Genomic DNA, 57,671 nt, shown 5'->3' with positions numbered 1-57,671 from the left:
TGGGGATGGCTATAAACAGGTTGCCAGCGCCGGGATTAACACGGCTGCCGAAACATGGAATTTAGCGTGTAGCGGGAAATTGGCAGCCATGAAGCCGGTGCGGGAGTTTCTTCTTAGCCATGTCATCAAGTCTTTCTGGTGGGTGAATCCATGGGGGGAGAAAAAACTTTACCGCGTCAAAGCTGATTCTGTCAGTCCCACATTCCCGAATGGTGGTTTTGTTGAAATATCGTTTGTATTTGAGCAGGCCTTCGCGCCGTAAATTCCCCGATTCATTCGATAACAGGCCGCTTATGCGGCCTTTTTTATGGGTCTTATATGAGTTTTTCAGGTGACATCCAGCAACTGGAGCCGGGCCAGCTTATCCGGCTAATTGAAATTGACGGTACAGCTTTCGGCATAGATACCGTGCTGCGCTTTCACGCGCACAACATTGATCCGGCAGGCTGGGCTGCATTCGCCGCTGATAATCTTCCCGCCATCATCTGGCAGGGCCAGCAGTACGATCCGTACCCGTACGAGCTAAAGGGCATGGAGTTGTCCAGCACCGGTGCACAGCCGACGCCCACGCTATCCGTGTCGAATATCGGCAACTACGTCACCGCGCTGTGTCTGGAATACGACGACATGGTCAAAGCAAAGGTGAAAATACACACCACCCTGGCGAAATACCTCGATGCTGCAAACTGGGTAGCGGGCAACTTGAACGCCAGCCCGGCAGATGAGCGGGTGCAGCTGTTTTACGTCAACGCCAAGACCGCTGAAACACGGATGCAGGTAGATTTCGAGCTGTGTTCACCCTTCGATGTTCAGAACCTGCAACTACCCACCCGGCAAATTACGCCTGTCTGCACCTGGTGCATGCGGGGCTGGTACCGAACCGGCAACGGCTGCGATTACGCCGGAAACCGGTATTTTCTGAAAGACGGCACACCAACGAACAATCCGGCGCTGGACGTCTGCGGTGGTCGGCTGCCTGACTGTGAAGCCAGGTTCGGGGAAGGTAATCCGTTATCGTTCGGCGGATTCCCGGCGGCAAACCTTCAGGGGAAATAAGCATGCGCAAAAAGTTAATGAAAGCCATTGCTGATCATGTAGCAGCGGAATATCCGAATGAAGCGTGTGGCGTCGTGGTGCAGTCCGGACGGGCGCAGAACTACATTCCGTGTCGCAACATTGCAAAAAACCCGGCGGAGGCCTTCACGCTGGCGCCGGAAGACAGGCTTGCGGCAGAGGAGCAGGGTGAAATCATCATGATCGTTCATTCTCACCCGGACGTAGTGCAACTGGTGCCGTCCGAGCACGATCGTATCCAGTGCGACTGGTCCGGCGTGGAGTGGGGGATCATGTCCTGGCCTGACGGGGATTTCTGCACGCTCTCGCCAAGAGAAGACCGGGATTATACCGGGCGGCGCTGGGTGCTCGGCTTTGCAGACTGCTGGTCGCTTATCCGTGAGTGGTACCAGCGTGAGCACGGCGTTGCCCTGGGCAATTACTCGGTGCCGTATGAATGGTGGGAACAGGGCGAAAACCGCTACGACGATAACTGGCAGGCTGAGGGTTTTTTCGAAGTTGACCCGACGGATATTCGCCCCGGCGACATGATCATGATGCGCGTACAGGCGCAGGTGACCAATCATGCCGCGGTATACCTCGGCGACAATCTCATCCTGCATCATATCACCGGGCAACTTTCGGCCCGGGTGCCATACGGAAAATATTACCGCGACCGCACCGTTCGGGTGGTGCGTCATAAGGAGCTGATAAATGCTGAAAATGCTCATTCTTGACGGGCGCATGGCGAAGAAATTCGGGCGCGTACACAAATTTGACGTGGCGGATCTGCCAGAAATGCTGCGCGCGATGTGCAGCCAGGTGCGGGGATTTAAGCGCTACCTGTCAGAGGGGCATATGCATGGAATTCGCTTCGCCTTCTTCAACGGTAAGCACAATATCGGCCTTGATGAATTCGATATGACTAATGGATCGGAGGTGTACCGGATTACGTCCATCACCGAAGGTTCAAAGCGCGGTGGCGTATTGCAGATTGTCATCGGTGCGGTTGCGCTGGTGGCAGCCTTCTTTACCGCAGGCGGCAGTCTTGTCGCACTTGGCATGAGCGCAGCCGCTGCCGCAGCGACCACGACAGCGTTAACCGGCCTTGGTCTGAGCATGATGCTTGGAGGCGTGGTTCAGCTGCTCACCCCGCAACCAAAATACAATGTCGGCGCATCTTCCAGCACGGACAATAAACCCAACTATGCATTCGGCGCGCCGGTGAACACCGTGGCAATGGGCTACCCGGTCCCGGTGCTTTTCGGTGAGCGTGAGATTGGCGGGGCCATTATCAGTGCGGGGATTTTCTCCAGCGATCAGCAATAACAACAGGTGAGATATGCGTTTACTGGAAAACGAAACCATTCAGGGCAGGAAGGGCGGCGGGGGCGGTAAACAGCATACGCCAGTTGAGCAGCCGGATGATCTGCTGTCGGATGCGAAACTCAAAATGCTGGTCGTGCTGTCTGAAGGTGAAATTCAGGGCGACCTGACCGCGCAGAAGATTTACCTGAACGATACGGCGCTGGCGAACGACGACGGCAGCTATAACTTCACCGGCGTTAAATGGGAGTACCGTAAGGGTACACAGGACCAGCCTTATATCCAGGGATTGCCGGAAGTGGATAACGAGCTGTCAGCTAACGTGGCGGTGACCACCACCGTCCCATGGACCCGCCAGTTCAGCAATCTTACCCTTGATGCCGTGCGCATCAAACTCAGCCTGCCCGCACAGTACATGTACAAAGACAATGGCGATATGGTCGGCACCGTCACGCAGTACGCCATTGACCTGTCCACCGATGGCGCAGCATGGCGCACCGTAGTAGACGGGAAATTTGACGGCAAAACCACCTCTGAATATCAGCGCGATCATCGTATCGATCTCCCGGAGGCAACAACAGGCTGGTCAATCAGAGTGCGCCGCATCACAGCAGACTCCACGTCCGCGAAACTGGTGAACGGCTTCAAGGTCTTCTCTTTTGCAGAAGTGATCGACAGCAAACTTCGTTATCCGAACAGCGCTCTGCTTTATATCGAGGTCGACAGCAGCCAGTTTTCCGGCGGCGCGCCGAAAGTAACGTGCAGGCCTAAGGGTAAATTAATCCGCGTTCCGGACACTTACGATCCGGTTACCCGCACCTATAGCGGGACGTGGTCTGGCGGTTTTAAGCTGGCCTACACCAACAACCCGGCGTGGATTTTCTATGATCTGGTGCTGGATAAAATTTACGGCATGGGTAACCGCGTCGATGCCAGCATGATTGATAAGTGGGCACTTTATGCCATTTCTCAGTATTGCGATGAGAAGGTGTCGAATGGCGCCGGTGGCACAGAACCTCGCTTCACCTGCAACGTGTTCATCCAGAGCCAGCAGGATGCCTATACCGTACTGAGCGATCTGGCCGCTGTGTTCCGGGGGATAACCTTCTGGGGAAACGATCAGATATTCGTGCGCGCGGACGTACCGCAGGACGATGTGGATTTTGTTTACCACGCCTCAAATGTGATTGACGGTCTGTTCACCTACGGCAGCGGCAGTTATAAGAACCGCTATTCATCAGCACTGGTATCCTGGTCAGATCCGCAGAACCATTACAGCGACACCGTAGAAGGCGTGTATGACGAAAAACTGGTTGAGCGTTACAACGTAAACCAGATGTCGCTTACGGCGATTGGCTGCACGTCACAGAGTGAGGCGCACCGCCGGGGCCGCTGGGCTATTCTCTCGAACGCGCGCGACGGTACCATTTCTTTCGGGGTAGGGCTTGATGGCTACATTCCGTTACCGGCGGAGATCATCGGTGTGGCTGACCCGTTCCGCGCCGGTAAACAGAACGGCGGCCGCATCAGCGCGGTCAGTGGCCGAAACATTACCCTTGACCGGGCCGTTGACTACGCAGCAGGTGACCGGCTGGTGGTTAACCTGCCTGACGGGTCGGCGCAGACCCGCACCATTGGCGCTGTCAGCAGTGACAAGAAAACGGTGACCGTGAATACTGCATTCAGCCAGCCACCGGCGGCGGGTGCGGTGTGGGCCATCGACAGTGACAGCCTGGCGATTCAGTATTTCCGTGTGACCTCCATCAGTGCGAACGATGACAGTAACGGCGGCTTTACCATTACTGCCGTACAGCACGACCCGAACAAATACCGGTACATCGATGATGGTGTGCGCATCGACCCGGCGCCGATCACCGTCACCCCGATCAGCGTAATATCCGCACCGAAAAACATCATCATCACAGAGGTGGATCATGTTGCCCAGGGGCTGAACGTTGCGACGATGAATGTCACCTGGGACAAGGTGGGTGGCGCTATTCGCTATATGGCCCAGTGGCGCAAGGATAACGGGGACTGGATCAACGTCGCCGTCACCAGTGCGCAGGGCTTTTCAATTCAGGGCATTTATACCGGCAGCTATGACGTTCGCGTTCGCGCCATGAATGCCCAGGAGTCTTCTTCTCCATGGGGCTACGCTGATACTACTTATCTGACCGGGAAAACCGGTAAGCCAGGCACACCGCAGAATCTTCTGGCAACGGATGATGTTGTGTGGGCGATTGATGTAACGTGGTCCTTCCCGGATGGATCGGGTGACACGTCCTATACCGAGCTGCAGCGCGCCACGACGGACGACAAAGCCAACCCTGAGCTGCTGGCGCTGGTGCCATACCCGGCAGTCAGTTACCAGCACGGCCCCATGCCTGCCGGTGTCCGACAATGGTACCGCGCGCGCCTCGTTGACCGTATTGGAAATGTGGGGGACTGGACTGCCTGGGTTATGGGCACCTCTTCCATTGATGTCAGTGCCATCACCGATGACATTCTGAATGACATGAAAGAATCGGAAGTATTTAAGAACCTGATTGAGAACGCCGTAGACAGCAATGAAACTATTGCCGGAATGGTGACAGATATTCAGGAAAACGCCGATCAGCTTGAGCAACAGGCGTTACAAATCCAGCAAAACTCCGATGGCCTTTCACAGGCAGCCGTAAAAATCGACGAAATTTCCGTTTCGATGGACGGCATGACTGGCGGTGTCAAAAACTCATCAATTGCCGTGATCCAGAACACCCTGGCGCAGGTGACTTCCCGCAGATCCCAGACTGCCACCAATAACGGTAATGTGGCAAAAATTGACCGGATAGACACCACCATAGCGGATACCAGCCAGGCTGTTGCCCGGGCGCTGGTTACGCTTGATGCGTCTGCGGGTGGGAATGTTTCGAACGCGACCGATCTGACGGAAACGCTGGCTGACTTCACCCAGGCATCCGCCACGAAGATTAACTCTCTGACGGTGACAGTGAACGGGCAGACGGCTGCCATCAACCAGACGGCGCAGGCGGTGGCAGATGTAAACGGCAACCTAAACGCGATGTACAACATCAAAGTTGGCGTTGCCGCTAACGGCCAGTATTACGCTGCAGGTATGGGCATAGGGGTACAAAATACACCCGGCGGCATGCAATCACAGGTAATTTTTCTGGCAGACCGTTTTGCTGTTACCACGCAGGCCGGTGCCGTTGTATCGCTGCCATTCGTGATTCAGAACGGGCAAACCTTTATCCGTGAGACCTTCATTCAGGACGGCACGATCACCAATGCGAAAATTGGCGCATACATTCAGTCATCAAACTATGTCGTCGGTACCTTGGGATGGCGGATAGATAAGAACGGGACCATCGAGATAAACGGTGGGGTAGCAGGCCAGGGCAGGCTGGTTATTACAAATAACCGGATCATTTCGTATGACCAGTACGGTCGCCTGGCAGCCGTTATGGGGCAGAGAGTGTAATGCAGACATTTATCGCTGGAACCAGCTTTGATGCCATCAACTCGATGGCGGTCAACTATGTGATGGACGTTATCGACATCTCCGGATCGGGAAGCAGAACTTACCCGGCCGGGTGTACTTACCAGGCCAGCCTGATAATCGAAACGGCTGTTTCCGCGCTTCCCACCAATAACCCGTATCAGGTAACCGTGTCCGGGAATATCGTTTCATGGAGCGTGGCGACTCCGGTCCGACTGGTCGTGCTGGCTACGCCAAATACTGGTACCGACAGCAGCTATTTCGGCCAGTCGCTGTATTCATATGACGCCTATGGTAACAAGACGGTAAAGCTGGCTCCGGATTTCGTCCCGTTCTGTCTGGTTGACGTCATAGACGTGCCGCCCGGTGGCCAGCTTATTCAGACACGGATCCCTGTCAGCAATAAAATCGTCACGTTTCACCGGCTGCCAAACGCCGACGGGCGGTTATCGACATCCGTTTATTCGGTGGTGAATTCCGGTGGGTATCATGCATTCTCGTTCAATGCCTCCGGAATAAACCAAACCGGGTGCCGAATTTACGTTTTCTCAAACTATCTGGTGAACATCCCGGATTGGGGATTTTTCGTTTACCGGGACGGGACGCTGGTCTGGCACAGTAACTGCCTGCCGCTCAATATGGGGCTGATGACCGGCGATCTTGAATCGGCAACGCCACTGGCGGTGACACCAGGCGTGACATCCGTCGTCTTTATACCCGCGGATCCGGCATCGCCAAAAAGCGGCGGCTATCTGAACTCCAGTTGTTCTGCCGCCGGATATAAAAACGGGGTGTGGCAGGCGACGATAGCGAACGTGTTTTCAAGCCGCATAATCTCAGGACAAGAGGCCGATGCAGTAAAGCCATGGGCTATTCGTGGCTATGTCGGTTACATAGACTGCAGTATCTACGACCAGTACTACCCCTATGCGCTCGGGCTGGTTTAATCCGTCTTACACAACATTGCATATACAACCCGCTTCGGCGGGTTTTTTATTGCCCGGAGAAAATATGATCTATAACGCAGGTACAATCTCTTTCAATGGTAATTCTGTCACAGGCACGGGCACGAACTTCACCGCGCCGACCAGTCAGATCCGCATAGGGCAGACTTTGCTGGTGGCATCAAATCCGGTGCAGCTCGTTCAGATAACGGCCATTAACAGCGCCACTTCCCTGACCGTTACGCCTGCAGCATCACCGGCTGTTAGCGGCCAGCGTTACGGTATTCTGGTTACGGACAGCCTGTCAGTTGATGGCCTTGCCCAAAGCATCTCCCAGCTTATTAACGAATATGATGAAAATATCGGAGCCTGGGAGGCCTTTGCCACTACGAACGCCAACCAGAATGTAACAGTCACCATCAACGGCCAGAGCGTAATCATTCCTGCGATGGGTAAGTTGCTGCAAAAAGGGAGCAATGGCGCGCTGGCAGTTAAAGACGGCGGTACCGGTTCAAGTGATGCGGCAGGCGCTCGCACAAACCTCGGTTTAGGAAAAGCAGATGGTGTGACTTTCACGAACCTGGATCTGAGTCTTAAAGGGGGTAGCTCAGGCATCTTGACCCTGAACCAGTTAGCAACTGATTCAACCTTTTCCGGTGGGAGTCGGTTTTATCACGAAACTCAGTCAGGAGTTCACAAAACGACCATTCATACTTATTCAGCCGGTTATTCGAAAAATAATTATGTCCAAATATCGGAAGACGGAGATCTCACCGGAATTCGTAACTCTAACGGTCTGAACTTTTTTGCAGGAGAGCGTGGTTTTCGTGGTAATTGTCTTCAAACTGGATGGGGTGGGGAGGGAGATATTCTGAATGTTCCTTTCTTTGGAAATATAGTAAGAGGTAATGATGGCGGTTGGTCACCAATAGTATCAGGTGGTTCAAGTGCTACGGGCGGTTATCAGACTCATACCGCATTCGGAGCAATTGCAAATGGCGCTACTACATGGGCCAGTGCCGCTATAAAGATTTTAGGCGATAACATTTATCATAGAGCATTTATTTTCACACATAACGGTGACATTTCCACATGGGGGCAAGGAGCAAATTTAGAAGGGAATTATATATTTCAAAAAGCAGCTAATTCAGACCGAGATATAAAGCAAGACATTGAATATACAAAAGGCAAGGAAAGCTATGACCGTGTCATGAAATGGATGCCTACATCATTCAAATATAAAGGATCTGAAATTCAGCGATATGGTTTAATTGCTCAGGATCTAGCTAAAATCGATCTGGAATATGTTAAGTTGGTTCCTGGAAATCCCATTATCGAAACGGTAATGAAAAATAGTGATAAAGAAGAAGCAGAGATACCTACCTCAGTAATTGTTGATTATCAAGATGATACACTAGCTCTTGATACAAATGTTATGTTAGCTGACATGGCCTGCGCGATGGTATTCATGGGAAACAAGATTGAGGAAATGGAAGCCAAAATTGAAAGACTATTAAAGAAACAGTAGTTGATAAGAATTTTCTATCGCACACTTTTACAATGCAACGATACTTTTGAAAGTCAGTCTTTGAGGGAAACGTGTGCGATAGTTTACTTTTTTATTTTTCTTCCAGTTCTTTGACCCTGCGAAGTAATTGCTGCACTACCGGAACAAGATAAGCCGCCGCTGTTTCAGCAACATTAACAATCATGCCGTCCTCGATCATACCGCCTCCATCAACATCCATCAGCGGCGACCGTTCTATGAGTTCGGGGAACCGCTCATAAATATCCTGCGCCCGAAAACCCACTCTCATTGCATCGGGGGTCCACTTCAGTGAATAAACGATAGATTCCCACTCACTGATAAATGCAATCGCCTCCTGTTCAGTAATCACCCTTTTTTCATTTTTAACGCGAATATCAGAAACACCGGGGGTAAAGGTTCCTGCATGAGAAGTGATAGCACCGGAACCATTCTGGAATTTCCAGTATTTCGTATAATTATTTCCGTCAGTTGAAATCAAGGCTGGCCCTGAATTTGTTGCTGTTCCGTCAGCCCCAATGGAGTAACAGAAAGAGGTGTACATCGTCAGACCGTTGTGCATGGTTTTCGCAGTAACAGCTTTATTGTTATAAGAAACGTTAGATCCAGCATCCAGCGTAACGATTAACGCCTTATCAGGTACCCACTGATCACGCATGATCGTAGTCGTGAGGCCTGTTGCCGATGTAATGTCGGTATTCATTCCGGATGCGGCTAAACCGACATTTGAGAGATTGCTCTTCAAATACCATGCAGATAACTTCACCTGATTTTTTGGCAAAATTTATCGGGTGAAAAATATGCAAATTGGCTATGCCAGGGTATCAACAAATGACCAAAACACTGCTCTGCAGCGTCAGGCGCTTGAACGCGCAGGATGTGAACAGATTTTCGAAGATAAAATGAGCGGTACTGTTGCAAATCGGCCAGCACTGAAAAGGGTGCTCAAGGAGTTAAAAGAGGGCGATACGCTGGTGGTCTGGAAACTGGATCGGCTTGGTCGCAGTATGCGAAATCTGGTTTTATTGGTGGACGAACTGCGTCAGCGCGGAGTTCATTTTCGTAGCCTGACAGACAGCATTGACACGTCCAGCCCGATGGGACGCTTCATATTTCACATCATGTCTGCCCTGGCAGAAATGGAACGAGAGCTTATTGTTGAGAGAACCCGTGCCGGGCTGGCAGCGGCTCGCGCAAAGGGTCGAATCGGTGGACGTCGTCCGAAATTATCGCCAGAGCAATGGGCACAGGCCGGGAGGCTTATAGAGAACGGAGTGGACAGAAAACAGGTGGCCATCATCTATGACGTGGCCGTATGCACTTTGTACAAAAAATTTCCAGCTTCGAAACAGGTTTAGTTGCATGCAAAAAAAGCACAAAATTTAATTTACAATTGCCACAATTCCATGGGCGAGAAAAACTTACAAGCGAAGCGGTGAAGCTTTGTGCTGGTGGTATAACGTGAAACTCTTGCGTTACTTTCTGATTAAAACTACTGTATATAAAAACAGTAATTTAAAAGGAGGTAATTATGCAGCTACAACGCCTTATTTTTCCGGAGGTTCCGGTACATATTCCCATGTACGGGGATCTCGTTTCTGCAGGCTTCCCCAGCCCTGCAGCTGATTATATCGAGAGCGGCATCGATCTGGTGTCGCATCTTATTCCCCATCCTTCCTCAACCTACACACTGCGCGTCTCCGGTGATTCCATGATCGGCGCCGGTATTCTTGATGGCTCATTCCTTCTCGTCGACTTCAGCCTTACTCCCCAGCATAACGATATTGTCGTTGCCAATCTTGGAGGTGAATTCACCGTCAAAAGACTGGTGACGCACCCGGTGCCTCAACTGCTGGCTGAGAATCCGGCATACCCTCCGATCCCAATTTATGACGCCGACGGGTTAGACATCGCCGGCGTTGTCATTTCTGTCATCAACACGATGCACCGCAATGTTCGCCCTCGTTGATATGAACTCGTTTTATGCGAGTTGCGAAACTGCATTTCGCCCCGATCTGGCCGGGCGGCCCATCGTGGTTCTGAGCAACAATGACGGTTGTGTCATTGCCCGATCCGCCGAAGCTAAAAAGCTCGGCATAAAAATGGGCACGCCGTGGTTCCAGCTGCGCGAGACGCCTTTCCCGCAGCCGTTGCTCGCGTTCTCGAGTAATTACGAGCTCTATGGCGATATGTCGCAGCGCGTGATGACCACCCTCGAAGAAATATGCCCGCGCGTGGAGGTCTACTCCATCGATGAGGCCTTTTGTGACCTGACCGGCGTGCGTAACTGCCGCGACCTGGGTGATTTCGGGAGGGAGATCCGCGATACCGTCTGGCGCCATACGCGCCTGCGCTGCGGCGTCGGTATCGCCCAGACGAAGACGCTGGCCAAGCTGGCTAACTGGGCCGCGAAAGAGTATCCCCAGACCGGGGGCGTGGTCGATTTATCGAACGTCGAGCGCCAGCGCCGTTTGATGGCGCTGATGCCGGTTGAAGAAGTGTGGGGTGTCGGCAGGCGGATTGCCAAAAAGCTCGAAGCAATGGGGATCAGCAAAGCGATCCAGCTGGCGGACACGGATATTCGGTTTATCAGGAAACACTTCAACGTCGTGCTCGAACGAACGGTGCGGGAGCTGCGCGGCGAGTCCTGTCTGGAGCTGGAAGAATTTGCACCGGCGAAGCAGGAGATTGTCTGCTCCCGATCATTTGGAGAGCGGATCACCGGCTACGACGAAATGCGCCAGGCAATCTGCTCATATGCGGCCCGCGCGGCGGAAAAGTTGCGCAGCGAACGACAGTATTGCCGGTACATTTCGGCATTCGTGAAAACGTCGCCCTTTGCTTTGAACGAGCCTTACTACGGCAACAACGTCGGCACTAAACTGCTGACACCTACGCAGGATACCCGTGACATCATCGCGGCGGCCACGCGTTGCCTGGATGCAATATGGCGCGATGGCCACCGGTACCAGAAAGCGGGGATCATGCTGGGCGACTTTTTCAGCCAGGGCGTGGCGCAACTCAATCTGTTTGATGACAACGCGCCGCGGGCCGACAGCGACGCGCTGATGATGCTGATGGACAGGCTCAATAAACAGGGCAGGGGCACGCTATATTTTGCCGGACAGGGCGTCCAGCCGGCATGGCAGATGAAGAGGGAAATGCTGTCACCATGCTATACGACGAGGTGGACAGATTTGCCGGTCGTCAGGGCGCACTAGCTGTAAATCGTCGGGGATTTTTCCCCCATTATTCCCCAGTAATTCCCCAAGCAAATTTCAAGCATAAAAAAACCAGCCTTAAAAGGCTGGTTTTTCTGGAATTTTTGGTCAGCACGAGAGGATTGAATCTCCGCACCTTCCTAGTTGATGACTTAAGTTGCGGTCAAAGGATCGGGATATGTTTGTTTGTACATTGAGTCCAAATCCTCAATGAACTTCTTGGCTTGAATCAACGCTGCCTGAGCATCTACATCGCTAAAGTTTTCATCCAAATTATAATCGGCAGAGATTCGGTTTGTATGCATTTGTTTAAGTCTTGATCCAAGAGAGATAAGCCTCATCTTATCAAAGGGCTCATTACCTTTAAGCCAAGACTCTTTTAATAAATAGTCTCTGATACTTTGATGAGTATGCACGAAGATTGCTTTTTCGAGAATTCCTGAAACCTCATGGTAAGCGCCATAGTAAGCCCTCCCAATGGCATTTCTGTAACCAATCTCATCGCCTTGTTCAATACAACGTCCTGCAAACTCTATAAATTCTCTGCCTTTAATGCTCATTGAGCCTCCTCCTTCCTGCTTCTGTCACTTTTGAACCAAGAAGTGAATGGTTTTCCAAGGTATTTTTCATCAGCGAGAAGGTCTGAAAGCTCTGTATTTAATTCCGCAAGAAGATAGGGGTCTTCAGTTTCTGCACGAACAATGTATGCATTATCTTCTTCAGTGGAAACGAAGTAACTAGCGCCAACGCAGTTTACACCATGGCGGTTGGCAATCCCCTCAACTTCGTCGCAAAGAGTTTCAATCTCCCCAGACGTAAGAGTTGATGCCTTCTTAAACTCTTCAACTAAAGAAATCATTCTAGCGCCTTCATCCAGGTATTGCTGACGCTCTTCACCATCGTACAAAGCTAACAATTTAAGGTTATATTTTCGAATTAACCTAGTGTTACCGATAGTGAAAGCTGTGTTGCGTGCAACTCTTCTATGTTCAGAAGTGCAGTAGAGCTCTTCTAAACGGAATAGTTCTTGTCTATGCAATTTGTTATGGGCGCAAAAGCCGAGATATGCAAGGTAATTCGAGGCGATAAACTCACTTTCGGTTTTCAACGCTTTCTGAAAGCAGGACATTGCAGCATCAAAATCTTTGAGAGATGCCATGAGAAGCCCATTAAGGTATGAGCGCATGGGTTCGGCTTCATGGCCTATGGCTTTTTCAAATTTGTCAATTTCAGCCTGCGTAGGAATGGTATGAGACGAGATGTAGTCCCATAAGATGTTGTTAACCGCCTGTGAATCTACCTGCGCTTTAGGTTGCATGGATGCCTTTTTCTTTAGTAATCAATTGATTTTTATTAATTATTATTATTGATTCCACTTGCATGGGATGCAAATTGTACCATCGCCAATGCACTTGTCACGCTGAAAAGGGAAGCTAAGAAAATATTTACAATCTTAAGATCGTACTAATGTATGGGTGCAATAAATGAAATATCGGCAAATGCGCCGTGAACTTTAGGATGACAAAAAAGCCCGCACATGCGGGCTTTTTTGTCACTAGGGAGCCGCGGCTCCTTTGCGTATCCTTTTTGGTCACGTTACTGTCTGGTCAGAGTCCTACCGTGATACCTAACTTCCTGTTTTTAAAGGTGCTGTCCTTGCACTGTCCAATCATGATTGGTGGAGCTGGCGGGAGTTGAACCCGCGTCCGAAATTCCTACATCCTCGGTACTACATGCTTAGTCTGTCTTTACATTCACCTGCCAGCTGCGAACAGACACGCCACTGACAAACTAGCCTGATTAGTTTTAACGCTTCAACCCCAGGCAGGGCATCCACGCGATCTCTTTTGGGTTTGACCTCTCTTGATCCCCGTCCTAAGAGCGGAGGCTAGGGAGAGAGGGCTCTTAGCAGGTTATTAAGCTGCTAAAGCGTAGTTTTCGTCGTTTGCGACTATTTTTTTGCGGCTTTTTACGAGGCAAACCGCCCCTCGGCATGCACCTTGGGTTTCGCAAATCCCGTCGAATCCAGAATCAGCCCCAATGTGTTGAACTGAGTATAACAGATTTTTGACCCAGCACACCACTCCATAAGCCTGTCGGACGCTGGAGAAGCGCGTTCGCTCAAAGTGTGAACAGCACGGTAGTGACAGAGTGTAAGCAGCGCTTCATCCGTCTGAAGCGCTCCTGAATATTAAATAATAAATGATGGTAATTATCATAATAACAGGATACAGGATATATTCTAATTTACTTTTTAGCTTCACATTGCATTATTCAAATTCTAAGTAATCACTTGAGTGTTCATTTAAGTAGGGCTTAACCTTTATTTTAGTGATAAAGGATATATCCTGTTTCCCAAAAAAATATGTATGAATTTGTGATATTGGAATTTGCCTATTACGAAAAAGTGATTATATATTTTAAGCAGATGATTTTCGTATTTCTGCAATGGATGAAAAATCAAGCCCAGTAAAATCAACATTTTGCCTCATAAATTGCTCCAGAAACCATACCGAGCCCAATTCTGCCAGATAACTTTGGCTGCCATTGGCTTACCCAAAATAAATACGTCAGGTGCGTGACATAAGGCACTTGCTGCAAGAGGAATATAATATGGCGCCGAAAAATGGCCTTCCCGGATCCGTGGATATTATAAATCAAAAGACCGGCGATATCGTGATGGAATATCCGCAAAACGCCGATCGCGTCGTTAATCTCTCGCAGACAAGTATTGTGCGCGTAAATGCTTCTCCCGCCTCGGTAAACTTTTACGAGCGCGAAGGCAATGACCTGATCGTCCATATGAAAGATGGCTCTACGGTTCGCTATCAGCGCTTCTTTTTCCTTGATGAAAATGGTCTGCACAGTGAGCTGGTGTTCGAGGATGATCTCGGTGCGCACCACGCGGTGTTCCCGTTTGCCGCCGATGCCGGGCCAATGACCGCTGAAGCCATTGTCCCGGCGATGTCAGAGGTCGCAGTCGACTCGTTGATTGGCGCAGGCGGTATTTCAGCGCTGGCGGTACTGGGTGGGCTGGCTGCCGTGGGGGGGATTGTAGGTATTGCTGCCGCATCCGGTGGTAGTGGCGGTGGTGGGGATAACGACAATAACAATGGCGGCACCACTCCACCGGATGGCGGCGGTACGACTCCCCCTGATGGCGGCGGCACCACTCCGCCGGACGGTGGCGGTACGACTCCCCCTGATGGCGGCGGCACCACTCCGCCGGACGGCGGCGGTACGACTCCCCCTGACGGCGGCGGTACCACACCTCCTGACGGCGGCGGTAGCACGCCAGGAACCTCAACCCTGACGGTTGAACCTCTGACAGAGGATAACCTGCTCAATCAGCTACTGGTGGCGCGCAATCAGATGCTGAGCGGTTCGACCGAGGCGGCGAACGCCGGTAGTGTCATTACCATCATGTGGGACGACAACGTCTGGACCACGACCGTTAATCCCGACGGCTCATGGGCATTTATGTTCCCGCCGGAAGTGCTGCAAAGCCTGTCGCAGGGGCCGAGCACGCTGCGCGTAAGACTGCTGGATTTCCGCGGACGCACCGTTGAAACTTCAATGGATGTGATGGTGGATACTGTTCCGCCTGTGCTGGACACGGTGCCGTTCGTACCGAACCAGGTATTTGACAGTTCCCAGCTTGGCGGGGATAAAATCCTGCGCGGCTATGCAGAGGCTGCTGATGAAGGCAGCACCGTTTTAATTACCCTTAATGGTAAAAATTACTTCGCCATCGTCGACAGTAACGGCAACTGGCAAACGACTATCCCGCTTACGGATCTTCAGGCGCTGAGCGATGGCGAAAGCTACACCATCAGCTACGAAATCACCGATCTGGCGGGTAACATTACCACCGGCAGCAGTGATTTTACGGTTAACCTCACCGCGCCGGCAATCAGCGTTAACCCGCTCACCGGCGATGATGTGCTTAACAGCGCGGAGATCCAGCTGGATCAAACGCTCTCCGGCAATACGCAAAATATCGCCGCCGGGCAGACGGTGACTATCACCCTGGGCGGACAAACCTGGTATGCGGTGGTGCAGGGCGACGGCAGCTGGAGCGTCACGCTGCCATCAGGCGATCTGCTGGCGCTTGCCAATGGCAGCAATACCATCACCGTCAGCGTGGTGGATAAAAATAATCAGACTATCACCAGCAACCATCCGATCACGGTCGACAGCGCGCAGACCGGCATCGCCATCGCTATTGTCTCCACCGATGACTACCTGAATGCGGCGGAAGTGACCCAGCCGCTGGAAGTGCGCGGCGTCACCACGGTATTTGGTCCGGCGGTGTCGGTGCTGGTGGAGTTCAACGGCAAAGTTTACGACGCCGTGGTGGATAACGCCGGTAACTGGAGCGCGGTGATCCCCGCCGAAGATCTGGCGGAGCTGAAAGACGGCCCGCGTGAAATCACCGCCACCGTTACGCTCGGCACGCAGACTGCCTCTGATGAACATATTCTGAACGTGGCGGTTAACCATGTTCCGCAACCCTCGCTGAACACGCCTTTTGCTGACGGTATACTGAGCGCAGGCGAGCGGGATGTGGCGCAGACCATTGCGGGCAATACCGGCATCAGCGGGCCGGGGCAGAAAGTCTCGGTGCTGCTTGGCGGAAAAACCTACACCGCCACCGTCGACAGCGACGGCAACTGGGCGATCACCGTGCCGCCTGCCGATCTGCAAACCCTGCCGCAGGGAACGGTATCGATGACGGTCAACGCGTCGGATGCGGCGGGCAATACCGCAACGCTGCCGGGCAGCGCCATTGTCGATACCCTGGCGCCGGATCTGGCGGTGCTGCCGGTTGCCGGTAGCGGACGTCTGGGCCTCGAAGATATGAATACTGCACAGGTGCTGAGCGGTATCTCATCGGTGGAGGAAGCCGGGCGTCCGGTTACCGTGGTGCTGAACAATAAAACCTACACCACAACGGTGGGCAGCGACGGCAACTGGCGGACGGCGCGAATTTAGCGACTGTCACCCTGACGGACGCCGCCGGTAACCCACACGTTATTGAGCAGACCATCAACGTCAAAACCACGCCGCCGACCGCCACCGTCACCTCCTTTGCCGGTAATAACGGGCTGGACGCGGCAGAAATCAAAACTGACCAGTTACTGCGCGGTACCACGACCGATGCCGAGTCGGGCAGCCGGGTAGTGGTGACGCTGGGCGGTAATACGTACCAGTCTGTGGTGGCCAGCGACGGTAGCTGGACGGTACTGATCCCGTCCGGCACGCTCTATCAGCTGACGCCGGGGGAAAACCCGGTGCAGATCAGCGTCACCGATATTTACGGCCAGACAACGAACAGCATCTATCCGGTGACGGTGGACAGCGCCCCGACGGCGGTGGCGATCAGCATCATCTCCGGCAATGACTATATTGGCGTGCAGGAAGCAGCGGGCGTGGTGACCATCAACGGCACCAGCGCCGGTCTGCCGCTCAACACCGAGGTGCAGGTGCAGGTGAACGGCGTGACCTATCCTGGTTTTGTCGATGCTAACGGCAACTGGAGCATTACGCTGGCCCCGGGCACGCTGTCCGGCTCGGCGGATGGCCCGCTGACCATCACGGCGACCGCCGTGGTTAACGGCGTGACGGTGAGCGATACCCATACGGTTAATCTCATCCTCAATGCGCTGCCGCAGGCAAACACTGACCCGCTGTTTGGCGATGGTGTGCTGAACGGCGCGGAAATTCAGCAGAACCAGACCCTGACCGGGGAAACCGGCGTCACCGGGCCGGGGCAGACGGTCAGCGTGAATCTTGGCGGTAATACCTTTACCGGCACGGCCAATGAGAACGGGCAGTGGAGCGTGACCATTCCGTCCGGCGCGCTGGACAGCTTAACCAATACCGATTCGCCGCTGCCGGTGACGGTAACGGTGACTGATATTGCCGGTAACACCGCCACCAGCACGCCGATCAACGTCAACATTGATGTTGAACCGCCGGTGCTGAGTTTTGATCCTTTTGCCACTAACGACACGCTTAACCTGGCGGAAGCGGGCGCGACCCAGACGCTCTCCGGCGTCGCCAGCGGCGCGGGCGCAGACCAGCCGGTCACCGTTGTGCTTAACGGCCAGACTTACACCACCACGACAGGCGCGAACGGCGTATGGTCTGTCGATATTCCGTCTTCGGCGCTACAGGCGCTGCCGGACGGGCAGGCGACCTTTACCGTTACCGTGACGGATGCGGCGCAAAACAGCACCACCGCCAGCCATAACATCAGCGTGCGCATCGATCCGCAGAAACAGCCGCTGCTTACCGTGGATCCGGTCGCCGGGGATAACGTGATTGACGCCGCCGAACGCGGCGAAGCCATCACCCTGACCGGTAAAGTGCTGAACGTTGAAGCAGGCCAGACGGTGACCGTCACCCAGGGCGGCTCCAGCTGGACCGGCACCGTGGGCGCCGATGGCAGCTGGCAGGTCACTATTCCGCCGGGCGAACTGGCCGGTCTGCTTGACGGTGACTATGCGCTGAGCGTACAGGTCAGCGATACGGCGGGTAACAGCACCAGCGCCACCCGTCCGTTTACCGTTGACACCACTGTCAGCGCGATCTCCATTGCGCCGCTCACCGGCGACGATCGGGTGAGCCTCAGCGATATTAATAACGCCAGTGGCCTGGTGGTCAGCGGCAGCTCCGTCGGACTGGCGGAAGGAACGCCGATCACGGTGACGCTGAACGGCAAGCTATACGCGGGCGCCGTTGGCGCAGGCGGGGCGTGGAGCGTGACCGTCCCGGCAGAGGAGGCGCGCGCCATCAGCGATGGCACCGCCACCCTCACCGTATCGGCCCAGGACGGCAGCGGCGATGTCGTGAGTAACAGTCATCAGTTCACTATTGTCACCACCACCCTGCCGACCGTCTCCATGAATCAGCCCTTTACCGACGGTATTGTGAACAGCAGCGAGGCGCTGACGGGCGGCACGCTGAGCGGTACGACCGGCGTCAGCGGCGCAGGTCAGCTGGTACAGGTACAGATCGGCTCCGGCGCTCAGGCGCAGACGCTGACGGCCACCGTCGATGCCAGCGGCAACTGGTCGGTGAACGTCCCTTCCACCTTGCTGAACAGTTTAACCGACGGCACCGTGCCGGTGGTGATCACCGCTACGGATGGCGTGGGTAACGCGGCGGTGCTGGAAAGCAGCATCCTGGTGGACAAAACGCCGCCGGTACTCACCCTGGGCGATGTGGCGGGCGACGGCACGGTGAATGCCGCCGAAGCGGCAGGACCGATAGTGCTGACCGGCACCGCCACGCCTTACGATCCGGCGCAGCCGCAAACCGTCGTCGTGCAGATTAACGGCCAGACCTATAATGCCCTGATCCAGGCCAACGGCGACTGGAGCGTGACGCTGCCTGCCGGGGCGCTGAGCGGCATCCCGGATGGCCCGGTAAGCATGACGGTCATCGCGACTGACAGCGCAGGGAACAGTGCCACCATCAAAGAGAGCTTTACCCTCGACGCCTCGCCGGTGAATGCGCCGCAGGTCACCATGAACAGTATCTCAACGGATAACTATGTTAATGCCAGCGAAGCCGGTTCGCCGCTGGTGGTGTCCGGCTCGACGGTGAATGTGGAACAGGGGCAGATCGTTACCGTTACGCTGAATGGCGTTGACTATCCGGCCACCGTGCAGGCCGACGGCAGCTGGAGCGTGGCTGTTCCGGCGACTGACCTGGCGGCGGTGCAGGACGGCGTGCAGCCGATCCGCGTGACCGTCACCGATGCGGCGGGCAACGTCGACGACGCCACGCAGAACGTTACCTTTATCACCCAGCCAGGCAGCCAGCCGACGCTCAGTATCGACAGCGTGGCGGGGGATAACGTTATCAGCGATCCGGAAAGCAGCGGCGCAGTTGCCATTACCGGCGTCTCCACCAATCTGGCGCAGGGCACACTGGTGACGGTGACGCTGGCGCCGGGCGGAGGCAGCTATACCGCCAGCATTGGCGCGGACGGCAGATGGTCGGTGCAGGTGCCCGCCAGCGTGGTCAGCGGGCTGGCGGATCAGACTTATACGGTCACCGCCACCGCCAGCGATGCGGCCAGCAACCCGGCAACCAGCACGCAGCAGGTGCGTGTCGATACCGTCGGGCCGGACATCAATCTGGATCCCAGCTTCCTGTCCGATGGGCTGGTTAACATCAGTGAATCCGCCGTCGCCCAGACCCTGAGCGGCACCACCACGCCAGGCTCCATCGTATCGCTGACGATCAACGGTACCCCTGTCGAAACCCGGGCCGATCAGCTGGGTCAATGGAGCATTGTCATTCCGGCAGAGGAGTTGCAGGCGCTGCCGCAGGGCCCGTCCACGCTGACCCTTACCGCCACGGATCCGGACGGCAACGTTTCCAGCACGCCGCTGCCGATTAATGTGGGCAACACGACGCTGCCTGCCATCACCATCGGCAATACGCTGATGCTGACCGATGGCATGATAAACACCGCAGAAGCGACCGATGTGGGGCAGATCACCGGTACCTCAACGGGGTTGCCTGCCGGGGCGACGATCACGCTGTTTATTGGTACCGTGCAGATTGGTACTGCCTCGGTTGGCAGTGATGGCAACTGGACGGCGACCATCGCGCCGGGCACCTTTAACCAGTTTGCTAACGGTCCGTACACCATTACTGCCAGCGCCGCCGATGCCTATGCTAACCCGGCCAGCGGCAATCTGGGGATCGAAGTGGTGCGCGCGGCCCCGGATGCGACGCTGCCTGCGACGCTCTTTACTGACGGCATCATCAATCAGCTGGAAGCCAGCACCGGGCAGATCCTTACCGGCACCACCGGCCTCACCGGCGGCGGGCAGACCGTGGCGATCACCATTACCGGCAATGGCCTGACCGATCCGATCACGGTTAACGGCGCCGTGGATAATAACGGTAACTGGACGGTACAGCTGCCATCGACGGTCTTAACCGGGCTGAGCGACGGCGCTTACTCCCTGGCGGTGACCGTAACGGATAAAGCCGGCAACAGCGACACCAGCCCGGCTCAGGACTTTGACGTCCGCGCGGGTGTGCTGCCGACGCCGACGCTGGATACGGCCTTCGGTAATGGCGTGCTGATCAGCAGTGAAGTGGCAGACAGTACGCTCACCGGCACCACCGGGCTGGATAAAGCCAGTATTCAGACCATCCAGGTCAGTATTAATAACGGTCCCTTTATCACCATCACCGACGCGAATATAGGCGCGAACGGCGAGTGGACCCTGCCAGTCAGCGCCGGGACGCTGGGCACATTGCCGGACGGCACCATTCCGGTGAAAATCATCGTCACCGATACGGCGGGCAATATCGTGAACGGCGACGGTAACTTCCAGGCCGTGATCAATAATGTGCCGGAGGTGACGCTGGGCACGCTCTTTACCGATGGCGTGCTGAATAATTCGGAAGCGGCTGCAGGCCAGGTGCTGACCGGCAACACCGGGGTCATTGGTGCAGGGCAGACGGTCACCGTCACCCTGAACGGCGTGCCTTACAATACCGGCGCGACTGTGGATGCAAACGGCCAGTGGAGCGTTACCCTGCCGCCGTCGGCGTTAACCGGCTTAACCAACGGCCAGACGCAGACCGTGGTGGTGACGGTGAGCGATGCCTATGGCAACGTGGATTCCGCCACCCAGACCTTTGTGCCGCAGCTGGCATTGCCGACACCGGGCGTGACTAACCTGTTCGGCGGCGATGAGACGCTGAATATCAGCGAGGCGGCAGGCCCGCTGACGCTGACCGGCAGCACGGGTCTGAGCGGCGGCAATCAGTTTGTCACCGTGACCATTGATGTTGACGGCGTCACCTATGTGGCTGATGTCGATCCCGCGGGGCAGTGGACGGTGTCGCTGCCGGCTGGCACCCTGCAGGGGCTGGATCCGGCGACGGCGCACACTATCGTCGTGCGTGCCGAAGATCAGTACGGTAACGTGCAGACCGCCCAGGTGCCATTTGACGTCGCCTTTACCGCGCCGACCGTGACGGTGAACACGCCGATCTTTGGCGATAATTATCTCAACATCAGCGAATCCACCGCGCCGGCCAGCCTGTCAGGCACCTTTACTTCAAGGGATCCGGCGGCCACCACGGTACAGGTCACCATCGGCGGCAAAATCTTTGACGCCACCGTCGATCCGCTGACCAATACCTGGACGCTGGCGCTGGACAGCGACAGCTGGATCGGTGTCGATCGCGGTCAGCAGAGCGTGATCGTCACCATCACTGACGATGCCCGGAATACCGGCAGCACCAGCACGCCGGTGGTGATCGCCCTTAACCAGCCGACCATTTCAGTGAACGCGCCGTTCGGCAACAGCGATCTCGACTGGACGGAAAGCCAGCAGCTGCAAACCCTCACCGGTACCACCAGCAATGTGGAGGTGGGGCGCACCATCACCGTGACGCTGGGGGGACAGACCTTTACCACCACCGTACAGCCGGGCAATACCTGGGCGCTACAGCTCACTCCGTTGCAGATGGCGACGCTCGCCAACGGCAGTACGACCCTTGAGGCAACGGTGCAGGATATCGCAGGCAACCCGGCCACCACCGGGCCGGTGGGCGTCACCATTGATACCGTACCGCCAGCCTTCAGCGTGACGGTCAACCCGGTGGCGGGCGATAACATTATCAACGCCAGCGAGTTCAGCGCCGGGCCTGCGATCACGGTCAACGGCCAGAGCAATGGGTACCCGGCAGGTACGCTGCTTAACATCACCGTAAATGGCGTGCTGGTGGGAACGGCAACGGTGGACGGCAACAACACCTGGACGACCAGCGTGCCGGTCAGCGCCTTCCCGGACCAGACGAGCTATACCATTGAAGCCACCAGTCAGGCTGCGCCGAACTCCACCTCCTCGGTGGTGGTGCAGGTGGATACGCTCGCCCCGACGCTGACCCTGAATCCGGTGTCCGGTGACGATATTATTAACGCCGCCGAAAGCGGTCAGCCATTGACGCTGGGCGGTACTGCCAGCCTGTCGGAAGCCGGGCGCACGGTGTCGGTGACCCTCAACGGCAAGACTTACTATGCGGTTGTAGGATCGGACGGCAACTGGTCAACGGTGGTGCCGCAGGCGGATGTCGCCGCGCTGCCGTCGGGCAGTACGCCGGTGACGGCGCAGCTAAGCGATGTCGCAGGCAACCCGGCGGTGGACGGCAGGATCATCAGCGTGCAACGCGATGAGCCGCTGCTGGAGGTCAACGCGCTCAGCGTGCCGGCGGTGCTGAATACCGTGGAAGCCGCCACCGGTATGCTGGTGGCGGGACGCGGCGAGCCGGGGAACACTGTAACAGTGACGCTCGGGCCGCTCAGCTGGAGCAGTACGGTCGACAGTAACGGTAACTGGAGCCATACCTTCCCGGAACTGGAGCTGCGCACGCTGACCGACGGGGCTCAGGTGATTAACATCACCTCCACCGACGCGGCGGGTAATACGTCCAGTAACAATGTCGGGCTGAACGTCGCCCTCAACCAGGGCCTTGGCGTTGTGGTCAACGATGTCTTTGGCATCGATGGCGTGCTGAACGTGGCGGAATCGCTGATCACGCAGCTGGTGACCGGGCAAGTAAGCGGCGATTATCGCGGCGCGACGGTGAAAGTGACCATCGCCGGGGTGAGCGCCACTATCCCGACCACCACGGTGGGCGCCGATGGCAAATTCAGCATCCAGTTGCCGCCCGATCTGTGGACCGGGCTGACGCAGCAAACCCTGCAATTGCAGGTGGATGTCACCGATATTTACGGTAACTCCACTAATCAGATCATCAACGTCGGCACGGCGCTGACCGATCTGCCGGTGATCGGCGATATTACGGTGGCGGCAGATAACATCATCAACCTGGTCGACAGTACCACCAGCCAGGTGGTGTCGCTGGGGCTGAATAATGCGGCCAACGTCGCGGGCGTGGTGGTCACCATTGCCGGACGTACCATTCAGGGAACGCAGGATGCGCTGGGGAACTGGATCGCCACGCTGCCGCCATCGTTACTCGGCGCGCTGCCGGACGGTACCGTAGGCCTTGCGGTCAGCGTAACGGATAAATTCGGCAACGTAGTGAATGGCAGTACCGATCTGACGGTGGCGGTAAAAGCACAGCCTTCTATTGTGCTCGATCCGCTGTTTGGCGACGGTATGCTGAGCATTCCGGAACTGTTAAGCGGGGTGATCAGCGGTACGGCGACCGGGCTGAATGGCCGCACCCTGAGCATCAAAGTCGGCGATACCACTGCATTCACGACCAATGTGGACGGCAACGGGAAATGGTCCGTTGCCCTGCCGGAGGCGGTGCAGGCAGCGCTTCAGGGGCTGGGCACCGGCAACGTGGCGGTAAGCGTGCAGGCGACGGATCAGTACGGTAACAATGCGGCCGTGGGCGCAAACGTGGCGCTGGATCTGCTCGCGCCGGTGCTGAATGCCGTCACCCTGTTTGGCGACGGGCTGCTGAACGCCGCCGATGCGCTGCTGACGCAGACCATTACCGGTAGCGTCGCGCAGGCCCCGGTCGGTTCCACGGTGAGCGTGCAGATCGGTACCAAAACCTTCGCCGGTGTGCTGGCGGGTAACGGTACCTTCAGCATTAATGTCAGCCCGGCGGATTTAGCTTCGCTGGCGGACGGCGTGCTGACGCCTGTGATCACCATTCAGACGCCGGACGGCAATACCACCACCACCAATGGCCCGGCCATCAAAGTGGGGCTGACCGGTCTGCCGACGGTGAGCGTCAACACAGGCACGCTGTTTGGCGGCGACGGTTATCTGAGCCGGGCGGAAGCGGATGCAGGCCAGATCATCAGCGGCGTCACCAGTCTCGCCAGCGGCACGGTGACCGTGCGCGTCGGCACTGCCACGCTGACGGGCACCATCAACAACGGTACCTGGTCGGTGAACGTTCCGCCATCTGTATTGCAGGGACTGGCGGACGGTAACGTCACCGTTAGCGCCAGCGTGCGTGATGATGTTGGAAACCCTGGCTCCAGCTCGCAACTGATTAACGCCGTGATCAACGCGCTGCCTTCTGTCAGCCTCAATACGCCGTTCGGCGACGGGAATCTGAGCCTCTCGGATCTGCTGGGCGCGCAGGTGCTTAACGGTACCACCACTAACCTGGCGGCAGGCACTGCCCTGACTGTCACCCTCGGCGGCCTGACCTTCAACACCACCGTCGGCAGTGATGGCTCCTGGCGTTTACCGCTGCCGACCGCCACCCTGCAGGGGCTGACGGACGGTACGTTATCCGTGGGCGTCACCGCGCGGGATGTGGCGGGTAACGTCGCCACCGATACCAAAAATCTGCTGGTAGCCATCCAGCAGGCGCCGACGCTGGTGATCAACTCACTGTTTGGCGACGGTGGTCTGAACGCGACGGATATTCTCAGCGCCCAGACCATTACCGGCTCGGCGACCAATGCGGTCGGCTCGCTGGTGAACGTGACGCTCGGCAACAAGGTTTACCAGGCGCTGGTGGGATCCGACGGCAACTGGTCGGTCTCGGTGCCGAAAGCCGATCTCAGCGCGTTGCTCGACGGCACCTTGTCGGTTAACGCCTCGCTTACCAACCCGGCGGGCAACGTCGCGGGCACCAGCGGGCTGCTGAACGTGATCACCCACAGCCTGCCGTCTATTTCGCTGACCTCGCTGTTCGGCAACGATGGCTTCCTGAACGTGGCGGAGTCGAACGGTACGCAGACCATTTCCGGGCGCATTAACGGTGGCATCACCGACGGCTCGCGCGTGGTGGTGTCGCTGGGCGGCACCAGTTATAACGCCACCGTGAACCCGGACGGCAGCTGGTCGTTACCGGTCAGCAGCACGGTGCTGAAAGGGTTGACCGGTGGCGCGCTGAAAGTGGGTGTGTCGGTCATTGATAAAGTCGGCAACACCAACAGCACCAGCACGGATGTGACCGTCAAACTTACCACGCCGGAGCTGACCTGGAACCCGCTGGCAACCCTGAACCCGCTGACGCTGCTGACCAAAGGGTTAACGTTAAGCGGCGGTTCGCGCAATCTGGGGGCAAATGCCGTGGTGCATCTGTCGCTGCTCAACGGCACGGTAAGCACCACCGCGATAACGGACGCCAACGGCAACTGGTCCACCACACTGAGCCTCGGTCTGAACATCCTGAACCTGTTGTCGCTCACCAGCGTGGTTAACCTGTACGCCACCGATGCCGCTGGCAACACCGGCTATCTGAACGTCGGCCTGGGCGGGAATATCATCTCCACCACGCCGCCTGCCACTCTGATGGCGCTGGCGACGGATGACTCCAGCTTCGTGCTGCATTCAGACAGTATCAACACCGTACAGGAGACTGACAGCGCACCGGCCAGCACCCTGACCGCACGCGCTACCGCGACGGCTGCCACTACCGAAAGTGATAGTACGCTCAACCAGACGGAGGAGGCGGCCTACACTATTGGAGGCGTCAGCATCACCCTGGCGGACGGCACCGAAGCCAGCGGCGATAGCGTGCAGGGCAGCGAGGGCAATGACACCATTCACCTTGCGACCCTGGGCTTTGTGGAGATCGACGGCGGGGCAGGCACCGATACCCTGGTGCTCGACGGCGTGGATCTGGTACTTAACCTGATCGACGCCGCCACCCGTGTGCACAATATCGAGATCATCGATCTGGGCAAATCGGGCACCAACAGCATCACGCTGGATCTGAACGAGGCGCTGACGGTGACCGATAAACCGGAAGATGACCTGATCATCAAGGGGAGTAAAGGCGACAGCGTGAATCTGGTGCATGGCAACAGCGACATCTGGGCGATCAGCGGCCAGCGGGAGGTGGATGGTATGCAGTTCGACATCTACCACAACAGTTCACAAAGCAACACCTTAGGCGATGTACTGGTGCAGCAGGGTCTGCACGTCAATATGGTCTGATGACCGGATCGCAGCCTCAGGGACGAGGCGAGGGAACGTAAAATATCACCACGGGCAGCCAAAGGTGGGATCATGAAATTAGCGACGATAGGGCTGTTGCTGCTGGCAGTGCCCGGAACAGCGATACTGCCAGCCTGGGCTGAGGAGTATCAGTGGCAGACCGCGCCCGGCGAGCAATTCCAGGCGCAGCTGACCATCAAAGAGGCTATTTTGCGCGCCTTCGCCCGCAATCCAAAAATTGCTCAGGCGGCGGCGCAAATCCAGGTGGGAAAAGCCAATCTTTCCGAAGCGGAAAGCGCATGGTTTCCACAGGTGTCTTTACAGGGGAACGTCGGACGTTCGCACCGTACCGATTCGGCGGGCTCGCTGAGCAGTAATGGCGCGGGGGGCGTCAGCTTAAAACAGCTGATTTACGACTTTGGTAAAACCGGCGGCAGCATTGACGAGCAGCATGAGCTGTCGGATGCCTACCGTTACGATCTCTACAATGCGCTTAATGAAGTCGGCATGGAGACGCTGCAAACTTACTTGCAGGTTAAGCGTCATCAGGCGCTGGCGGACGCGGCGCGTAAAAATATCGCCTCACTGAAGGCGGTGCAGGAGATGGCGGATCTGCGCGCCCAGGCCGGGCTGAGCTCGCAGTCTGACGTCTTACAGGCGCAGACGCGCATCGCCGGGCTGAACGCCACGCTCGCACAGTACGAAGCCCAGACCCGCTCCGCGCAGGCTGCCCTGAGCGTGCTGACCGGCGTGGTGTCGGATACGCTGCCGGATCTGCCTGACGATCTGATGAAACAAAAAATTACCCTCAAATCGCTGCCGTACGAGCGCAGCAATGCCGTGCGCAGCGCCCAGTCGAAACAGCTGGCGGCGGAACAGCGCATCCGTCAGGTGCAGGCCCAGCACTGGCCGACGGTGTCGGTACAGGCGGGACGAACCCGTTATCAGAACGAAAACAGCAGCTACTGGGATGATCAGGTGCAGCTTGTCGTGGACGCGCCCCTCTATCAGGGCGGTGCGGTCAGCGCGCGGGTGGATGCGGCAGAAGGCGACCGCGCCAACGCCCGCGCCCAGGTGGAGGCCAGCAAACTGGAGATGAATCAGCGCGCCGCCACCGCCTGGGCGGATCTCACCGGGGCGCAGCAGCGCCAGCGGGCAGGGGACGCGCAGTTTATCAGCGCCGATCGCGCCCGCGAGGTGTACCGCGATGAGTATCGTCTCAGCAAGCGCAGCCTCAACGATCTTCTGAGTATTGAACAGGATGTCTTTCAGGCAGACACGGCCTCGATCACTGCGCGCTATGACGCCTGGGACGCCGCCGTCCGTTATGCCGGCGCCGCAGATAATCTGCTGGATATGCTGGGCATTGAACGCAGCCGCACTATTGGCGATACCCTGCCTTCACTTTAAGGAGCAGTAATGCAAGAGCCTGATACCGAAAGCTGGATCAATGTCATGGTGCGCGCGGCGGGTCGATTCGGCCTGCCTGCCGATGCCCCCGCGGTGCGCCAGCAAATGCGCTGGTTTGAAGCGCTGCCGCAGAGCGCCCGGCTGGAGCGCTTAAGCGGCCTGATGGGGCTACAGGTGCGCACGGTGCCGCTGGAGCGTATGCGCTGGAACGCGCAAAACCTGCCGGTGATCGTCCAGCTGGAGTCCGGGGAGTTGATGCTGCTGGAGTCTATTGACGCCGACGGGCTGGCGACCTACTGGTTGTCGGAAGGGGGCGATCTGGTGCGCGAAGAGCCGCTGGAAACGCTGCTCACCCGCGTCAGGCCGGAGGTGGTGATGCTGGGCATTGCCGCCCGTGGCCGCGATGCGCGCATTGATGATTTCACCAAACCCTGGGAAGCGCACTGGTTCTGGCGGCACTTTCGCCACAGCGGACGCAAGCTGTCGGAGATCGCGCTCGCCTCACTGCTCGGCAACGTGCTGGCGCTGGCGGGGATTTTATTCTCTATGCAGGTGTACGACCGGGTGATCCCGGCCCAGTCGATCCCCACGCTGTGGGTGCTGTTTATCGGCGTGCTGTTCGCCGCCCTGCTGGAGTTTTTTATTCGTCTCGCCCGTACCCATGTGTCGGACATTATGGGTAAGCATATCGATCTCAACGTCTCGTCGCTGTTTTTTGCCCGCGCGCTGGCGATCAAAAACGATGCCCGTCCGAAATCCACCGGTTCGTTTATTTCCCAGCTGCGTGAAATCGATCAGGTGCGCGAGCTGCTGACCTCCACCACCGTCGGCGCGGCGATGGACATTCCGTTCGTGCTGCTGTTCCTCGGCATTATGACGCTGGTGGGCGGCCCGCTGGTGGCGATCCCGCTGATCGCTATTCCGCTGATCGTGATCCCCGGCATCCTGGTGCAGTGGCCAATGGCGAAACTGGCCAAAGAGGGGATGCGCGAAAGCGCCATTCGTAACGCGGTGCTGGTAGAGTCCATCGAAGGGGTGGAAGACATCAAAGCGCTCCAGGCGGAACCCTATTTCCAGCGCCAGTGGGAACACACTCATGCGGTAGGCGCGGGGATCGGCATGAAGCAGCGCGTATGGGGCGCGCGGCTCAGCGGATGGGCCTCCACCGTGCAGCAAATTACCTACGCCGGGATGCTGGTGTTCGGCTGCTATCTGGTGATGGAAGGCAGTATCACCACCGGGACGCTGGTGGCCTGTAGTTTGCTGTCGTCGCGTACCATCGCGCCGCTGATGCAGCTCACTATGGTGTTCTCCCGCTGGCAGCACGCCAAAACGGCGATGAACGGCCTGAACGATCTGCTGAAAAAACCGCTGGATAAAACCGCGGGGGAAAAAATGGCGCACTGCCCGGTGCTGGCAGGCCATTTCCAGATGCAGCAGGTGCAGTACAGCTACGATGTGGAAAAGGGCGAGCAGGCGGTGCAGATCCCGGAACTTACGATCAAGCCCGGCGAGCGCGTGGCGATCCTCGGCAAAACCGGCGCCGGAAAATCCACCCTGCTGAAACTGCTCTCCGGTCAGGCGCAGGCCAGTAAGGGCAAAGTGATCATTGATGGCGTGGATATGGCGCATATCGATCCTGGCGATGTACGTCGCCAGCTGGGGTACCTTTCCCAGGATTCGCGGCTGTTTTTTGGCACGCTGCGACAAAACCTGATGCTCGGCCATCCCCACGCCACCGAAGCGGAGCTGATCCAGGCGCTGCGCATCAGCGGGGCGATCGGCATGGTGCAGCAGGATGCCGCCAGCCTCGACAGGTTAATTAACGAGGGCGGGCGCGGGCTGTCCGGCGGGCAGCGGCAGATGGTGCTGTTAAGCCGCCTGATCGTGCGCAATCCGCAGATTGTGCTGATGGATGAGCCCACCGCGTCGATGGATGAGCAACTGGAGGCCTGGGTGATCCGCCAGCTCTCCCAGTGGCTGACCGGGCGCACGCTGGTACTGGTGACGCACCGTCCGGCGCTGCTCAATCTGGTGGACCGCATTGTGGTAATGGAGAACGGCAAAATCGTTGCCGACGGGCCGCGCGATACGCTGATCAAGCAGGCGGTGCGCAACAGCAGCGTCTCGTCAGTCGCATAAGGAGAACGCCATGAGTCAATTAAGTATGCAGGACGATCTGGCGCGCCAGGGCCGCTTTTACTCCTCGGTGATCTGGCTGACGCTGATCGGTCTGCTGTTTTTTGTCGTCTGGGCCTGGTGGGCGGTGCTGGATGAAGTGACGGTCGGCACCGGCAAGATCACCCCCTCCAGCCACGCGCAGGTGATCGACAGCCTCGACGGCGGCATTGTCAGCGGCCTGCTGGTGAAAGAGGGGGATATTGTCGAACGCGGGCAGCTGCTGGCGCGCCTCGATCCTACCCGTTTTCAGTCGAACTACGGCGAGGCGGCGTCACGGGTGCGCACGCTGCGCGCCTCCAGCGAGCGTCTGCGTTCCGAACTGACCGGCGAGCCGCTGCGCTTTAGCGCCGAGTCAATGCGCGAGCCGGACCTGGTGGCCCGTGAGCGGCAGCTGTATGAGTCGCGGCGGCGAAACCTCAATGAGACGGTAGCGAATCTGCAAAAAACCTATCAGCTGGTGATGTCGGAGCTGCGTCTGACGCAGCCGCTGGTGGCCAAAGGGGCGGCGAGCCAGGTGGAGGTGATCCGCCTGCAACGGCAGGCCGCCGAGTTGCAGGGCAAAATCGACGATGCCCGTAACCAGTTTGCGGTGCGCGCCCGCGAGGAGCAGGTGAAAAACAATGCCGATCTGGACGCGCAGATCCAGGTAATGTCCGGTAAAGCGGACCAGGTGGATCGCGCCTCGCTGTTTTCGCCGGTGCGCGGCATCGTGAAAGACATTCAGGTGACCACCGTCGGCGGCGTGCTGCAACCGGGCGGCAAGCTGATGGAGATCGTGCCGTTAGAAGATCAGCTGTTAGTTGAGACGCGCATCAATCCGCGGGATATTGCCTATATCCGTCCGGGCTTACCGGCTACCGTAAAGGTGACGGCCTATGATTCGTCAATTTACGGGGATTTAAGCGGCAAGGTGGAAGTGGTATCGCCGGATACGTTGCAGGATGAGGTGAAGCGGGATCAGTTTTATTACCGGGTGTATGTGCGCACCTCAAAAGCCGAGCTGCATAACAAGAGCGGCAAAAGCTTCCCGATTTTACCGGGTATGGTGGCGAACGTGGAGATCAAGACCGGACAGAAAACGGTAATGGATTATCTGATCAAGCCGCTGAACAAGGTCAACGAGGCATTGCGGGAGCGGTAATTTCGCCCCCCTCCCGGCAAATCAGGGCCGGGGTGAGGGGAGACGCACGGATTTAACGGCCCGCGTGTTTCATAATGCGGGCTTTATCCACCGCCCACTCTTTATCTTTCACATCGTTACGCTTGTCGTGCTGCTTCTTACCTTTCGCCACGCCGATTTTCACTTTGCACCAGGCGTTCTTCCAGTAAAGTGACAGCGCCACCACCGTATAACCATCGCGGTTGATGCGGCCATACAGCGTATCCAGCTCGCGCTGGTTCAGCAGCAGTTTACGGGTACGGGTGGGATCGCAGACCACATGGGTGGAGGCGACGGCCATCGGCGTAAAGTTGGCGCCAAACAGGAAAGCTTCGCCATCGATCAGGATGACATAGCTGTCGCTGATATTGGCTTTGCCGGCGCGCAGCGATTTAACTTCCCAGCCCTGCAGGGCCAGACCCGCTTCAAATTCATCTTCGATAAAATATTCATGGCGGGCGCGCTTGTTGAGCGCGATGGTGGCTGAGCCAGGTTTGTGTGCTTTTTTCTTGGTCATAATGCCGCTCAGTATAGGTAATCTGATGTTATAAAAACACCCCATTCCGTCCTGCGAGGTGTAACGCGTTATATTAGCACGAGTTGCGGCTAAGCGTTTTCCTTTCCTGGGAGGGAGATGTTATTATTTATAGGGTGTAGATCCCAGGAAAACGCTATGCCTCAGATTAGCCGATCTGCGTTAGTGCCTTACAGCGCAGAACAGATGTATCAGTTAGTAAACGACGTGAAGTCCTATCCGGAGTTCTTGCCCGGCTGCACCGGTAGCCGCGTGCTGGAGTCCGGTCCGACGCAGATGACCGCCGCCGTGGATGTTTCGAAAGCGGGCATCAGTAAAACGTTTACCACACGCAATACATTGACCAGCAATCAAAGCATTTTGATGCACCTGGTCGATGGCCCTTTCAAAAAGCTGATGGGCGGCTGGAAGTTTACCCCGCTCAGCCCCGAGGCCTGCCGCGTCGAGTTTCAGCTTGATTTTGAATTCACCAATAAACTCATTGAACTGGCGTTTGGCCGCATCTTTAAAGAGCTGGCGATGAACATGGTGCAGGCCTTTACCCATCGCGCCAAAGAGGTTTACAGTGCCGGGTAAGATGGTGGTAGAAGTGGCCTATGCGCTGCCGGAAAAGCAGTATCTGCAACGGGTTACGCTGAACGAGGGCGCAACCGTTGAAGAGGCAATCCGCGCCTCCGGGCTGCTGGAACTGCGGCCGGATATTTCGCTGACCGGAAACAAAGTCGGTATTTTCAGCCGCCCGGTGAAGCTGGCCGACGAGCTGCACGATGGCGATCGCGTTGAGATTTACCGCCCGCTGATCGCCGATCCGAAAGAGCTGCGTCGCAAGCGGGCAGAAAAAAGCGCGGACAAAGAGAAGTAAGGGTTTCGCAGGCCATAAAAAAAGGTGCTCATGAGCACCTTTTTGTTTTTCTGTACCCTTACTGCGAAGTCAGGGCAGGCTTGTTATCGATGTTGGTCAGAACGCCGTTGCTGTTAAAGGTCAGCGTCAGGGTCTGCTGCGTCACATCTTCATGGCCGGGTTGCTGACGGAAGACGTAGAACCAGGTGTTAGTACCGAACGGATCGGTCACCATCGGCGTGCCGAGCGCGTAAGCAACCTGTTGTTGCGTCATACCGATACGGATTTTTGATACGTCGTTAGGTGCCAGGTAGTTGCCCTGATTAATATCAGGACGGTACACCACTCGCTCCAGAGTGGAACAACCTGCGGTCAACATCAGAAGAACCGCTGCGGCAGCAGTCAGCGTTTTACAGCGCATAGTGATTTCATTCCTTTTCGGGCCAGAGCAGTACGCGGCTCATTGGTAATATGCCGATGATAATAGACCTTTAGTCACATTAAAACCTTTATACACTTCATCCTTCAGGCTGCCTCGTCGTTGGCTGCGTTCACTCACCCCAGTCACATAGTGAACTATGCTCCCGGGGATTCGTTCGCTTGCCGCCTTGATGCAACCTGAATGCTTTTGTGTAATTACACTTCATCCTTCAGGCTGCCTCGTCGTTGGCTGCGTTCACTCACCCCAGTCACATAGTGAACTATGCTCCCGGGGATTCGTTCGCTTGCCGCCTTGATGCAACCTGAATGCTTTTGTGTATACACTTCATCCTTCAGGCTGCCTCATCGTTGGCTGCCTGAAGGTGTATGTGTAGCAGTATCCGGTCTTACGGCGATTTAATGTTTCACTATGACTCTGAATTGCTGAAAAAGTTTAGGCCGCCAGCAGCTCTTTGGCGTTTGCCAGCGTATTACGGGTAACTTCGCTGCCACCCAGCAGACGCGCCAGCTCCTGCAGACGGGCGCGTTTGTCCAGCGGCTGCATGTGCGTTTCGGTCATGGCGCCGTCCGTCTCTTTACTGACATAGAAGTGGTGATGCCCGCAACCCGCCACCTGCGGCAGGTGGGTGACGCACATTACCTGCGTGGATTCGCCCAGCTGGCGCAGCAGTTTGCCAACCACCGCCGCGGTCGGGCCGCTGATCCCCACATCCACTTCATCGAAAATCAGCGCCGGGGTTTCCATTTTACGGGCGGTGATCACCTGGATGGCCAGCGCGATACGCGAAAGCTCACCACCGGAGGCCACTTTTGAAATCGGCTGCAACGGCTGACCCGGGTTAGTGGTCACCCGGAACTCAATACGATCCGCGCCTTCCTGGGTTAAATGACGGTCATCGAAACTGACGTCGATGTTAAACACGCCGTGCGGCATCGAAAGTGAGTGCATACTTTCAGTGATTAACCCACCCAGCTCCTGCGCATACTTCACGCGTTCGGCATGCAGTTGCTGCGCGGTAGCCAGCGCCTGTTGATGGTGTTTTTGCACCGCCAGCGACAGGGTTTCCTGCGAGTCGGCCTGATCGTCCAGCAGTTGCTGTTCGTCCAGCAGATTCTGATGGAACTGTGACAGCTCTTCCGGGCTGATGTGATGCTTACGCGCCAGCGAAATATACTTCGCGATGCGCTGTTCCAGCTCAAAAAGACGGTTTGGATCGAGATCGAGGCGATCGCAGTAATGACGCAGCTCTTCGCTGGCTTCGCTGATCTGAATGGCAGCCTCTTCCAGCATATCGAGTACGCCAGAAAGTTTCGTGTCCATACCCGCCAGCTCTGTCACCAGCTGGCGCGCGGTATACAGCTGGCTTTGCAGGTTGGCGTCATCATCGTCCGCCAGCAGGTTAAGCGCACTCTGGCTGGTGCTGAGCAACTGACCGCTGTTAGCCAGACGTTTGTACTCTTCGTCGATCTGCTCGAATTCGCCCGTCTGCGGGTTAAATTCATTCAGCTCTTTCAACTGATAGTGCAGCAGTTCAGCGCGCGCGCTGCGCTCCTGGCTGAGCTGCTGATGCTGCGCCAGTTCGCGGCAGCTCAGATTCCACTGACGGTAATGTTCCGCCATCTGCTGCATCAGCACCGACTCACCGGCATAGCCATCGAGCAGGGATTTCTGATGTTCAGGTTTGATTAACTGCTGATGGGCGTGCTGGCCATGGATCTGGATGAGCAGTTGTCCCAGCTCGCGCAGTTGCGAGAGGGGAACGGCCGTACCGTTAATAAAGCCACGGGAACGTCCATCGCTGCTGATCACGCGACGAAGTAAACACTCACGTCCGTCTTCAAGCTGATTAGCTTCGAGCCAGCGCAGCGCGGCAGGAGTGTCTTTAAGGGAGAAGCGGGCGCAGAGATCGGCGCGCGAGGCGTCGGTGCGCACCATGTCAGCGTCGGCGCGACCGCCGAGGCACAGACCGAGCGCATCAATAGCAATAGACTTACCGGCACCGGTTTCCCCGGTGATGGCGGTCATCCCGCTGTGAAAATCAATTTCAAGCTCACGTACGATTGCAAAGTTGCTGATGGTCAGTTGTGCCAACATAGCTGCTTTCCTGTATGAAAAACCATAACTGTGTTTTCGTACAGTATAAACTGGTTTTATATCCAGTAAAGCCCTGGCGCTGAAATTAAAACAATTTTTTTGACCACCCGAGCTTGGAACTTAATGTATTGAAATAGTTATAATCTTTCGGATGGATCAGATTCAGGTGATAGTCACAGCGGCGGATCAGCACGTCCTCACCCTCCTGAATCGGCAGAGCGATCTGGCTGTCGCAGCTTATTTCCAGATCGCTGCGGCGGTGCGAGAAGCGCAGGCGAATGGTGCTGCTGCTGTTGATCACCAGCGGCCTGGCCGAGAGCGTATGCGGGAACATCGGCACCAGCGTAATGGCGTCCAGCTGCGGCGTCAGAATGGGGCCGCCCGCCGAGAGCGAGTAGGCGGTCGAGCCGGTGGGCGTGGAAATGATCAGGCCGTCCGAGCGCTGTGAAAAGGCAAACACTTCGTCGATGTAGACTTCAAATTCAATCATGTGCGCCACTTTGCCAGGGTGCAGCACCACTTCGTTAATGGCGGTGCTGATGCGCTTCTGGCAGTCCTGCTGACAGACCTGCGCTTCCAGCAAAAAACGTTTTTCCGCGATGTAATGGCCTTCTAATACGTCAGCCAGCTGCTGCTGAGCATTGTCCGGATCGAGATCGGTTAAGAAACCCAGGTTGCCACGGTTGATGCCGATGACGCTGATGTCATAGCGGGCCAGCGTACGCGCCGCTCCCAGCATATTGCCGTCGCCGCCTACCACCACCGCCAGATCCGCCTGCTGACCAATTTCGGCAAGTGTGCCCGTCTTCACATTTTTGAGACGAAGTTCCTGGGCAATCTGTTGCTCTACAATGACATCGTAGCCATTACCGCACAGCCAGCGATAGAGCATTTCATGTGTGGTCAGGGCGGTAGGGTGGCGGGGATGTCCCACAATACCAATACACTTGAAATGATTATTCATATTCTGGAGATCCTTGTGCCGGATGATGATGACAATCTCGCTGCTTCCCTTGAAACCCGGAAACATATCCCCATAATAAGCGAAGTTAGCGAGATGAATGCAAAAAAACGCGGAGAAATTCATGAGCAGTAAAGAACAGAAAACGCCTGAGGGGCAAGCCCCGGAAGAAATTATCACGGAACAGCACGAAGAGGTCGAGGCGACAGAGTCAGACGCTTCTGTTGAGCAGGTGGATCCGCGCGATGAACAGATTGCGAACCTCGAAGCGCAATTAGCCGAAGCGCAAAATCGCGAGCGCGAGAGCGTGCTGCGTATCAAAGCGGAAATGGAAAACCTGCGCCGCCGTACTGAGCTGGACGTTGAGAAGGCGCATAAATTTGCGCTGGAGAAGTTTATCAACGAACTGCTGCCGGTGGTTGACAGCCTGGATCGTGCCCTTGAGGTAGCCGATAAATCCAACCCGGATCTGGCGCCGATGGTCGAAGGTATTGAGCTGACCATGAAATCGATGCTGGATGTGGTGGGTAAATTCGGTGTGGGCGTCGTGGCGGATACTAACGTGCCGCTGGATCCCAACGTGCATCAGGCCATTGCCATGGTGGAATCCGATGAGGTGGCTGCCGGTAACGTGCTGGGCGTGATGCAAAAAGGCTATACGCTGAACGGTCGTACGCTGCGCGCGGCGATGGTTACCGTCGCTAAAGCGAAAGCTTAAGCGGGGGTTTTAGTGCCGGGTGGCGGCTAACGCCTCACCCGGCCAGTTTATTCCCCGACGCTGTCCCGCAGCGGTTTCACCGGGATCACCTGCACCTGCTTAATCATATTTTCCTGCACATCCAGAATATCAATATCATACTGCCCGATCCGCACCCGCGTGCCGGTGGCCGGGATCTCTTCCAGCGCTTCCAGCAGCATGCCGTTGACGGTACGCGCTTCTTCTTCCGGTAAGTGCCAGTTAAACGCTTTGTTGATTTCACGCACGTTGGCGGTGCCGTCGATGATCACCGAGCCGTCGTTCTGCGGCGTCACTTCTTCTGCCAGCGTCGGTGACATGGAAGTGGTGAAGTCGCCGACGATCTCTTCCAGAATGTCTTCCACGGTCAGCAGACCCTGAATATCGCCATACTCATTGACCACCAGGCCGACTTTCTTTTTATTGCGCTGGAATTTCACCAGCTGAATGCTCAGCGGCGTCCCTTCGGGGATATAGTAAATTTCATCCGCCGCACGCAGCATTACTTCTTTGGTAAACTCGTTTTTCTCGGTCATCAGACGATAAGCTTCGCGCACGCGCAGCATGCTGATGGCGTTGTCCGGCGAATCCCGCCACAGCACGATGCGACCGTGCGGGGAGTGCGTCAGCTGACGCACAATCGATTTCCAGTCATCGTTGATGTCGATACCGACGATTTCATTGCGCGGCACCATAATGTCGTTGACGCTGACTTTTTCCAGATCCAGCACCGACAGCAGCATATCCTGATTGCGGCGGGAAATTTGCGAGCGCGATTCGTTCACAATGGTGCGCAGTTCGTCTTTGCTGAGCGCGCCGCTCACCACCACATCCGCTTTAATGCCAACCATCCGCATCAGCAGACGCGTCACCATATTTAGCAGCCACACCAGCGGCATCATGATGATTTGCAGCGGGCCGAGCAGGAAACTGCTCGGGAAGGCGACTTTTTCCGGATAGAGCGCGGCGATGGTCTTTGGCAGTACTTCTGCAAACACCAGCACCACGAAGGTTAAGACACCGGTGGCGATGGCGACCCCGGCATTACCGTACAGGCGCATACCGACGATGGTGCCGATGGCAGAGGCAAGAATGTTGACGAGGTTATTGCCGATCAGCACCAGGCTGATTAGGCGGTCTGGCTTACGCAACAGCTTTTCGACGCGCTTAGCCGCGCGGTTGCCTTGCTTCGCCAGGTGGCGCAGGCGGTAGCGGTTCAGCGTCATCATGCCGGTTTCAGAGCCGGAGAAGTACGCCGAAACGATCACCATGATGATCAGCGTGATGATGAGGGTGGTGGTTGATATATGTTCCAGGGGAAAATCCTTTGTTTCGTTAGCCTGCCAGCTGCTGTAACACGCGGCTGCCGAAATAGGCCAGCGTCAGCAGACCTGCGCCCGCGACGTTAAACCAGACGACCGGACGTCCGCGCCAGCCTTCATGATAATGGCCCCACAGCAGCACGATATAGAGGAACCAGGCGATAATCGACAGCACGGCTTTATCAATATTTTCCATGCTGAACAGGTTGTGCATATAGAACAGCCCGGTGCACAGGGTCAGGGTCAGCAGCACCACGCCAATCTGCGTGATATGGAACATTTTACGCTCAATACTCATCAGCGGCGGCATTTCACTGCTGAAGGCGAGGCGTTTGTTCTTCAGTTGATAATCGATCCACGCCAGTTGCAGCGCGTACATGGCGGCAATGATCAGCGTCGCGTAGGAGAACAGCGACAGGCCGATATGCACCATCATGCCGGGGGTGGTTTCCAGATGGGTGATGTATTCGTTAGGTACGAAAATGGCAAATGCCAGATTGATCAGCGCAAAGGCGTAGACGATGGGCAGCAGCAACCAGCCACGATTCTTTGAGGCGACAATGGTCATTACCGTGCAAATCATCAGGCTGACCAGCGAGCCGACGTTCAGCAGGCTTAAATTCTGGCCGCCTTCGCCCGCCGGAAAAATGCGTGCTTCAAGCGCAACGGCGTGACTGACTAATGCAACGACGGCTGAGACGATAGCCATGCGCCGCCATCCACTGTTTTTTTGCAGCAAACCGGGAATAATCAGCGCCAGGCTGATGGAATAGGCGACAAGAGCGAGCAGAGCAAAAACGGGCATAGTGGTGTCGACAGTAAGCAAGACAGAAGAGGGAGTATAACGTTACGTGTCGCTGGCTCCAACCGTTGCATCAGACTTTGCATGCGGCACCAGGGATACCGTAATGGCCTTTAAATATATTCACTGATTAAATATAAGCCTTTTTTGGTGAGTGTAATCACATTCCATCGTGAAACAATTTGCCAGCTATATAATGACTGGTTAATTTGCTCTCTCGAGTTAGCATGGGTTTTCCTCCAGGCGTTGAGTGGTCCGGGAAGATGATTGATCCGTTTTAACGCCTTTTATTATTTTTGATAAATATAGTAAAGGTGAGTTATGACTGCGCAAACGTCAGGATTTTTGCAGGGTATTTGTCGGATAAGAAACGCCCGTAGCGGGAGGTTATCCAGTTGGGATCAAAGTGGACGTAATCAGGATTACTGGATCATTCCACCTGGCGAAACTATTCGGCTGGCGGACATCCAGGGCAGTGGGTGCATTACGCATATCTGGATGACCCAGTTTTGTCGCCGTCTTAAAGGCGCCGCGTTAATTGATCCAGTCGCCGGGCAATATGTTGGGGCGATTAACGAAATCAATAATGCTCTCGGGGTTAGCTGGGAAGAACATGATGCCGATTATTATCGCAAGGTGCTGTTAAAAATATACTGGGATAATCAGACGCAGCCCTCCGTGATCGCGCCATTAGGCGATTTTTTTTGCCTCGGTCATTCAATCTCCGCCGGTTTCAATTCGCTGCCCTTTACCGTTACCGTCCGCCCGGAAGAGCGTTATCGCAATGGCGGCAGCGCCGCCTTTAACTGTTACCTGCCGATGCCTTTTAATGAACGGGCGATTATTGAAGTGGAAAATCAAAACGATATTCCCTACGGGCAGTTCTTTAATATCGATTTTGAATGTTATCCGGATAAACACCCGGCGGATGTGGCTTACTTCCATGCATGGTGGAAGCGGGGAAACCCCTGCCGTGGCTGGGCACCGGAATTGCAGGACAACAGCCCGGAAGTGAATATTCCCTGTACCAGTGCAGAGTATCATTACCGGCTTTTAGATATTGAAGGTGAGGGACATTATATCGGCTGTAATCTCTCGGTACGTCACTGGCAGGGCACAGAGTGGGGTGAAGGGGATGAGATGATATTTATTGATGATGATCCCCCGCTGGAGCGCAGGATCCAGGGGACGGGAATGGAAGATTATTTCAGTCAGGCGTGGGGGATACAGGATCGGGAAAGCTTATTTTGCGGCTCGTCGTTACACGACTCTCATGTTGCAGGTATCCAGACCCGCTATCGCTTCCATCTCACCGATCCGATTCATTTTAAAAAACGTATTCTCGTCACCCTGCAGCATGGTCACGCCAACCCTCTTTCCTCCACCCTGTACTGGTATCAAAAATTACCCACGCCGCCACTGACAATGCAGCCTGTTGACGCGCGAATTGCGGCAAGCCCTGGAGCACTTTTTGCGACGGCAGAAAATCACTAAAAAATAGATCTGACACAACAAATTGACGAGATAATAATATGAAACTCTCTTTCAGCGAAAAGGTTGGCTACGGCGCTGGCGATACGGCTATTGGCCTGGTGATGGGATCCATGGCCATGATCGTCACCTATTTTTATACCGATGTTTATGGACTCAAGGCGAGCCACGTCGGCATTTTACTTATTGTCGTGCGGTTTGTTGACGCAATAAGCGATCCGTTAGTAGGTATTATTACCGACAGAACAAAAACACGCTGGGGGCGTTATCGCCCCTATCTGCTCTTTTTCTCCATTCCGTTTGGTCTGACGATCTGGATGATGTTTTCTACACCGGATTATACTTACGCCGGAAAGCTGGCATGGGCATTCTTTACTTATATTCTGTTAACGCTTGCCTATACCCTGATCTCCATTCCTTATATTTCGCTCATCGGTGTGATTACTGACGATCCACAGGAGCGACTTACCGCTAACGGATTCCGGTTTGTGATGAACAAAACGGCGGTGCTGGTCGTAGCCAGTGCCGTTCCCATTCTGGCCGTTTATTTAGGGGGGAATGACCTGGCAAGAGGCTATAAACTGACAATGGGGGTGATGGCCGTTGCCGCCACGCTGCTTTGTCTGTTCTGTTTTGCTACGGTGAAAGAGCGGATTGTTCATCCGGTAAAGCCCTTTATTTTTAAACAGCAAATTAGCCATTTATTTAAAAACGACCAGTGGTTAATCCTTGGCCTTGCGATTGCCATTATTATGTTCGGCGGCATTATCCGCAGTTCCGTTTCTGCCTATTATGCGAAATATTATCTTAATGGTGGCGAAGATCTTATTGCGTCCTTTCTGACCATGGGCGTCGTGGCGTCAGGCATTGCTATCTTTTTCGCCACTTATATCACTAACCGTTACGATAAAATTAAGATGTTTCGCATTACCCAGTTTCTGACTTTTGCTTTCGGTGTCGCGATGTATTTTGTCGTCGGACAAGATGACATCTGGCTGGCATTTGTCTTTTATTTTTTACTGAGTCTGCTCGGCGATATGCAATTGCCGGTCTACTGGGCGGCGATTGCGGAAGCGGTTGATTACGGTGAACTTAAAAGCGGTGTGCGGGTTTCCGGCCTCGCGTTTGGCGGCATCTTATTCTTCCAGAAGTTTGGTATGGGGCTGGCAGGGGGCTTTGTCGGACTGATGCTGAGCAGCTTTGATTATCAACCCGGACAGACTCAGTCAGCACAATCATTGATGGGCATTGCGCTATTGATGACCATCATCCCGGCCATTTTTAACCTGTTGGTTACCCTGTTGATGCGTAAATACATCATTAATAATGACTATTACTATAAGCAGATTAAGGTCCGTCTGGCTGGAAAAGTGGAGTGAAGTCACCGCTAAACGGCGCTTATCGGGCCGTTTAGCGGATAGCTGAGGTGAGCTGGCATAACATGTCGCGCTGCAATATGGCGAAAGAAGGCTTCATGTTATACTGCGGCAAAATCGTATGTATGTGTCGCTTCATGCGGCCAACGTTTCTGACTCAGGCGAGAGACAATGTTTGATAATTTAACCGATCGTTTGTCGCGCACGTTGCGCAACATCAGTGGCCGTGGACGCCTCACCGAAGAAAACATCAAAGAAACGCTCCGCGAAGTGCGCATGGCGCTGCTCGAGGCGGACGTTGCCCTGCCGGTTGTGCGCGATTTCATCAACCGGGTTAAAGAAAAATCGGTTGGCCAGGATGTGAATAAAAGCCTGACCCCGGGCCAGGAGTTCATCAAAATCGTACGCGGCGAACTGGTTGCGGCGATGGGTGAAGAAAACCAGGTGCTTAACCTGGCCGCGCAGCCGCCAGCCGTGGTGCTGATGGCGGGTTTACAGGGTGCGGGTAAAACCACCAGCGTCGGTAAGCTGGGTAAATTCCTGCGCGAGAAGCATAAAAAGAAAGTACTGGTAGTGTCGGCGGACGTGTATCGCCCGGCGGCGATCAAACAGCTGGAAACCCTGGCGCAGCAGGTAGGCGTCGATTTCTTCCCGTCCGACGTTGCCCAGAAACCGCTGGAAATCGTTAATGCGGCGCTGAAAGAAGCGAAGCTGAAGTTCTACGACGTGCTGCTGGTGGATACCGCCGGTCGTCTGCACGTTGACGAAGCGATGATGGACGAAATCAAACAGGTTCACGCCGCGATCAAGCCGGTGGAAACGCTGTTTGTCGTCGATGCGATGACCGGTCAGGATGCGGCGAATACCGCCAAAGCCTTCAACGAAGCGCTGCCGCTGACCGGCGTGGTGCTGACCAAAGTGGACGGCGATGCCCGCGGCGGTGCGGCGCTCTCCATTCGTCATATTACCGGTAAGCCGATCAAGTTCCTCGGCGTCGGCGAGAAAACCGAAGCGCTGGAGCCGTTCCATCCGGACCGTATCGCGTCCCGTATTCTCGGCATGGGCGACGTGCTGTCGCTGATCGAAGATATCGAAAGCAAAGTTGACCGCGCGCAGGCTGAAAAGCTGGCGACCAAACTGAAAAAAGGCGACGGCTTCGATCTGACCGACTTCCTGGAGCAGCTGCGCCAGATGAAAAACATGGGCGGTATGGCAAGCCTGATGGGCAAGCTGCCGGGCATGGGGCAGATCCCGGACAACGTTAAATCGCAGATGGACGATAAAGTGCTGGTGCGTATGGAGGCGATCATTAACTCAATGACGCTGAAAGAGCGTGCTAAGCCGGAAATCATTAAAGGTTCCCGCAAGCGCCGCATCGCCGCCGGTTGCGGCATGCAGGTGCAGGACGTTAACCGCCTGCTGAAGCAGTTCGACGACATGCAGCGCATGATGAAGAAGATGAAGAAGGGCGGGATGGCGAAAATGATGAGAGGCATGAAAGGGATGATGCCCCCAGGATTCCCGGGTCGATAAATATCCCGGCCTGGCTTGTTTGCCATTTTGACACCGGGGTGTGCTCGTCACCGTCACGTACTACGTGTACGCTCCGGCGACTCCGCGCACGCCGACGTCAAACTGCCTGCACCGCCGACGGCCTTAAATCTCCCCTTTGCTATATCTTGATTGCATTTCCCCCAGAAATCAGTAAAATTTTCGGGCTTTTAATATAACACCGGGCTCCGTCCCTCCGAGGGGGCCCGGTGTTTTATTCACACAAGAGGATGTTATGGTAACTATTCGTTTAGCACGTCACGGCGCTAAAAAGCGTCCGTTCTACCAGGTTGTTGTTACTGACAGCCGTAACGCACGTAACGGTCGCTTCATTGAGCGCGTTGGTTTCTTCAACCCGATCGCCAGCGAAAAAGAAGAAGGCACCCGCCTGGATCTGGATCGCATCGCTCACTGGGTTGGCCAGGGCGCAACTATCTCTGATCGCGTATCTGCGCTGATCAAAGAAGCAAAAAAAGCAGCTTAATCTGTCACGGTGGTCATGATGAGCAAGCAACTCGCCGCAAAAGTCCCTGTTGAACCGGTTGTACTGGGCAAAATGGGTTCTTCCTACGGTATTCGTGGTTGGCTCAGAGTGTTTTCCTCCACCGAAGACGCCGAAAGCATTTTTGACTATCAGCCCTGGTTTATCCAGAAGGCGGGTCAGTGGGAGCAGGTACAGCTGGAAAGCTGGAAGCACCACAATCAGGATCTGATCATCAAGCTGAAAGGCGTTGACGATCGTGACAGCGCGAATCTACTGACTAATTGCGAAATTATGGTAGATACCTCGCAGTTGCCGGCCCTCACCGATGGCGACTACTACTGGAAAGACCTTATTGGCTGCCAGGTAGTGACCACCGAAGGGTACGGGCTGGGTAAAGTCATTGATATGATGGAAACCGGCTCCAATGACGTTCTCGTCATCAAGGCAAACCTGAAAGATGCATTTGGTATCAAGGAGCGGTTGGTTCCGTTCCTCGATGGGCAGGTTATCAAGAATGTCGATCTCACTACTCGCACCATTGAAGTAGATTGGGATCCTGGTTTTTAAAACCTCCGGATAAATAGTAAAAGTCGGTGCTAAGGGGATTGGCGCGTGTTTATTGGTATCGTTAGCCTGTTTCCTGAAATGTTCCGTGCGATTACTGATTACGGGGTAACTGGCCGGGCTGTAAAAAATGGCCTGCTGAGCATCCAGAGCTGGAGTCCGCGTGATTTCGCTCATGACCGGCACCGTACCGTGGACGAACGTCCTTACGGCGGCGGACCGGGGATGCTGATGATGGTACAACCCTTGCGGGACGCCATCCACGCAGCGAAAGCCGCGGCGGGTGAAGGCGCAAAGGTGATTTATCTGTCACCTCAGGGACGCAAGCTTGATCAAGCGGGCGTCAGCGAGCTGGCAACGCATCAGAAGCTGATTCTGGTGTGTGGCCGCTACGAAGGGATAGATGAGCGCGTAATCAAAACCGAGATTGACGAAGAATGGTCTGTCGGCGATTACGTTCTCAGCGGTGGAGAGTTACCCGCAATGACGCTGATTGACTCGGTTTCCCGGTTTATTCCGGGGGTACTGGGACATGAAGCCTCGGCAACTGAAGATTCCTTTGCCGATGGATTGCTGGACTGTCCGCACTATACCCGTCCTGAAGTGTTGGAAGGGATGGAAGTACCGGCAGTATTGCTGTCGGGGAACCATGCCGAGATACGTCGCTGGCGTCTGAAACAGTCGTTGGGCCGTACCTGGCTTAGAAGACCTGAACTTCTGGAAAACCTGGCTCTGACTGAAGAGCAAGCAAAGTTGCTGGCGGAGTTCAAAAAAGAGCACGCACAACAGCAGCATAAACATGATGGGCAGGCGTAAGCCCCCAAATATCAGTTTACCCAGGATAAGAGATTAAATTATGAGCAACATTATTAAGCAACTTGAACAAGAGCAGATGAAGCAGGACGTACCTTCCTTCCGTCCGGGTGACACCGTGGAAGTGAAAGTATGGGTTGTTGAAGGTTCCAAAAAACGTCTGCAGGCATTCGAGGGCGTGGTTATCGCTATTCGTAACCGCGGTCTGCACTCTGCATTCACTGTTCGTAAAATTTCCAACGGCGAAGGCGTTGAGCGTGTCTTCCAGACTCACTCTCCGGTAGTTGACAGCATTGCTGTTAAACGTCGTGGTGCTGTACGTAAAGCTAAACTGTACTACCTGCGTGAGCGCACTGGTAAGTCTGCTCGTATCAAAGAGCGTCTTAACTAAGATATCGCTTTCGCGACATCCCATCAGAAAAGGGCTGACCTCCGGGTCGGCCCTTTTTTTATTCCCCGCATGCCCAAAACCTGCCCGCCAGATTAACCAAAAACCAATAAATCGTTTACAATGACCCCCTGCATGCGGAGGAGTCGTGACACAGAGCGCATTTCATCATACCAGCATCAAGCGTAAAGCAGCATGGCTCGCCCTGTTTGCTATTTTGCTGATCCTGGTCGCGCCGCTTATCTCTGTCAGCCTGCAAAAAGATCCCATGGCGAGCATGCCGGGCATGCATCATGACATGAGCATGATGGCTGAACACCACGACAGCGCGCCGGACGTTATTCCGGTCGATCATGCCGAAGCCTGCGGCTATTGCGTACTGCTGGCGCACGTGCCCGGCCTGATCCTGCTGGCGGTGCTTTTTCTCTCCGCTACGCTTACCCGTATTTATATCGCACCGCTTCCCCCGCCCGAACGGGCATGGCGTTTTATTCCCTGGCTTTATCCTCAAACCCGCGCGCCGCCGCGCCAGTCTGCTTTTTCCTGTTAAAACCCATTAAGCCTGTGCCTGCGCACAAGGCGAACCTTTGCTTTCAGTAAGGAAAAGTATGACTACCTGCACCCCGCGCGCGGCCTGGTTAAACCTGCTGCGACGCCTGCATTTTTATATTGGTCTGTTTGTCGGGCCGTTCATCTTTGTGGCGGCCCTGACCGGGACGCTGTACGTTGCCACCCCACAGCTGGAAAACCTGTTTTATGCCGATACGCTTTACGGTACCACTACCGGCGAACGTCAGCCGCTGGCGGAACAGATCGCGGTGGCGGAACAGGTTACCGGCGGCCATCTGCGTCTGCATGCCGTGCGTCCGGGACTCGCGGATACGGACACTACCCGCGTAATGTTTGCCGATCCGGCGCTCGGCGTGTCGGAGCACCGGGCGATTTTTATCGATCCGGTAACGCTGGCGGTGAAAGGGGATCACACCGTCTATGGCACCAGCGGCATCCTGCCGTTGCGGCAAATCATTGACTACGCGCATCGCTCGCTGCTGCTTGGCGATACCGGGCGGCTGTACAGTGAACTGGCGGCGTCCTGGATGTGGGCCGCAGCGCTTGGCGGCATAGTGCTGTGGTTTTATACGCGCCCGAAGCGCCGCCTGAACAACAGCTTCCAGAATACCCGGCGGGTACACGTCACCCTCGGCTGGATCCTGCTGGCGGGCATGCTGCTGTTTTCCGTCACCGGGCTGACATGGTCCCAGTGGGCGGGCGGGAACGTTGACAAAATGCGCGCTGCCTTCGGCTGGATGACGCCGCAGGTGAACACCCAGTTGCACGGCCCGGCGCAGGCAGCCGATCCCCATGCGGAACATCATGGTCATCATCATGGCATGGAGATGCCTGCCAGCGTTGAGGACTCGGTACAGTTTGATGAAGTATTGCAGGTCGCGCGTGCGGCTGGCATCAATGCGGCGAAGCTTGAGATCCGCCCGCCGCGGGATGCCAACAGCGCCTGGACGGTCACCGAAATCGACCGTAGCTGGCCGACCCAGGTGGATGCCGTGGCGGTGGACGCAAATACTATGCAGGTGATCGACAGCACCCGGTTTGAGGATTTCCCGTTGATGGCGAAACTGACCCGTTGGGGCGTGGATTTCCATATGGGCGTGCTGTTCGGGCTGCCCAATCAACTGGTGCTGATCGCCTTTGGCCTTGGACTGTGCGTGATGATTGTGATGGGTTACCGGCTCTGGTGGCTGCGCAGGCCTGCCGGGTCGAACGTCAGCCCGGTACAGACATTGATGCAAAGCTGGCTGGCGCTGCCCGTGGCAGGACGTATTGTGGTCAGCGTGGTGGCGCTGCTGCTGGCGCTGGCATTACCGGTGCTGGGCGTCAGCCTGCTGCTGTTTCTGGCGGTGGACGTGCTGCGCTGGCGCAAAGCCTGCGCCCGGCGACCCGTCGCGGAGTAAACACCGCACGCGGATAGCTTAATTAAGCCGGCTGTCGCGTGCGCCTTCTTCCATGCCTTTTTGCCAGTGCGCACGATAAGTGCTGGCATTTTCAAGCGTGTCACAGCCCGCCGGGTAAATTTTCCCGGCGCGGCCCCAGGCATACAGAAAATCATCCTGACAGATCTTTTTCAGGCCATCCGCGTAACCCTCTGCGTACCGGGGACGGTTAATTTCTTTGCTGTTGTGCTCGAGCGCCAGCGTCTCATTATTCTTTATGACCGCGCCGGACAGGGCATCGTCTTTACCGGCGCTGTACCAGTCCGTACCGGTCCAGGTCGGGGCATGGCTGTAAGGTTCTACGGAGCAGCCGATCAATAAAATGGGTAAAAGCAAAACCATACCTGTCTTCATTACGTTCTCCTGTGTGTTATGTAAGCGTAGCCCGAATAACGGCACATGCTGCTGTGTATTGTTATCTTTACACGTTAAAAGCATTTAAATGGCCTTAAAATGCATATTGTAAAGTAAGGTGTACGTATTTTGGATTGAAATGTTTACCGTTTGTGGTATCGTTAAATCACTCTCACAACGAGACACTATCGCAAACGAGCCAGACAGGATCGCCATCATGCAAAAAGACGCGCTGAACAACGTACATATTACCGACGAACACGTATTAATCACGCCCGATCAGCTGAAAGCGGAATTCCCGCTGACGGCGGAACAACAGGCGCAAATCGAGCAATCCCGTCAGACGCTGTCTGACATTATTGCCGGGCGCGATCCGCGTCTGCTGGTGGTTTGCGGTCCGTGCTCCATTCACGATCCGGAAGCGGCCATTGAATACGCGCGTCGGTTTAAAGCCCTTGCCGCAGAGGTCAGCGATAGCCTCTATCTGGTGATGCGCGTCTATTTTGAAAAACCCCGTACCACCGTTGGCTGGAAGGGGCTGATTAACGATCCGCATATGGATGGCTCTTTTGATGTGGAAGCGGGCCTGAAGATTGCGCGTCGTCTGCTGGTAGAACTGGTGGGTATGGGCCTGCCGCTGGCGACCGAAGCGCTGGATCCGAATAGCCCGCAATACCTGGGCGATCTGTTCAGCTGGTCGGCGATTGGCGCGCGTACCACCGAATCACAAACGCACCGCGAAATGGCCTCCGGTTTATCCATGCCGGTGGGCTTTAAAAATGGCACCGATGGCAGCCTGGCGACGGCAATTAACGCCATGCGCGCCGCAGCCATGCCGCACCGTTTTGTGGGGATCAATCAGGCGGGACAGGTTTGCCTGTTACAGACGCAGGGCAATCCGGACGGGCATGTGATCCTGCGCGGCGGCAAAGCGCCAAACTACAGTCCGGCAGACGTGGCGCAGTGTGAAAAAGAGATGACGCAGGCGGGACTGAAGCCGTCGCTGATGGTAGATTGCAGCCATGGTAATTCCAACAAAGATTACCGTCGCCAGCCTGCGGTTGCAGAGTCTGTTGTCGCACAGATTAAAGATGGCAACCGTTCGATTATTGGTCTGATGATTGAAAGTAATATTCACGAAGGCAATCAGTCATCCGAGCAGCCGCGCAGCGAAATGAAGTATGGCGTTTCCGTTACCGATGCCTGCATCAGCTGGGAAACGACCGATGCGCTGCTGCGCGAGATCGATAAGGACCTGCGCGCGCATCTGGCGACGCGTCACGCTTAAGAGGTTGTCATGGTTGCAGAATTGACCGCGTTGCGCGATCAAATTGATGAAGTGGATAAGGCGCTGCTGGATCTGCTGGCGCGCCGCCTGGCGCTGGTCGCCGAAGTGGGCGAAGTAAAAAGCAAATACGGTTTGCCGATTTACGTGCCGGAGCGCGAAGCCTCAATGCTGGCATCGCGCCGGAAAGAAGCGCAGGCGCTGGGCGTGCCGCCGGATCTGATTGAAGATGTATTGCGCCGGGTAATGCGCGAATCCTATTCCAGCGAAAACGACAAAGGCTTTAAGACGCTGCATCCGACGCTGCGCCCGGTGGTGATCGTCGGCGGTGGCGGGCAGATGGGGCGGCTGTTTGAGAAAATGCTCCAGCTTTCCGGCTATGAAGTGCGCATTCTGGAAAAAGAGGACTGGTCGCGCGCTGCATCCATTGTGGCGGACGCAGGTATGGTGATTGTCAGCGTGCCTATTCACGTGACGGAGTCGATCATCGCTAAACTGCCGCCATTGCCGGATGACTGCATTCTGGTTGATCTGGCGTCGGTAAAAAGCGGGCCATTGCAGGCGATGCTGACAGCGCATAACGGCCCGGTGCTGGGTCTGCACCCAATGTTCGGCCCGGACAGCGGCAGCCTCGCCAAGCAGGTGGTGGTGTACTGTGATGGCCGCCAGCCGGAAGCGTATCAGTGGTTCCTGGAGCAGATCCAGGTCTGGGGCGCGCGGCTGCACCGCATCAGCGCCGTGGAGCACGATCAGCACATGGCGTTTATTCAGGCGCTGCGCCACTTCGCCACCTTTGCCTATGGCCTGCATCTGGCGGAAGAAAACGTTCAGCTTGAACAGTTGCTGGCGCTCTCGTCGCCGATTTACCGGCTGGAACTGGCGATGGTCGGAAGGCTGTTTGCCCAGGATCCACAGCTGTATGCCGACATTATTATGTCGTCGGAAAGTAATCTGGCGCTGATCAAACGCTATTACCAGCGCTTTGGCGAGGCGATTGGCCTGCTGGAGCAGGGCAACAAGCAGGCCTTCATCGACAGCTTCCGTAAGGTGGAACACTGGTTCGGCGATTACGCTGAGCGTTTCCAGAGCGAAAGCCGCGTATTGCTGCGCCAGGCGAACGACAGCCGTCAATAACTGAAAAGCTGCATATACTTGAAGCCAGTGGGTGATCCGCTGGCTTTTTTTATAAGAAGGGATTTGTTATGGCTGAACCGCAACCGCTGTTTGATTATACCGGCCATCTGCCGGAATGCCCGACCTGGAGTGAGGCGGAGCAGGCGCTTTACTGGGCCGATATTATTGAAGGCGAAATTCATCGTTACCATCTCGCCTCGGGCGAGCATTCTGTGCTGCGCTTTCCGGAGGAAGTGGGCTGTTTTGCGCTACGCGAGAAGGGCGGTTTTATTGTCGCCATGCGCACTGCGATATGGCTCGCCGATAAGCGCGGGCTGCTGACCAATAAAGTCTGCGACAATCCGTCCAATCCGCAACTGGCGCGTTTCAACGACGGCGGCACCGATCCGCGCGGGCGTTTCTACGCCGGGACCTTCTGGGCGCCGGGGGATTATAACGGCGCGCAGCTGATGCGTATCGATAACGATCTGACCCCGAAAGTGATCCAGTGCGACATCAAGGGCGCGAACGGGCTGGCCTTCAGTCCTGACGGCAAGTGGATGCTCACCTCGGACACGCCGGAGAAGGTGATTTACTGCACGCCGCTCGACGCCGACGGCGAGCCTGGGCAGCGTAAGGTGCTGCGTCGCTTTACTGACGGAGAGGGAATGCCGGATGGCGCGGCGGTGGACGTGGAAGGCGGCTACTGGAGCGCGCTCTATGATGGCTGGCGCATCGCGCGCTTCTCGCCGCAGGGCGAGCAACTGGAAGAATATCGCCTGCCGGTACGCTGCCCGACGATGGTCTGTTTCGGCGGCGCGGACATGAAAACGCTGTTTATTACCACTACAAGGGAAAACATGACCCCGGAAGAAACGGCGCAATATCCGCTGTCGGGCGCCATTTTCACCCTGCCGGTGCAGGTGGCAGGGGTGAAAAAGTCCCTTTTCGTGGAACGTTAAGCCGGATCGACCGGCACAACGTTTTCCCCCGGATAACAGCCCAGCACTTTCATTGAGCGGGTGATCTCGCTCAGTTCGTGCAGGGCTTTTTGCATGGCGGCGGATTCGACGTTGGCCTGAATATCCAGATAAAACATCTCTTCCCACGGGTTGCCGTAAATCGGACGGGATTCCAGCTTGGTCATGATCAGATTGTGATTACGCAGGACCAGCAGGGCCTCTACCAGCGCGCCCGCCTGCTGGCCAGTGGCAATGAGCAGCGTGGTTTTCGCCGGCACCTGATCGGATACTTTCACCGCTTTACGGGCCAGCACGACAAAACGCGTAATGTTTTGCGTCTGGTTCGCGAGGTTACGCTCCAGCACCTGCAATCCATACAGCCCGCCACCCGCTTCACTGCCCAGCGCCGCTACATGCGGCGACTGTGCCTGCGCCACGCGCTCCATGGCTGCCGAGGTGCTTTCGCAATACTCAATTTTCCAGTGCGGATAGCGATTCAAAAACTGGCTGCACTGCTGGAAGGGTTGCGGATGGCTGTAGACCGTCTGGATCTGATCCAGGCTGGTGGGGCCGGAAACCAGCACGCAGTGGTCAATAGGCACCGTCATTTCCGCCACTATGGATAAGCTGGTGTGCTGCAACAGATCGTAGACATCGTTGATAGCCCCCGAGCTGGTGTTTTCAATGGGCACCACCGCGTAATCCGCCTGGCCCGTTTCCACCTGGTTAAAGATGTCGTGAAACTTTGCGCAGCCGCTTTCGATGAACTGTTCAAAGTGGCGGGCCGCATACTGACGTGCCGCAAGGTGTGAATACGAGCCTTTGGGGCCAAGAAACGCGATGCGCGCCGAGTGCGGATTAGTTTGATTGAGATGCTGCTGAAGCAGGGCCTGCTGGGTCAGCACTGAATCTTCAATGATCAGCTGGAACAAGCGGGTAATGTAATGCGCATCCAGATGCTGCGCTTTGCCAAGCGTAATCAGGCGCTCCAGCAAATCGCGCTCGCGATCGATATCGCGAACCGGACGATGGGACGCCAGCTTCGCTTTACCCACTTCCACGGCAAGCAGACGGCGTTCCGCCAGTAACGTCAGTAATTGCTCATCCAGAGCGCTGATCTTTATGCGCAGATCCAGTAACGGGTTTTCCGGTGTCATAGTGTTGCCTTTTTTATAGTTATCAATAAAAAAGGCCCCCCGGTGTGGGAGGCCTTATTGTTCGTCTTCGCATTCTTTATCACACGACGAAACGCCTCCCGGTCAGGGGAAGGTAAAAAAGAATGCGAAGAAAAACGGAACAAGTTTCATGGTGCGATCCTGAACAAGTGTCTGAGTAAAGTAACCGTACTGTTTTCACCCTGTCAATAAAAAACGCGCCCGAAGGCGCGTTGGCGATACACTCAATGTAAAGGATTACTCTTCTTCTTCAACTTCAGCGAAGTTGGCGTCTTTCACCGAGGTGGTGGCGCGACGCGCTTCACCTTTGTGTTGCACTTTATTGAGCTGCCGTTCCAGCTTGTTGATCAAGTCGTTAATCGCGGTATACATATCTTCATGCTTCGCACTGGCGACCAGATGCCCGTTAGGTGTATTGATGGTGGCATCCGCGGTAAAGCCCTGCGGCTCTTTAGAGAGAATGATATGTGGGTTAATCAGGTGTGTTTGCCATTTATCCAGTTTGGCGAGACGGTCTGTGACATGCTGGCGAATTGCCGGAGTAATTTCCATTTGCTTGCTGGTAATGTTCATTGTCATAGATGTTACCTCTTGTCTTTCCGTCTTGGTATTAACAAGCATAACCTGCATAGTGTCAAAATGTGTGATTTGAATCACATTATTTCGTCACTTTTTGTCAACGACAGCTTTTTGTGATTTAAAACGTGAACCCGGAATTTTTACCTTGTTGATACTCATAATAGGGGGCATAGTTGACCGGATGGCCTGCACGGAAACCCGCTCCGGCGGCAGGTAAAACGCATAAAAAAACGGCAGCTCACAGGAGCTGCCGTTTTACATTGGGGAGGAAAATCAGGTATTGCTGCTGTTGGCGGCGATGATTTTCGCCACTTTGTCCGCCTGCGCATTCAGCTGCAGTTTACGGTATGCATTTTCCATCAGCGGTAACGCGTCACGCGTCGCCTGGGTATCCGGATAATCACGCAGCATGCCTTCAACACGGTTTACCACCGCCACCCATGCGCCGCGATCGGTATAGTATTGCGCGACGGAGTATTCATACTTCGCGAGGCGATCTTTCAGGAACACCAGACGTTTGGTGGCATCCGTGACATACTGGCTGTTCGGGTAGCCACGCACCAGTTTTGAGAAGTCATTAAAGGCATCGCGCGCGTGCTGCGGATCGCGGTCGCTACGGTCAACGCCGAAGAAGCCCTGCAATGCGCTGTCATCCAGCGCCATATCAGTCAGGCCGCGCATGTACATGACATAGTCAATGTTCGGATGAGTCGGGTTCAGACGCATGAAACGGTCAATCGCGGCCTGAGCCAGCGGCAGATCGGCGTTTTTATAGTACGCATAGATCAAATCCAGCTGTACTTGCTGGGAATACGGGCCGAACGGATAGCGGTTATCCAGCGCTTCCAGTTGCGTTATTGCCTGTTTCCAGTTACCGTCCTGCAACTTTTGCTGAGCAGTCGCGTAGATTTCATTAGGCGGATTATCAGGCACCTCTTCCTTTGAACCGGAGCAACCCACCAAAGCCAGGCTCAGCGTGGCGGCTGCCACCAGATATTTCATGCGCGTCATGACGTTTTGACTTTCCTCAAAATGTTTATGCGGGAGGATTCTCTGTTCCTGCTCCCGATTAAGACCAGCTACAATAGCACACTATATTAAACGGCAAAGCCGTAAAAACCCAAGGTTAACGAAGAAGCTGTCTATGGCACAACTAGTACAACTCACCGCAACGGTGTCCGAAAATCAACTCGGTCAACGCTTAGATCAGGCATTGGCCGAAATGTTCCCTGATTATTCACGATCGCGAATAAAAGAGTGGATCCTTGACCAGCGCGTCGAGATTAACGGCAAGGTGTGCAGCACACCAAAAGAAAAAGTATTGGGGGGCGAACGCGTCACCATCAATGCTGAAATCGAAGAAGAAGCGCGTTTTGAACCGCAGGATATTCCGCTGACCATCGTCTATGAAGATGATGACATTCTGGTGATCAATAAGCCGCGCGATCTGGTGGTTCACCCGGGTGCTGGTAACCCTGATGGCACCGTACTGAATGCGCTGCTGCATTACTATCCGCCGATTGCTGATGTTCCCCGTGCCGGTATCGTGCACCGTCTGGATAAAGACACCACCGGCCTGATGGTGGTCGCCAAGACCGTGCCTGCGCAAACGCGCCTGGTGGAGTCGCTGCAGCTGCGCGAGATCACCCGTGAATATGAAGCGGTCGCGATTGGCCATATGACGGCAGGCGGTACAGTGGAAGAGCCTATCAGCCGCCACCCGACCAAACGTACGCATATGTCCGTGCATCCGATGGGCAAACCGGCGGTTACGCATTATCGCATTATGGAACACTTCCGTGTGCACACGCGTCTGCGTCTGCGTCTGGAAACCGGACGTACACACCAGATCCGTGTGCATATGTCGCACATTACCCATCCGCTGGTGGGCGATCAGCTGTACGGTGGTCGTCCGCGTCCGCCGAAAGGCGCGTCGGATGAATTTATTGCCGCGCTGCGTCAGTTTGACCGTCAGGCGCTGCACGCGACCATGCTGCGTCTTTATCACCCGATCACTGGCATCGAAATGGAATGGCATGCGCCTATCCCACAGGACATGGTCGATCTGATCGAGGCCATGCGCGCTGACTTCCAGATCCATAAGGACAGCGTAGACTGGCTATGACACACGTGATTATCCCGCAATGGCCGCAGCCTGAGAGCGTGGCGGCCTGTAGTTCGACCCGCATCGGCGGCGTGAGCCTCGCGCCCTGGCACTCACTGAACCTGGGTGCGCATTGCGGTGATAACCCGGAGCACGTCGAGGAAAATCGTCAGCGGATGTTCGCCGCGGGCGGTTTGCCATCGAAACCGGTCTGGCTGGAACAGGTACACGGTGATCAGGTGCAGCGTCTGGACGGCGGGCCTTATGCCTCAAAACGTGCCGATGCGTCATACAGCAATACGCCCGGAACCGTGTGCGCCGTGATGACAGCGGATTGCCTGCCGGTACTGTTCTGTAACCGTGCAGGAACGGAAGTCGCGGCAGCTCATGCTGGCTGGCGTGGTTTATGCGCCGGTGTGCTTGAAAACACCCTGGCCTGCTTTGACGATAGCCCGGACAATATTATGGCCTGGCTTGGCCCGGCGATTGGTCCGCAGGCGTTTGAAGTGGGGCCGGAAGTCCGTGAGGCTTTCATGGCAGTAGATCCGAATGCGGACGCCGCATTTGTCGCCCGCGATGAAAAGTATCTTGCCAATATTTATCTGCTGGCGCGTCAGCGTCTGGCGGGCGCAGGCGTTAGTCAGATCTTCGGCGGTGACCGGTGCACCTTCACAGAAACGAACGAATTTTACTCATATCGCCGCGACAAGACCACCGGGCGTATGGCAAGTTTCATTTGGCTGAGATAACCTAAAGAATCAAGACGATCCAGTGCGCGTCATTTTCTTTCCATATTATTCAGGTCATTAACCTTGAATAATTGAGGGATGACCTCATTTAATCTCCAGTAGCAAATTTGACCTGTTTTCTATGGGAGGAGTTATGCGTCTGGATCGTCTTACCAATAAGTTCCAGCTTGCTCTTGCCGATGCCCAGTCTCTGGCGCTGGGGCAAGACAATCAATTTATCGAACCTCTTCATCTTATGAGCGCCTTGCTGAATCAGGAAGGGGGATCGGTACGTCCTTTATTAACCTCTGCTGGCGTCAATGCGGGCCAACTGCGCACCGCTATTGAGCAGGCGTTAAGCCGTTTACCGCAGGTGGAAGGCACCGGCGGCGATGTGCAGCCGTCGCAGGATCTGGTTCGCGTACTGAACCTGTGCGACAAACTGGCGCAAAAGCGCGGCGACAATTTTATTTCCTCAGAACTCTTTGTTCTGGCGGCGCTGGAGTCGCGCGGTACGCTGGCAGACTTACTGAAAGCCGCCGGTGCGAATACCGCTAATGTGACGCAGGCAATCGAACAAATGCGTGGAGGCGAAAGCGTGAATGACCAGGGGGCAGAAGACCAACGTCAGGCCCTGAAAAAATTTACTGTCGATCTGACCGAACGGGCGGAACAGGGCAAGCTCGATCCGGTGATCGGCCGTGATGAAGAGATCCGCCGCACTATCCAGGTGTTACAACGTCGTACCAAAAACAACCCGGTGCTGATCGGTGAACCTGGCGTCGGTAAAACCGCCATTGTTGAAGGGCTGGCGCAGCGTATCGTCAATGGTGAAGTGCCGGAAGGGCTGAAAGGTCGCCGCGTACTGGCGCTGGATATGGGGTCGCTGGTAGCGGGCGCGAAATATCGCGGTGAGTTTGAAGAACGCCTGAAAGGGGTGCTTAACGATCTCTCTAAACAGGAAGGTAATGTGATCCTGTTTATTGACGAACTGCACACCATGGTGGGCGCAGGTAAAGCCGACGGCGCGATGGATGCCGGGAACATGCTGAAACCGGCGCTCGCACGCGGTGAACTGCACTGCGTCGGGGCGACCACGCTTGATGAATACCGTCAGTACATTGAAAAAGATGCCGCGCTGGAGCGTCGTTTCCAGAAAGTGTTTGTCGCTGAGCCTTCTGTCGAAGACACCATTGCGATCCTGCGTGGTCTGAAAGAGCGCTATGAGCTGCACCACCATGTGCAGATCACGGACCCGGCGATTGTCGCTGCGGCGACCCTGTCACACCGCTATATTGCCGATCGCCAGTTGCCGGATAAAGCCATCGATCTGATCGATGAAGCGGCGTCCAGCATCCGTATGCAGATCGACTCTAAACCCGAAGAACTGGATCGTCTCGACCGGCGTATTATCCAGCTGAAGCTGGAACAGCAGGCGCTGCTGAAAGAATCTGACGAGGCGAGTAAAAAACGTCTGGAAATGCTCAATGATGAGCTGTCCGACAAAGAGCGTCAGTATTCTGAACTGGAAGAAGAGTGGAAAGCGGAGAAAGCCTCGCTTTCTGGCACGCAGACCATTAAATCGGAGCTGGAGCAGACGAAAATCGCCATTGAACAGGCGCGTCGTGTCGGCGATCTGGCGCGGATGTCTGAACTTCAGTACGGTAAAATACCTGAGCTTGAAAAACAGCTT

At 55.7% G+C, this 57,671-nt stretch carries 47 protein-coding genes, 1 other RNA gene and 1 other annotated feature (2 of these 49 only partly in view); of the genes, 33 read left to right on the top strand and 15 right to left on the bottom strand.

Annotated features, from left to right (window positions below; translation table 11 throughout):
- The 7 genes from BMF08_RS21035 to BMF08_RS21005 all read left to right on the top strand — a co-directional run.
- Positions 1 to 262, top strand: partial view of a phage tail protein gene (locus BMF08_RS21035; RefSeq protein WP_072570121.1) — the 3' portion only. Its footprint begins 80 nt before the window's first position; 262 of the gene's 342 nt are visible here — the last part of the coding sequence; its start codon lies off the left edge, out of view; its stop codon occupies positions 260 to 262.
- Between the two features lie 56 nt (positions 263 to 318).
- Positions 319 to 1,056, top strand: a complete 738-nt coding sequence (locus BMF08_RS21030) for a phage minor tail protein L (protein WP_072570122.1) — start codon at positions 319 to 321, stop codon at positions 1,054 to 1,056.
- 2 nt (positions 1,057 to 1,058) lie between these two features.
- Entirely contained in the window at positions 1,059 to 1,790 is a 732-nt protein-coding gene (locus BMF08_RS21025) for a C40 family peptidase (RefSeq protein ID WP_072570123.1), read from the top strand.
- Positions 1,768 to 2,382 (top strand): tail assembly protein, encoded by a 615-nt coding sequence (locus BMF08_RS21020; protein WP_072570124.1) that lies wholly within the window; start codon positions 1,768 to 1,770, stop codon positions 2,380 to 2,382. Before BMF08_RS21025 ends, BMF08_RS21020 begins: the two co-directional genes overlap by 23 nt.
- A 13-nt stretch (positions 2,383 to 2,395) precedes the next feature.
- On the top strand, positions 2,396 to 5,860 hold the full coding sequence (locus tag BMF08_RS21015; RefSeq protein WP_083580973.1) for a host specificity protein J: 3,465 nt from the start codon (positions 2,396 to 2,398) through the stop codon (positions 5,858 to 5,860).
- Positions 5,860 to 6,825: a hypothetical protein gene (locus BMF08_RS21010; RefSeq protein ID WP_072570125.1), complete on the top strand. Its 966-nt coding sequence runs from the start codon at positions 5,860 to 5,862 to the stop codon at positions 6,823 to 6,825. Before BMF08_RS21015 ends, BMF08_RS21010 begins: the two co-directional genes overlap by 1 nt.
- A gap of 64 nt (positions 6,826 to 6,889) precedes the next feature.
- The gene (locus BMF08_RS21005) at positions 6,890 to 8,350 is read left to right on the top strand and encodes a tail fiber domain-containing protein (protein WP_105310581.1); all 1,461 of its coding nucleotides are present in this window, start codon (positions 6,890 to 6,892) and stop codon (positions 8,348 to 8,350) included.
- A 91-nt stretch (positions 8,351 to 8,441) separates the two neighbouring features.
- Here the strand turns inward: BMF08_RS21005 and BMF08_RS21000 are convergent, their stop codons facing one another.
- Entirely contained in the window at positions 8,442 to 9,071 is a 630-nt protein-coding gene (locus BMF08_RS21000; protein WP_072571618.1) for a tail fiber domain-containing protein, read from the bottom strand.
- A gap of 97 nt (positions 9,072 to 9,168) precedes the next feature.
- Between BMF08_RS21000 and BMF08_RS20995 the strand changes: the two genes are divergently transcribed.
- From BMF08_RS20995 to BMF08_RS20985, 3 genes are all read left to right on the top strand, one after another.
- Positions 9,169 to 9,726, top strand: a complete 558-nt coding sequence (locus BMF08_RS20995) for a recombinase family protein (RefSeq protein WP_072571550.1) — start codon at positions 9,169 to 9,171, stop codon at positions 9,724 to 9,726.
- 173 nt (positions 9,727 to 9,899) lie between these two features.
- Positions 9,900 to 10,337: a translesion error-prone DNA polymerase V autoproteolytic subunit gene (gene umuD, locus BMF08_RS20990; RefSeq protein WP_072571549.1), complete on the top strand. Its 438-nt coding sequence runs from the start codon at positions 9,900 to 9,902 to the stop codon at positions 10,335 to 10,337.
- Positions 10,321 to 11,589, top strand: coding sequence for a Y-family DNA polymerase (locus tag BMF08_RS20985; RefSeq protein WP_072571548.1), 1,269 nt, complete (start codon positions 10,321 to 10,323; stop codon positions 11,587 to 11,589). The genes umuD and BMF08_RS20985 overlap by 17 nt, the downstream gene beginning before the upstream one ends.
- A 152-nt stretch (positions 11,590 to 11,741) precedes the next feature.
- Here the strand turns inward: BMF08_RS20985 and BMF08_RS20980 are convergent, their stop codons facing one another.
- From BMF08_RS20980 to ssrA, 3 genes are all read right to left on the bottom strand, one after another.
- Positions 11,742 to 12,149, bottom strand: coding sequence for a hypothetical protein (locus BMF08_RS20980; protein WP_072571547.1), 408 nt, complete (start codon positions 12,147 to 12,149; stop codon positions 11,742 to 11,744).
- Positions 12,146 to 12,907: a hypothetical protein gene (locus BMF08_RS20975; RefSeq protein WP_072571546.1), complete on the bottom strand. Its 762-nt coding sequence runs from the start codon at positions 12,905 to 12,907 to the stop codon at positions 12,146 to 12,148. The genes BMF08_RS20980 and BMF08_RS20975 overlap by 4 nt, the downstream gene beginning before the upstream one ends.
- A gap of 358 nt (positions 12,908 to 13,265) precedes the next feature.
- Positions 13,266 to 13,628, bottom strand: a transfer-messenger RNA (tmRNA) gene (ssrA, locus tag BMF08_RS20970).
- Positions 13,629 to 14,202: 574 nt separating this feature from the next.
- Between ssrA and BMF08_RS21400 the strand changes: the two genes are divergently transcribed.
- The 5 genes from BMF08_RS21400 to BMF08_RS20945 all read left to right on the top strand — a co-directional run bounded on the left by BMF08_RS21400 (position 14,203) and on the right by BMF08_RS20945 (position 31,251).
- Entirely contained in the window at positions 14,203 to 16,584 is a 2,382-nt protein-coding gene (locus BMF08_RS21400; protein ID WP_105310580.1) for an Ig-like domain-containing protein, read from the top strand.
- On the top strand, positions 16,563 to 26,519 hold the full coding sequence (locus tag BMF08_RS20960; protein WP_325006989.1) for an Ig-like domain-containing protein: 9,957 nt from the start codon (positions 16,563 to 16,565) through the stop codon (positions 26,517 to 26,519). The genes BMF08_RS21400 and BMF08_RS20960 overlap by 22 nt, the downstream gene beginning before the upstream one ends.
- Positions 26,520 to 26,591: 72 nt before the next feature.
- A complete protein-coding gene (locus tag BMF08_RS20955; protein WP_083581000.1) occupies positions 26,592 to 27,929 on the top strand; it encodes a TolC family outer membrane protein in 1,338 nt (445 codons plus the stop codon).
- A 9-nt stretch (positions 27,930 to 27,938) separates the two neighbouring features.
- Positions 27,939 to 30,071 (top strand): type I secretion system permease/ATPase, encoded by a 2,133-nt coding sequence (locus BMF08_RS20950; protein ID WP_072571545.1) that lies wholly within the window; start codon positions 27,939 to 27,941, stop codon positions 30,069 to 30,071.
- A 10-nt stretch (positions 30,072 to 30,081) separates the two neighbouring features.
- Positions 30,082 to 31,251 carry an HlyD family efflux transporter periplasmic adaptor subunit gene (locus BMF08_RS20945; RefSeq protein ID WP_072571544.1) on the top strand — a complete coding sequence of 390 codons (1,170 nt, stop codon included), beginning with the start codon at positions 30,082 to 30,084 and terminating at the stop codon, positions 31,249 to 31,251.
- A gap of 52 nt (positions 31,252 to 31,303) precedes the next feature.
- On the opposite strand, the gene smpB is transcribed toward BMF08_RS20945, so the two are convergent.
- On the bottom strand, positions 31,304 to 31,786 hold the full coding sequence (gene smpB, locus BMF08_RS20940; RefSeq protein ID WP_072571551.1) for an SsrA-binding protein SmpB: 483 nt from the start codon (positions 31,784 to 31,786) through the stop codon (positions 31,304 to 31,306).
- 156 nt (positions 31,787 to 31,942) lie between these two features.
- Between smpB and BMF08_RS20935 the strand changes: the two genes are divergently transcribed.
- Both BMF08_RS20935 and BMF08_RS20930 read left to right on the top strand, forming a co-directional pair.
- Positions 31,943 to 32,380: a type II toxin-antitoxin system RatA family toxin gene (locus BMF08_RS20935; RefSeq protein WP_199775938.1), complete on the top strand. Its 438-nt coding sequence runs from the start codon at positions 31,943 to 31,945 to the stop codon at positions 32,378 to 32,380.
- Complete coding sequence (locus BMF08_RS20930) at positions 32,370 to 32,666, top strand: RnfH family protein (RefSeq protein ID WP_072571542.1); 297 nt, start codon at positions 32,370 to 32,372, stop codon at positions 32,664 to 32,666. Before BMF08_RS20935 ends, BMF08_RS20930 begins: the two co-directional genes overlap by 11 nt.
- A 58-nt stretch (positions 32,667 to 32,724) precedes the next feature.
- On the opposite strand, the gene bamE is transcribed toward BMF08_RS20930, so the two are convergent.
- The 3 genes from bamE to nadK all read right to left on the bottom strand — a co-directional run bounded on the left by bamE (position 32,725) and on the right by nadK (position 36,145).
- A complete protein-coding gene (gene bamE, locus BMF08_RS20925; RefSeq protein ID WP_072571541.1) occupies positions 32,725 to 33,066 on the bottom strand; it encodes an outer membrane protein assembly factor BamE in 342 nt (113 codons plus the stop codon).
- Positions 33,067 to 33,519: 453 nt separating this feature from the next.
- Positions 33,520 to 35,181, bottom strand: coding sequence for a DNA repair protein RecN (gene recN / locus BMF08_RS20920; RefSeq protein WP_072571540.1), 1,662 nt, complete (start codon positions 35,179 to 35,181; stop codon positions 33,520 to 33,522).
- An 85-nt stretch (positions 35,182 to 35,266) separates the two neighbouring features.
- Positions 35,267 to 36,145: an NAD(+) kinase gene (gene nadK, locus BMF08_RS20915; protein WP_072571539.1), complete on the bottom strand. Its 879-nt coding sequence runs from the start codon at positions 36,143 to 36,145 to the stop codon at positions 35,267 to 35,269.
- A gap of 121 nt (positions 36,146 to 36,266) precedes the next feature.
- Between nadK and grpE the strand changes: the two genes are divergently transcribed.
- Entirely contained in the window at positions 36,267 to 36,860 is a 594-nt protein-coding gene (grpE, locus tag BMF08_RS20905; RefSeq protein WP_158684906.1) for a nucleotide exchange factor GrpE, read from the top strand.
- Between the two features lie 47 nt (positions 36,861 to 36,907).
- Here grpE and BMF08_RS20900 read toward each other — a convergent pair whose 3' ends face one another.
- Complete coding sequence (locus BMF08_RS20900; protein ID WP_072571536.1) at positions 36,908 to 38,194, bottom strand: HlyC/CorC family transporter; 1,287 nt, start codon at positions 38,192 to 38,194, stop codon at positions 36,908 to 36,910.
- 19 nt (positions 38,195 to 38,213) lie between these two features.
- Positions 38,214 to 39,005: a cytochrome C assembly family protein gene (locus tag BMF08_RS20895; protein WP_072571535.1), complete on the bottom strand. Its 792-nt coding sequence runs from the start codon at positions 39,003 to 39,005 to the stop codon at positions 38,214 to 38,216.
- A 318-nt stretch (positions 39,006 to 39,323) separates the two neighbouring features.
- On the opposite strand from BMF08_RS20895, the gene BMF08_RS20890 reads away from it, so the two are divergent.
- From BMF08_RS20890 to BMF08_RS20850, 9 genes are all read left to right on the top strand, one after another.
- Positions 39,324 to 40,496, top strand: coding sequence for a glycoside hydrolase family 172 protein (locus BMF08_RS20890; RefSeq protein WP_083580998.1), 1,173 nt, complete (start codon positions 39,324 to 39,326; stop codon positions 40,494 to 40,496).
- A 38-nt stretch (positions 40,497 to 40,534) separates the two neighbouring features.
- Entirely contained in the window at positions 40,535 to 41,872 is a 1,338-nt protein-coding gene (locus tag BMF08_RS20885) for an MFS transporter (protein ID WP_072571533.1), read from the top strand.
- Positions 41,873 to 42,040: 168 nt separating this feature from the next.
- Positions 42,041 to 43,402 carry a signal recognition particle protein gene (ffh, locus tag BMF08_RS20880; RefSeq protein ID WP_072571532.1) on the top strand — a complete coding sequence of 454 codons (1,362 nt, stop codon included), beginning with the start codon at positions 42,041 to 42,043 and terminating at the stop codon, positions 43,400 to 43,402.
- 253 nt (positions 43,403 to 43,655) lie between these two features.
- On the top strand, positions 43,656 to 43,904 hold the full coding sequence (rpsP, locus tag BMF08_RS20875) for a 30S ribosomal protein S16 (RefSeq protein WP_072571531.1): 249 nt from the start codon (positions 43,656 to 43,658) through the stop codon (positions 43,902 to 43,904).
- Positions 43,905 to 43,922: 18 nt separating this feature from the next.
- A complete protein-coding gene (gene rimM / locus BMF08_RS20870; protein WP_072571530.1) occupies positions 43,923 to 44,471 on the top strand; it encodes a ribosome maturation factor RimM in 549 nt (182 codons plus the stop codon).
- 45 nt (positions 44,472 to 44,516) lie between these two features.
- A complete protein-coding gene (gene trmD, locus BMF08_RS20865) occupies positions 44,517 to 45,284 on the top strand; it encodes a tRNA (guanosine(37)-N1)-methyltransferase TrmD (protein ID WP_072571529.1) in 768 nt (255 codons plus the stop codon).
- 40 nt (positions 45,285 to 45,324) lie between these two features.
- Complete coding sequence (gene rplS, locus BMF08_RS20860; RefSeq protein WP_002914145.1) at positions 45,325 to 45,672, top strand: 50S ribosomal protein L19; 348 nt, start codon at positions 45,325 to 45,327, stop codon at positions 45,670 to 45,672.
- 145 nt (positions 45,673 to 45,817) lie between these two features.
- On the top strand, positions 45,818 to 46,219 hold the full coding sequence (locus BMF08_RS20855; RefSeq protein ID WP_072571528.1) for a DUF2946 domain-containing protein: 402 nt from the start codon (positions 45,818 to 45,820) through the stop codon (positions 46,217 to 46,219).
- Positions 46,220 to 46,277: 58 nt separating this feature from the next.
- Positions 46,278 to 47,639 carry a PepSY-associated TM helix domain-containing protein gene (locus BMF08_RS20850; RefSeq protein ID WP_072571527.1) on the top strand — a complete coding sequence of 454 codons (1,362 nt, stop codon included), beginning with the start codon at positions 46,278 to 46,280 and terminating at the stop codon, positions 47,637 to 47,639.
- An 18-nt stretch (positions 47,640 to 47,657) separates the two neighbouring features.
- On the opposite strand, the gene BMF08_RS20845 is transcribed toward BMF08_RS20850, so the two are convergent.
- Positions 47,658 to 48,032: a DUF2799 domain-containing protein gene (locus BMF08_RS20845; protein WP_072571526.1), complete on the bottom strand. Its 375-nt coding sequence runs from the start codon at positions 48,030 to 48,032 to the stop codon at positions 47,658 to 47,660.
- A 217-nt stretch (positions 48,033 to 48,249) separates the two neighbouring features.
- On the opposite strand from BMF08_RS20845, the gene aroF reads away from it, so the two are divergent.
- The 3 genes from aroF (at position 48,250) to BMF08_RS20830 (ending at position 51,392) form a co-directional block, all read left to right on the top strand.
- Positions 48,250 to 49,320 carry a 3-deoxy-7-phosphoheptulonate synthase AroF gene (aroF, locus tag BMF08_RS20840; RefSeq protein ID WP_072571525.1) on the top strand — a complete coding sequence of 357 codons (1,071 nt, stop codon included), beginning with the start codon at positions 48,250 to 48,252 and terminating at the stop codon, positions 49,318 to 49,320.
- Positions 49,321 to 49,329: 9 nt separating this feature from the next.
- A complete protein-coding gene (gene tyrA / locus BMF08_RS20835) occupies positions 49,330 to 50,451 on the top strand; it encodes a bifunctional chorismate mutase/prephenate dehydrogenase (RefSeq protein WP_072571524.1) in 1,122 nt (373 codons plus the stop codon).
- Between the two features lie 68 nt (positions 50,452 to 50,519).
- Entirely contained in the window at positions 50,520 to 51,392 is an 873-nt protein-coding gene (locus tag BMF08_RS20830; protein ID WP_072571523.1) for an SMP-30/gluconolactonase/LRE family protein, read from the top strand.
- Here BMF08_RS20830 and pheA read toward each other — a convergent pair.
- The 4 genes from pheA to bamD form a co-directional block, all read right to left on the bottom strand.
- Positions 51,389 to 52,549, bottom strand: coding sequence for a bifunctional chorismate mutase/prephenate dehydratase (gene pheA / locus BMF08_RS20825; protein WP_072571522.1), 1,161 nt, complete (start codon positions 52,547 to 52,549; stop codon positions 51,389 to 51,391). The two genes, BMF08_RS20830 and pheA, sit on opposite strands and share 4 nt — an antisense overlap.
- 25 nt (positions 52,550 to 52,574) lie before the next feature.
- Positions 52,575 to 52,700, bottom strand: a sequence feature (Phe leader region).
- Positions 52,652 to 52,699, bottom strand: coding sequence for a pheA operon leader peptide PheL (pheL, locus tag BMF08_RS20820; protein WP_100250063.1), 48 nt, complete (start codon positions 52,697 to 52,699; stop codon positions 52,652 to 52,654). It overlaps the preceding feature by 48 nt.
- 104 nt (positions 52,701 to 52,804) lie before the next feature.
- A complete protein-coding gene (gene raiA, locus BMF08_RS20815) occupies positions 52,805 to 53,146 on the bottom strand; it encodes a ribosome-associated translation inhibitor RaiA (protein ID WP_072571521.1) in 342 nt (113 codons plus the stop codon).
- 273 nt (positions 53,147 to 53,419) lie between these two features.
- A complete protein-coding gene (gene bamD / locus BMF08_RS20810; protein ID WP_072571520.1) occupies positions 53,420 to 54,157 on the bottom strand; it encodes an outer membrane protein assembly factor BamD in 738 nt (245 codons plus the stop codon).
- Between the two features lie 133 nt (positions 54,158 to 54,290).
- Here bamD and rluD point away from each other — a divergent pair, with 133 nt between their 5' ends.
- From rluD to clpB, 3 genes are all read left to right on the top strand, one after another.
- Positions 54,291 to 55,271, top strand: a complete 981-nt coding sequence (gene rluD, locus BMF08_RS20805; RefSeq protein WP_072571519.1) for a 23S rRNA pseudouridine(1911/1915/1917) synthase RluD — start codon at positions 54,291 to 54,293, stop codon at positions 55,269 to 55,271.
- Positions 55,268 to 55,999: a purine nucleoside phosphorylase YfiH gene (gene yfiH, locus BMF08_RS20800; protein ID WP_072571518.1), complete on the top strand. Its 732-nt coding sequence runs from the start codon at positions 55,268 to 55,270 to the stop codon at positions 55,997 to 55,999. Before rluD ends, yfiH begins: the two co-directional genes overlap by 4 nt.
- Before the next feature lie 133 nt (positions 56,000 to 56,132).
- Positions 56,133 to 57,671: the 5' portion of an ATP-dependent chaperone ClpB gene (clpB, locus tag BMF08_RS20795; RefSeq protein ID WP_072571517.1), read on the top strand. 1,035 nt of this gene lie beyond the right edge of the window; 1,539 of the gene's 2,574 nt are visible here — the first part of the coding sequence; its start codon is at positions 56,133 to 56,135; the stop codon falls past the right edge of the window.

The sequence above is a fragment of the Enterobacter sp. SA187 genome (genome assembly GCF_001888805.2).
Lineage (GTDB): Bacteria > Pseudomonadota > Gammaproteobacteria > Enterobacterales > Enterobacteriaceae > Enterobacter_D.
This window is presented reverse-complemented; position numbering and strand designations above follow the sequence as displayed.

Coding starts and splice junctions, on each gene's coding strand:
- BMF08_RS21030 (WP_072570122.1), top strand. CDS start 319: ATGAGTTTTTCAGGTGACATCCAGCAACTGGAGCCGGGCCAGCTTATC.
- BMF08_RS21025 (WP_072570123.1), top strand. CDS start 1,059: ATGCGCAAAAAGTTAATGAAAGCCATTGCTGATCATGTAGCAGCGGAA.
- BMF08_RS21020 (WP_072570124.1), top strand. CDS start 1,768: ATGCTGAAAATGCTCATTCTTGACGGGCGCATGGCGAAGAAATTCGGG.
- BMF08_RS21015 (WP_083580973.1), top strand. CDS start 2,396: ATGCGTTTACTGGAAAACGAAACCATTCAGGGCAGGAAGGGCGGCGGG.
- BMF08_RS21010 (WP_072570125.1), top strand. CDS start 5,860: ATGCAGACATTTATCGCTGGAACCAGCTTTGATGCCATCAACTCGATG.
- BMF08_RS21005 (WP_105310581.1), top strand. CDS start 6,890: ATGATCTATAACGCAGGTACAATCTCTTTCAATGGTAATTCTGTCACA.
- BMF08_RS21000 (WP_072571618.1), bottom strand. CDS start 9,071: ATGAATACCGACATTACATCGGCAACAGGCCTCACGACTACGATCATG.
- BMF08_RS20995 (WP_072571550.1), top strand. CDS start 9,169: ATGCAAATTGGCTATGCCAGGGTATCAACAAATGACCAAAACACTGCT.
- umuD (WP_072571549.1), top strand. CDS start 9,900: ATGCAGCTACAACGCCTTATTTTTCCGGAGGTTCCGGTACATATTCCC.
- BMF08_RS20985 (WP_072571548.1), top strand. CDS start 10,321: ATGTTCGCCCTCGTTGATATGAACTCGTTTTATGCGAGTTGCGAAACT.
- BMF08_RS20980 (WP_072571547.1), bottom strand. CDS start 12,149: ATGAGCATTAAAGGCAGAGAATTTATAGAGTTTGCAGGACGTTGTATT.
- BMF08_RS20975 (WP_072571546.1), bottom strand. CDS start 12,907: ATGCAACCTAAAGCGCAGGTAGATTCACAGGCGGTTAACAACATCTTA.
- BMF08_RS21400 (WP_105310580.1), top strand. CDS start 14,203: ATGGCGCCGAAAAATGGCCTTCCCGGATCCGTGGATATTATAAATCAA.
- BMF08_RS20955 (WP_083581000.1), top strand. CDS start 26,592: ATGAAATTAGCGACGATAGGGCTGTTGCTGCTGGCAGTGCCCGGAACA.
- BMF08_RS20950 (WP_072571545.1), top strand. CDS start 27,939: ATGCAAGAGCCTGATACCGAAAGCTGGATCAATGTCATGGTGCGCGCG.
- BMF08_RS20945 (WP_072571544.1), top strand. CDS start 30,082: ATGAGTCAATTAAGTATGCAGGACGATCTGGCGCGCCAGGGCCGCTTT.
- smpB (WP_072571551.1), bottom strand. CDS start 31,786: ATGACCAAGAAAAAAGCACACAAACCTGGCTCAGCCACCATCGCGCTC.
- BMF08_RS20935 (WP_199775938.1), top strand. CDS start 31,943: ATGCCTCAGATTAGCCGATCTGCGTTAGTGCCTTACAGCGCAGAACAG.
- bamE (WP_072571541.1), bottom strand. CDS start 33,066: ATGCGCTGTAAAACGCTGACTGCTGCCGCAGCGGTTCTTCTGATGTTG.
- recN (WP_072571540.1), bottom strand. CDS start 35,181: ATGTTGGCACAACTGACCATCAGCAACTTTGCAATCGTACGTGAGCTT.
- nadK (WP_072571539.1), bottom strand. CDS start 36,145: ATGAATAATCATTTCAAGTGTATTGGTATTGTGGGACATCCCCGCCAC.
- grpE (WP_158684906.1), top strand. CDS start 36,267: ATGAGCAGTAAAGAACAGAAAACGCCTGAGGGGCAAGCCCCGGAAGAA.
- BMF08_RS20895 (WP_072571535.1), bottom strand. CDS start 39,005: ATGCCCGTTTTTGCTCTGCTCGCTCTTGTCGCCTATTCCATCAGCCTG.
- BMF08_RS20890 (WP_083580998.1), top strand. CDS start 39,324: ATGACTGCGCAAACGTCAGGATTTTTGCAGGGTATTTGTCGGATAAGA.
- BMF08_RS20885 (WP_072571533.1), top strand. CDS start 40,535: ATGAAACTCTCTTTCAGCGAAAAGGTTGGCTACGGCGCTGGCGATACG.
- ffh (WP_072571532.1), top strand. CDS start 42,041: ATGTTTGATAATTTAACCGATCGTTTGTCGCGCACGTTGCGCAACATC.
- rpsP (WP_072571531.1), top strand. CDS start 43,656: ATGGTAACTATTCGTTTAGCACGTCACGGCGCTAAAAAGCGTCCGTTC.
- rimM (WP_072571530.1), top strand. CDS start 43,923: ATGAGCAAGCAACTCGCCGCAAAAGTCCCTGTTGAACCGGTTGTACTG.
- rplS (WP_002914145.1), top strand. CDS start 45,325: ATGAGCAACATTATTAAGCAACTTGAACAAGAGCAGATGAAGCAGGAC.
- BMF08_RS20850 (WP_072571527.1), top strand. CDS start 46,278: ATGACTACCTGCACCCCGCGCGCGGCCTGGTTAAACCTGCTGCGACGC.
- BMF08_RS20845 (WP_072571526.1), bottom strand. CDS start 48,032: ATGAAGACAGGTATGGTTTTGCTTTTACCCATTTTATTGATCGGCTGC.
- aroF (WP_072571525.1), top strand. CDS start 48,250: ATGCAAAAAGACGCGCTGAACAACGTACATATTACCGACGAACACGTA.
- tyrA (WP_072571524.1), top strand. CDS start 49,330: ATGGTTGCAGAATTGACCGCGTTGCGCGATCAAATTGATGAAGTGGAT.
- BMF08_RS20830 (WP_072571523.1), top strand. CDS start 50,520: ATGGCTGAACCGCAACCGCTGTTTGATTATACCGGCCATCTGCCGGAA.
- pheA (WP_072571522.1), bottom strand. CDS start 52,549: ATGACACCGGAAAACCCGTTACTGGATCTGCGCATAAAGATCAGCGCT.
- raiA (WP_072571521.1), bottom strand. CDS start 53,146: ATGACAATGAACATTACCAGCAAGCAAATGGAAATTACTCCGGCAATT.
- bamD (WP_072571520.1), bottom strand. CDS start 54,157: ATGACGCGCATGAAATATCTGGTGGCAGCCGCCACGCTGAGCCTGGCT.
- rluD (WP_072571519.1), top strand. CDS start 54,291: ATGGCACAACTAGTACAACTCACCGCAACGGTGTCCGAAAATCAACTC.
- yfiH (WP_072571518.1), top strand. CDS start 55,268: ATGACACACGTGATTATCCCGCAATGGCCGCAGCCTGAGAGCGTGGCG.